This is a genomic window from Pandoraea eparura (assembly GCF_902459725.1).
Lineage (GTDB): Bacteria > Pseudomonadota > Gammaproteobacteria > Burkholderiales > Burkholderiaceae > Pandoraea > Pandoraea eparura.
In genome coordinates this window covers 111,591-167,252 of the sequence record NZ_CABPSH010000008.1, presented here as the reverse complement: position 1 = coordinate 167,252, position 55,662 = coordinate 111,591, and the positions used below count along the sequence as shown (strand labels likewise).

The window sequence follows — 55,662 nt, the reverse complement described above, 5'->3', positions numbered from 1 at the left end:
ACCGTCGAGCCGATCGGCCAGCCGACCATGATCATCGTGAGCGCCATGCCCGCCACGACCGGCGTCTGGCGCAACACCCCCTGCGCATACATCGGCAGGAAGGTCGTCAGCCCCATGAGCACCATGCCCGAGAGCAGCGTCGCCGCATTCGCCGCCGCAATCGGCCGGCGCTTCCACAGCGCGAACGAGATCATCGGGTCCTGCGCACGCCGCTCCTGCCAGACGAACAGCAGCGACGCGACGGCGCACACCAGCACCCCGCCCCAGACGTGCGTGTCGGAGAAGGCGTTCGCATCAGTCAGCGCGATCATCAGCGCCGCCACGGCAATCGCGAAGAACACGGCCCCCAGCGCGTCGATGCTCGGCCGCTGGCGCGGCGCCGCCTCGTGCAGATAGGCGACGAACCCGGCCGCCGCCAACAGACCGATCGGAATGTTGATCCAGAAGATCCAGGACCACGACAAGTCGCGGATGATGATGCCGCCGAGCATCGGCCCGAGCACCGCCGAGATGGCCCACACGCTCGCCAGATAGCCTTGCACCTTGCCGCGCTCGCTGATCGGGTAGTAGTCGGCGATGATGGTCAGGCTGACCGGCTGGATGCATGCCGCCCCTACGCCCTGCAACAGGCGGAAGACAATCATCGCCGGCATGGACCACGCCAGCCCGCCCCCCAGCGAGGCCACCAGGAACACGGCGATGCCCACAAGCATGACCGGCTTGCGACCGTAGAGATCGGCCAGCTTGCCGAACACCACGGTCATGGCCGTCTGCGCGAGCAAAAAGGCAGAGAACACCCAGCTATATAAGTGCAGACCGCCAAGCTGGGCGACGATTTGCGGCATGGCCGTCGAAATGATCGTGGCCTCGATGGCAACCATGGAGGTCGCTGCCATGACGGATGCCACGATGAATGGCCGCATGGAGGGGCGTGTCGCAGACATGTGTGCTTTTGATGTGGGGGAAATCGGCGGAATCTGGTGACGCGACTTGCGAGGCGTGAGCGCCGCCCCCCTGTCGGGCGCAGCGCTCACGCCGGATGGCGGAAGGCGGGATCGAACGTGGCGGCAATGCCGCCCACGTCGTCAAGACGACTTGGGCCAGGCGATGGCGTCAAGCATAGCCGAATGCGGGAAAACGCGTACGGCACCCGCCGGGTGCGGCCTAACGTCGCACCAGACGCAACAGCGCGAGCAGCACGATGGCGCCGATAGTGGCCGTGATGATGCGCCCGAGCGTGCCGTACCCGAGCGCAATGCCCAAATGCCGCAGCAACCAGCCACCGACGAACGCGCCGATCACGCCCACGACCATGTCGCCAAGGATGCCGAAGCCGCCACCCACCACCAGGCTGGCGAGCCAGCCGGCCACCAGCCCCACGAGCAAGAGCACGAGAAGATGCATGAAATGCGCCGGTGCGCCGCGTCAGGCCGCGCGGTTGCGCTTGATGGCGCCGTAGATCACCAGCAGCACGATGGCGCCCACGATCGACGCGATCCAGCCGGCCGACTGACCTTCGGTGTAGAGATGGAGGAACTGTCCGGCATATTTGGCGAGCAACGCGCCGCCTATGCCGAGGATGACGGTCATGATGATGCCCATGCTGTCCCGCCCGGGATGCAGGGCGCGCGCAATGAGGCCGACGACCAGACCGACAACGATAGTGCCGATGATGCCCATGACGTCTCTCCAAGGATGGGAACCCGAACGCAGTATAGCCCCGAAATCGGACGATTCGGCAAGGGTGTCGCACGCCTGCGTCCGCCCCCTCCGGATCGCGAGCGATACCGCGGGACGCCGGGCAGCGCCATCCCGACAAGACCAAGGTGACCCGGCTCTGCCCTGATTGCCCTGATTGCCCCGGCCGTCCGGGCTGGCCGAGGAAGCGGGCATAACCGACGATATGCCGGGTATAAGGGATGCGTATTTGTCAAAACCGGGCGGCTGCGCGATCATGGCACATCGCTGTCCCGGCGCGCAGGGCACGCGGTGCCGCCAAAACGGGCATCGCGTCGACGCGCTATAATCAGCGGTTATTAGATCCCCCACATCATGCAACTGCTCGCTCTCGGCCTGAACCACCACACGGCGCCCGTCTCGCTGCGCGAACGGGTGGCGTTTCCGTTCGAGCGGATCGAGCCGGCGCTGGCGGGTCTCAAGGGCTTGTGGACCGGCAGGTCGAGCGCCGCCGAGGCCGCCATTCTGTCGACGTGCAATCGCACGGAAATCTACTGCGCCACCGACGACGCCACGGCCCGCGAGCGCGCCGTGCACTGGCTGGCCGAGTTCCACAACATCCCGGCCAGCGACCTGGCCCCCCATCTGTACGCCCTGCCCCAGTCTGATGCCGTGCGTCACGCGTTTCGCGTGGCGAGCGGGCTCGACTCGATGGTGCTGGGCGAGACGCAGATCCTCGGCCAGTTGAAGGACGCCGTGCGCACCGCCGCCGAGGCAGGCGCACTGGGCACCTATCTGAACCAGCTCTTCCAGCGCACGTTCGCCGTGGCCAAGGAAGTGCGCGGCCAGACCGAGATCGGCGCGCATTCGGTCTCGATGGCCGCCGCCGCGGTGCGACTGGCGCAACGCATTTTCGAAAGCATCAGCACGCAGCAGGTGCTGTTCATCGGCGCGGGCGAAATGATCGACCTGTGCGCCACCCACTTCGCCGCGCAGAACCCGAAAGCCCTGTACATCGCCAATCGGACCGCCGAGCGCGGCGAGAAGCTCGCCGAACGGCTGGGCGGCACAGCCATCCGCCTGTCCGAGCTGCCGCAGCGCCTGCACGAGTTCGACATCGTCGTGTCGTGCACGGCCAGCACGTTGCCCCTGATCGGCCTGGGCGCCGTCGAGCGTGCCATCAAGGCCCGCAAGCACAAGCCGATGTTCATGGTCGATCTGGCCGTGCCGCGCGACATCGAGCCGGAAGTCGGCCGTCTCACCGATATCTTCCTGTACACCGTCGACGATCTCGGCACGGTCGTGCGCGAAGGCAATGCGCTGCGTCAGGCCGCGGTCGCGCAGGCCGAGGCGATCATCGAGACACGTGTGCAGCACTTCATGCAATGGCTCGACGCGCGCAGCGTCGTGCCCGTCATCCGCGACATCCACGGCACGGCCGAGGCCATGCGCCTCGCCGAACTCGAGCGTGCCCAGCGCATGCTCGCGCGCGGCGACGACCCCGCCGCCGTGCTTGAAGCCCTGTCCCAGTCCCTCACCAAGAAATTCCTGCACGGTCCGACCCACGCGCTCAACACGGCGCGCGGCGATTCGCGCGAGCAAATCCTTCACCTCATTCCCGAACTGTTCCGCACCTCGGGATCTGCCGACAAATAGATGAAAGCGAGCATGCAAGCCAAGCTCGACCAGTTGACGCAACGTCTGGTCGAGCTTGATGGCCTATTGAGCCAGGGCGACGTCACGCGCGATCTGGACAACTACCGCAAGCTCACGCGCGAACACGCCGAGCTGGCCCCCGTCGTCGAGCAATATCGTCACTACCGTCAGGCCCAGAGCGATGTCGCGGCAGCGCAGGAGATGGCACTCGACCCCGAGATGCGCGAATTCGCCGACGACGAAGCGGCCAGCGCCCGGGCGCGCATGGACGACATGGAAGCCTCGCTGCAACGCATGCTGCTGCCGCGCGACCCCAACGACGAGCGCAACATCTTCCTGGAAATCCGCGCGGGCACCGGCGGCGACGAATCGGCACTGTTCGCGGGCGACCTGCTGCGCATGTACACGCGCTACGCCGAACGTCATCGCTGGCAGGTTGAGATCATGTCGGCCAGCGAATCGGATCTGGGCGGCTACAAGGAAGTCATCGTTCGCTTGATCGGTCAGGGGGCGTACTCCCGCCTCAAGTTCGAGTCGGGCGGCCATCGCGTGCAGCGCGTGCCGGCCACGGAAACGCAGGGCCGGATTCACACGTCCGCCTGCACGGTGGCCGTCATGCCGGAAGCCGACGACGTCGCCGAAGTCGACATCAACCCGGCCGATATCCGCATCGACACATTCCGCGCGTCGGGCGCCGGCGGCCAGCACGTCAACAAGACCGACTCGGCGGTGCGTATCACGCACTTGCCGACAGGCATCGTCGTCGAATGCCAGGACGACCGCTCGCAGCACCGCAACAAGGACAAGGCGCTCAAGGTGCTGGCGGCACGCATCAAGGACGCCCAACTGCGCGCCCAGCAAGCCAAGGAAGCCGCCACGCGCAAGAGCCTGATCGGCTCGGGCGACCGCTCGGAGCGCATTCGCACGTACAACTTCCCGCAAGGGCGGATGACGGATCACCGCATCAATCTCACGCTCTACAAGCTCGAATACATCATGGACGGCGATCTCGACGATCTGATCAACGCCCTCGTCACCGAGCATCAGGCCGAGCAACTGGCGTCGCTGGGCGAGGCCGCCTGATGTCGCACGGTGCGCACGACGCCGGGCACGACGTCGCCACGGTGGCCTCGTTACTGCGCGAGCCGGGGCTGCCGCCGCTGGAGTCGCGCATCCTGCTCTCGCACGTCCTCGGCTGGTCCTGCACGCAACTGATCACCCGCGACCGCGAGCCGCTGGCGCCCGAGACGCTTGCCGTCTACCGCACGCTGCACGCACGCCGCGTGGCGGGTGAACCCATCGCGTATCTGACCGGCACCCGGGAATTCTTCGGCCTGACCCTGACGGTCAGCCCGTCCGTGCTGATTCCCCGGCCGGAGACCGAATTGCTCGTGGAGCTGGCGCTGGCGCGTCTGGACGGCCGCCGTGCGCCGCGTGTGCTCGATCTGGGCACGGGCAGCGGCGCGATTGCGCTGGCTATCGCGCACAGCCGCCCCGACGCCCAGGTGACGGCGCTTGACCGCTCGCCCGACGCGCTCGACGTTGCTCGCGAGAACGCCCGGCAACTCGGGCTGGCCGAGTGCGTTACATTTCTCGCCAGCGATTGGTATGTCGCATTGCCGGCCAGCGCTGCGCCATTCGACGTCATCGTCTCGAATCCACCGTACATCGTGTCGGGCGACGACCATCTCTCGCAAGGGGATCTGCGCTTCGAACCCGTCGATGCCCTGACGGATCACGCGGACGGTCTCGCCGCCTTGCGCACAATCGTGGCCGGCGCGCCCTCGCGCTTGCTGCCGAACGGCTGGCTGCTCTGCGAGCACGGCTACCACCAGGCCGCCGACGTACGTGCGCTTTGCCTGGCCGCGGGCTTTGCCGACGTCGCCTCCGAGCGCGACCTCGCCGGCATCGAGCGCACCACGGGTGGCCGGCGCGTCTGAGCGCGCGCCGACGGACGCGGCGGAAAACCGCTAAAATGCCGGATACGCCGACTTTCCGGTATTTCCACGGGCTTTCCATCATGACCACCCAGCAACGTATCCAGCAAATCGTCACCGACCATCCCGTCGTGCTCTTCATGAAGGGCAACGCGCAATTCCCGATGTGCGGCTTCTCGGGCCGCGCCGTGCAGATCCTGAAGGCCTGTGGCGTCGACAACCTGTTCACGGTGGACGTGCTGCAAGACGAGGAAGTCCGTCAGGGCGTGAAGGAATTCGCCAACTGGCCGACCATCCCGCAGCTCTACATCAACGGCGAATTCATCGGCGGCTCGGACATCATGATGGAGATGTACCAGAGCGGCGAACTCAAGCAGGTCCTCGCCGACCTGGCGTAATCCGCCACGCATCGCACTGCATAACGATGGTGTCGACGGGAGTCTTGCAGCCCGCGCGACTGGTCGTGGCCATCACCGGCGCGACCGGCGCCATCTATGGCGTGCGCCTGCTGCAACGGCTGCGGGCGATGGGCGGTGTCGAGACCCATCTGATGGTGTCGAGCGCGGGCTGGCTGACGTTGCGTCACGAACTCGGCCTGGAGCGTACCGACGTGCAGGCCCTGGCCGATGCGTACCACAGCGTGCGCGAGGTGGGCGCCAACCTCGCCAGCGGCTCGTTCGCCACAGCGGGCATGGTCGTGGCACCCTGTTCGATGAAAACGCTGGCGAGCGTCGCCCACGGGCTGTCGGACAACCTGATCGCGCGTGCCGCCGACGTCACGCTCAAGGAGCGGCGCCGCCTCGTGCTGATGGTGCGCGAAACGCCGTTCAATCTCGCGCATCTGCGCAATATGACGGCCGTCACCGAAATGGGCGGCATCGTCTACCCGCCACTCCCGGCGTTCTACAACCACCCCGCATCGCTCGACGCGATGGTTGACGATACCGTGGCACGCGTCATCGATCTGTTCGGGATCGCGCCCCCTGTCTCCACGAGCTGGAACGGTCTTGGCAAGGACGCCGACGTCCAGGACCGGTGAGTGCGGCGGCAGCGGCTGGCAACTTAGCGGCGCAACCCGCAAACTGGCGCTCTCACGCGCCCGCGTTGGCAAATGGTCGCGCCGCCGCGGCGGCAACCAAGTGCCGGCGAGAGCCGCATGGGCTATAGTGAAAGCGCCATGCGTGGCGTGCCAAGCCGCATTTCCCATGGTGTGACATCTTAGCGATCGGAGTTTGTGATGGAGACCGACCTCTCGCCCGTTGTCGTCTATGCCGTCGTGACGCTCGTTTTCGTCGTGCTCGTCCTGGTCGTGCCTGCCGGCGCCCGTTGGCGTCAGATGGCGTGGCCCGCGTCGATGCCACCGCTCTCGCCGCATCGTCCGGGCGACCTGCTCGGCACCCCGCGCACCCCCTACTGGCGCTCCCCGGACGACACGCAGGACTTGCGCCGTCCCTCATACTTCGCGGCATCGTCGCGCCGCCCACGCCGGCCCGCAAGCTTTCTCGCCCCGCGCGATCACGAGCGACGCTGAGCGCCCGCATTCACGACGACGATAGCAAAAGCCCCGCGCGGCCGAACCGGCGGGGCTTCTCTCTTTTCATTCACGCATCGCGTCATCGATCAATAGCGATAACAGCACCGATGCCCGTAGCCCCCGCCGTAATAAGGTCGGGCCGGGACAACCACGCATCCGGCAAGGGTAAGGGCGAGTAGCGCAGCGACGACTAATTTCATGATCTGACTCCTGAGAAGGGGAACGTGAATCGGCTCGCCTTCTTTATATCGCTGCGCCGGCAGGAAACCGATCACACGTCTGTAAGCCGTGTAAGCGAAGGTTGCCAAAGCCGAGAGTGCGTCGCACTTTGTTACGTAACACGCCGGTTACCGCACCGTAACATCGCCCCTGCGCGACACCCCCCCCTTCAATGACAGCGCGGGTTCCCAGCGTCCGCGTAACTGGCACGAGGTTTGCATAGAGATCAATGTCGCCCTTTCAAATGCCCCGAAGAGAGCGACGGTGAGTCTAACCCTCCTCCCGTTTCAGACGCGGGAGGAGGTCTTTTTCTCCGATCTTGCGCACCCGCGGTCTCCGGAAGTCCGACACCAGATCGCGCATACGTCCTGCCTATCCATTGTGCAGGAGTCCTTTGAATTTCACTTCAACTGAGCGTTTGAAATGGATCGACGGCATAAGCCCGTCGACTTCCTGCGCCATTGCTTTATCGTGAGAGTCTTATTTGACGCGGTTTTCGACGGGGTTCATCGTTCGTGGCAGAAAACGACATGCGGGTAGGCACCGATCTCAAGTTGCCGCCCGTCCTGTCGTAATCGCGTCTATAGAGGACTGCGCGCCAACGTAGTGTTAGCGAAGCATCCCTTTCGTGACGGCCGCACGACACGCGCCGGGGCAAGCGTATCAAGGGAGAACGTCATGGAAATCGCAACGCCTGAATTCCAGATGGAACAACAGGAACTCCAGGCCATCAGCGCCGCGCTCAATCGCGTGCAGGCCGTCATCGAATTCGATTTGCAGGGCCATATCCTGCACGCCAACGAAAATTTCCTACAAACCGTTGGCTACCAGCTCGACGAGATCCGGGGACAGCATCACCGCCTCTTCTGCGAACCCGACTACGCGGCGTCCGGTGCATACCGCGAATTCTGGGCCAAGCTCGGGCGCGGCGAGTTCGATGCCGGCGAATACAAGCGCATCGGCAAAGGCGGGCGGGCCGTGTGGATCCGTGCGTCGTACAACCCGGTGTTCGACACGCATGGCACGGCTTACAAGGTCATCAAGTTCGCCACTGACATCACGGCGGATCGCGCCCGTCAGGCCGAATTCGAAGGCAAGGTGCGCGCCATGGACCTCGCCCAGGCCGTCATCGAATTCAATCTCGACGGCACGGTCATCACGGCCAACGACAACTTCCTGAGCGCGCTCGGCTACTCGCTCGACGAAATTCGCGGCAAGCACCACCGCATGTTCTGCGAGACGGAATACGTCGCGTCGCCGGCCTATCGGGACTTCTGGGAAAAGCTCAATCGTGGCGAATTCGATGCGGGCCGCTACAAGCGCATCGGGCGCGGCGGGCGGGAAATCTGGATTCAAGCGACGTACAACCCGATCCTCGACGCGAGCGGGCGGCCGTACAAGGTCGTGAAGTTCGCCACCGACATCACCCAGCAGGTCGAACTGGAAGCGAGCGTGAAGCGCCGCGCCGACGACGACCAGCGCAAAGTGGCGTTGTTGCTCGACACCGTCAATCGGGCGGCGGCGGGCGACCTGACAGGCGAGATCGCCGTCGCGGGCAGCGACCCCATCGACCAATTGGCCGACGGGATTCGTCACATGATGGACGACCTGCGCGGCGTGATCGGCAAGGTGGTCAAATCGGCCGGTGAGTTCTCGGGTGCATCGCGCGATATTGCCGAGCGTGCCAATACCGTGGCCACCGGCGCCCAGGCGCTGGGCGCCACGGTCGAAGAGATGAACGCGTCGATCGAAGAGCTGACAGCATCGATCAACTCGATTGCGGACAACACCAAGGGCGCCGACCAGCTCGCCAAGGCAACGCAACAGGAAGCCGAGACCGGCGCCCGTGCGATTGCGCGCTCGGTCGAAGCCATGGAGCTGATCAACAAGTCGTCAGAAGACATCGGCGAGATCGTGAAGGTGATCGGCGAGATCGCCGGGCAGACCAACTTGCTCGCGTTCAACGCGGCCATCGAAGCGGCCCGCGCCGGTGAGCACGGCCTCGGCTTCTCGGTCGTGGCCGACGAGGTGCGCAAGCTCGCCGAACGCTCGTCGCAGGCGACCAAGGAAATCTCCAAGCTGATCAACGAGTCGACCAAGCGCGTGGCCCAGGGCAGCGACGTATCGCGGCAGGCCGGCGAGGCGTTCGAGAAGATTGTCGGCGGCGTGTCGCGCACCACGCAAGCGATCTCCGAAATCTCGTGCGCGGCCGAAGAGCAACTCGTCGCCGCCCGCGAAGTGAGCCTCGCCATTCAGCACGTGGCGGAAGAAACGGAGAAATCCGCCGGTGCCTGCGAGACCATCGCGCAGGCGACCACCGGGCTCAATCACGGCGCGCAAGACCTCGACCGCACGGTATCGCGGTTCAAGGTGTAAGCGCCCTGCGGCGAACGCCACGGGCATCGACCCGGGCCGTTCGCCGATCTCTCCGGTCTCTCCGGTTCCGGCCGTTCACGCAGGGCCGGGTCCCACCGCCACCACGAAGGGCCGATATGGAAATCGAAGCCGACGCCGATCCCGGTACCCAGCAAGCCCTTCTGCGCGCTGTTCACCGGCACACCGGCATCTCGATGAACGAGAAGAAGTGGACGATGTTGCAGGGCCGTCTTCGCCCGCGCCTGCGTACGCTCGCGCTGTCCTGCTATCGCGACTACCTGACGCTGCTCGAGAGCACCCCCGACGAGGTGCGCAACTTCGTGAACCTGGTCACGACGAACGAGACCACGTTCTTTCGCACGCCGCGCGTCTGGGACTATTTCGCACAGCACTACCTGCCGCGCTGGCATGCGGCGAATCCGGGCCGGATGTTCCGGATGTGGTCCGCGGCGGCCTCCTCCGGCGAGGAGTCCTACTCGGCGGCGATGCTCTGCGAAGAGTTTCGATCGCGGCACAGCAGCTTCCGGTACCAGATTCATGCAACCGATATTTCGAGCCAGGTGCTGGCCGTGGCGATGGCCGGCAACTTCGGCGGGCGCAGCATCGACGGTCTCAAACAGCAGCGGCCGGCCATGCTGGCGAAGTATTTCCGCCCGAGCGCGGACGGCTTCACCGTCGCCCCGGAACTGCGTGCGCATATCACCTTTGCCGAGCACAACCTGTATCAGCGCATGCCGCGCCGCGAGGCGTTCGATCTCGTCATGCTGCGAAATGTGCTGATCTACTTCGAAGCTGCCGATCAGGAACGCGTTCTCGAGAACGTGCGCCACACGCTGACCCCCGAAGGCGTGCTCATTGTCGGGGAATCGGAGTCGCTGACGCGGCTCTCGACCGGCTATCAGTTTGAGCAACCGCTCATCTACCGGAATCAGGGGGCAACGAATGGGGCCGTCGCATGACATTCAGGTGTTGATGGGGGAGGTGCGTATCGGGCGCGGCGACGACGTGCTGCGCGCTACCCTCGGCTCGTGTGTGGGTATCGGTCTGATGTGGCGGGCGCGCGGGCTCTACGGTCTTGCGCACTGCCTGTTGCCCGAAGCACCGAACCCCACCTTTGCCATCGGGGCGAAGTACGTCACGCAAGCGGTGCCGTCGCTCCTCGCGCTGATGCGGGCGGACGGTGCGCGCCGCGGCGAGATCGAGGCGGTGATCGCAGGCGGCGGCAACATGATGCCCCACCAGCCGCCCGCCCGGCACGGATTGATCGGCGTGGCGAACGCCAGGATGGCGCAAGCCTTGATGGCAGAGACCGGCATTCCGATCGTGCACGTCGAGGTCGGCGGTGAAATCGGTCGGCAACTGACGATTCATTGCGCGCATCACACCTTCCATGTGCGCACGATCGGCACCAATGAGGGATCCCCGGCGACCACCCCGCCCGCTCTCCGACTCGTGGGACGAGAATCATGAACGCACGCACACCCGGATTTCCGCTGCCGCAGCATGACGCCGTCGCCGGCACCACCGTGCTGCCGCCCACGGCATCGCCTTACCAGGGCTATCAGGGCTATCAGGCTTACGAGGGCAAAGGGGGCGCCGGCACAGCCGGCTACGGGTCGTCGCAACCGGGTGAATCACCGCCAGCGCTCGACGCGCCGCCGTCACCGCGGCGGTGCGTGTCAAATCCTGACGACATCGAAGTCTTCGGCTCCTTTCATTTGGGCGACGTGGAATTCGCCCTGCCCATCGCGGCCTTGCAGGAGGTCGTGAACTACCCCGCGCGCGTGACACCCGTGCCGCTTTCCCCGCCCTTCCTGCTCGGCCTCTTCAATCTGCGCGGCACGCTCATCCCCATCGTCGATCTCAAGCCGTTGTTGGCCATGGGCGACGCGTCGGGCAGGCCTGCGCCAGTGACCGAGAAGATCGCCATCGTCGACGTCGACGGCGTTCGGGTCGGGCTACTGTTCGACACGACGAGCGAGATTCTGCGCGTGCGCGCCTCGCAGCGCACCGGGTTCGAGTACGACCCATCGCACACGGCGCCGCAGGTGGTTTGCGGCGCCATCAAGCTCGACGAAGGCGACCGCATTCTGCAGATCCTCGCGCCGGGCGCCCTCGTGCGCATCGAGAACATGCCGCAGTTGCTCGCCCGTCAGGCGCTCAGCGCGCCGCAGCGGCGCCAACAACGTCAGCGCCTGCAATGCGTGTCGTTCTCGGTCGACCAATCACGTCTGGCGCTGCCGATGAGTGCGATTCGCGAGATCATCCGCATTCCCGACTTGCAGAACTCGGCGCTCGCCAGCGTGTTTTGCGTGGGCATGCTCAATCTGCGCGGCACCGTCGTGCCGGTCATCGACTTCGCCCACTTCCTCGGTCTTCAGCCCTACCGCCCCGAGAGCGACGTCGCGGGCACCGCCTCGGATCCGCGCCGGATTCTGATCGTCAAGCAGGAAGACGTGCATTTCGGCCTGCTGGTGGACGCCGTGGACAGCATCGTGACGTACTTCGCCGACGAGCTGCTCGCCATGCCGTCCTTCAGCGCCTCGCACGCGCAACTCTTCTCGGGCTGCATTGCGCGCGAGCAGGCCGACGACATCGTGTTGCTCAACGCCGACGAACTCTTCACGCACGCTCAGGTGCTCGAACTCACGCGCGGCCATCGCGAGCTATATCGGGAGACGGACGGCGCACAACGCACGACGTCCGGCGATTCGGCGTGGCCCGGCACCGGGGCCAGGTCGTCGCGCGGCACCCGCCACGCGTATGTGTCGTTCCGTCTGCAACACATGCTGGCCGTGCGGCTCGATCAGTTGCGCGAGATCATTCACGACAGCGCGGATATCATGCCCGCGCCGGGTGCGCCCGCCTTCGTGCGCGGGATACTCAATTTGCGACGCGAACTCGTGACCATCGTCGATCTGCGCGCGCTGTACGGCATGCCGCCGCAGGACGATGCGCAGGCGCGCAAGATTCTCGTGATCGAGCACGGGAAAGACAAGCTCGGGCTGCTCGTCGACGCCATCGAGAACATCGTCACGCTCGACGAAGCCGACAAGCTGCCGGTGCCGGCCATGCTGCTCGGACGCGCCACGCACGAAATGCGCAACGACATGCGCGAAGCCGTCGAGCTGCCCGCCGCTGACGGTGCCGCACGCACGGCCATGCTGCTCGATCTGGAACCGCTCAAGCAGCGCATGGAAACGGCGCTGGCGCAGTCGTCGGTGTGAGCGTGAGGGGGAATCGGTTCAGTGAAGTGCCGGCGCCTTGTGCGCGCCGGTCGCGGGGCCCTGTGGCGTGTCGGGGGGCACGCCACAGGGGTAGTACGGCGTAGGGACGGAAGGGAGCGCGGCGACGGGTCAGACGACTTCGTGGCGATGAATGTCGTGCGTGATGAAGCCTGAGGTGTCGTCGGGCATGGACAGCCACTCGGGATGCGTGAGCGTGCGACGCACATCGTCCAGACCGCTCGCCCAGTGATCGAGCATGGTGGCAAGTCCGAACTGATAGTCCTTGTAGTGCCCCTCGTACTCCTTGTTGCGGTAGATAAGCTGGACGACGTTGTAGCGCTTGCTGCAAGCGATCTCCTGCGCCGCGTGACACCAGGGGTCGTGCGCACGCACGTCCGCGGGCACGCGTTCGAGCACTTCGCGCAGCACGCGGCGATAGTGCTGGGCGCGCTGCAGGTTGTCGGTCACCAGACGCGTGCGACTCGAAAACTGAATGTCCTTCTGCCTGTCTGCGACATCGTTCAGATTGTCGGGCAGCGGCCCGCGCGCACTCCACAGATCCACCTGGAACGCGAGGGTGTCGCGGCGCGGCGACGTGCCGAGCACTTCCGAGAGCGGCGTATTCGACACAAGGCCGCCATCCCAGAAATACTGGCCGTCGATCTCCACGGCGGGAAACCCCGGCGGCAACGCGCCCGATGCCATGAAGTGCTCCGCACGCAGTTTTTCGCGGGTGTTGTCGAAGTAGACGAAGTTGCCCGTATGCACGTTGACGGCGCCGACCGACACGCGTGTCTCGCACGAATTGATCCGGTCGAAGTCGACGAAACGCTCCAGCGTACCGCGCAGCGCCGACGTGTCGTAGTAGCTCGCGTGCGCCGGATCGCCCATTGCGGCGGGCAACGGCTGCGGCCAGCGCGGGCTGAAGAAGCCCTTCTGGCCTTCCGCGATGGCGCGCCATGCCTGCCACGCGCTGTAGGCGATGCGTCCCGACTCGGGGCCGTTGAGGATGGCCGCTTCGAGCGGCGCGGGCAGCGGCGGAAACACGGCAGGCTCACAGATCGTGCGCCAGAACGCTTCGAGCTGCGCCACGCGATGCTCAGGCGGATTGCCCGCGATGATCGCGGTATTGAGCGCGCCGATGGAAATACCGGCGATCCAGTTCGGTGCGATGCCGGCCTCGAACAGACCGGCGTACACGCCGGCCTGATAGGCCCCGAGCGCGCCACCGCCCTGCAAGACAAGTGCGACCGTCTCGTAAGGCGGCAGATCGATGGCGCGTTTGGGGACTTGCGGGGGGTTGGCCGTCATGACCGTTCTCCTGAAGCTTTCCGAGGCGGAATCAAGACGCGACGGGACGGGACGGCGCCGACGCGGCCGGCGCCCCCCGTACCGTTTGCGCGTTACTGCATGAACCAGCCGTGGCTCACCACGAACGACTGGCCGGTGAATGCGGCCGTCGGGAACGTGGCAAGGAAGAGCGCGGTTTGCGCAACGTCGTCGACCGTGGTGAATACGCCGTCGACCGTGCCGCCGAGCATGACCTTCTTGATGACCTCGTCTTCCGAAATTCCCAGCTCCTTGGCCTGCTCCGGAATCTGCTTGTCGACAAGCGGCGTGCGCACGAAGCCCGGGCAGATGACATGCGAGCGCACGTTGTGCTTCGCCCCTTCCTTGGCGAGCACGCGCGCCAGACCCAGCAGCGCGTGCTTGGCCGCCACGTAGGCCGACTTCAACGGCGACGCCTCGTGTGAGTGCACCGAACCCATGTAGATGACGATGCCACCGCGATCGTCCTTGTACATATGCTTGAGTGCCGCCTTGGTCGTCAGGAACGCACCATCCACGTGAATGGCCTGCATCTTCTTCCAGTCGGCGAACGAATAGTTCTCGATGGGATTGACGATCTGGATGCCCGCGTTCGAGATCAGGATGTCGACGGACCCGAAGGTCGCCGCCACCTTGTCGATGCCGCTGTTCACCGCCTCTTCGCTGGTCACGTCCATCGCCACGCCGAGCGCGCGGCCACCGGCCGCCTCGATCTCTTTGGCCACGGCATCCGCCCCCTGTTGGTTCAGATCGGCAATGGCCACGGCCGCGCCGGCACGCGCGAGAGTGAAGGCAATTTCTCGGCCGATGCCGCTGGCGGCACCGGTGACCACGGCGACTTTCCCATTCAACTGATTCACTGACTGGCTCATTTGCACACTCCTGATTCGTCAAAATGGCGGGTCATGCGGCGCTGCGGGCGCCGACATGGCTCGTCGAACACGGGATACTGACGGCCGGCCCGTTGCCGGGCACCTGCCAGGCACTTGCCACCCGCGTGCCGCGCCGTCATTCAAATGGAAAAGGCGCCTTGCGGCGCCCTCTCCTGCCTTACCGCGCGATCGGCTTGTAGCGGATGCGCTTCGGTTTTGCGGCCTCTTCCCCGAGGCGCTTCTTCTTGTCCGCCTCGTACTCCTGATAGTTGCCCGGGAAGAACTCGACGTGCGAGTCGCCTTCGAAGGCCAGGATGTGCGTGGCGATACGATCGAGGAACCAGCGATCGTGCGAGATGACCATCACACAACCGGCGAACTCGAGCAGGGCGTCTTCGAGGGCGCGCAGGGTTTCGACGTCCAGATCGTTCGAGGGTTCATCGAGCAGCAACACGTTGCCGCCGGAGATCAGCGTCTTGGCCATGTGCAAGCGCCCGCGCTCACCGCCCGAGAGCGACCCCACCTGCTTCTGCTGGTCCGAGCCCTTGAAGTTGAAGCGGCCGATGTAGGCACGCGACGGCGTTTCATACTTGCCCACCGTCAGCACGTCGGCACCGCCCGAGATCTCTTCGAACACGGTCTTGCTGCCATCCAGCGCGTCGCGGCTCTGGTCGACGTAGGCCATCTTGACCGTCGGTCCCACCTTGATCTCGCCGCTGTCCGGCTGTTCGCGGCCCGAGAGCATCTTGAAGAAGGTCGACTTACCGGCACCGTTCGGGCCGATGATGCCGACGATGGCGCCCGGCGGCACGGTGAAGCTCAGGTCGTCGATCAGCAATCGGTCGCCGAACGCCTTCGACACGTTCTTGAACTCGACGACTTCGTTCCCCAGACGCTCACCCACCGGGATGAAGATTTCCTGGGTTTCGTTGCGCTTCTGGTATTCCTGGCTGTTCAGCTCGTCGAAACGGGCAAGACGTGCCTTCGACTTCGCCTGACGGCCCTTGGGGTTCTGACGCACCCATTCCAGTTCCTTCTTGAGCGCCTTCTGGCGGGCCGACTCGGTCGACTCTTCCTGCTTCAGTCGCTGCTCCTTCTGGTCGAGCCAGGAGCTGTAGTTGCCCTTCCAGGGAATGCCTTGCCCGCGGTCGAGTTCGAGAATCCACTCGGCGGCGTTATCCAGGAAGTAGCGATCGTGGGTGACGGCCACGACCGTGCCCGGGAAGCGCGTGAGGAACTGTTCGAGCCAGTCGACCGATTCGGCGTCCAGGTGGTTGGTCGGCTCGTCGAGCAGCAGCATGTCCGGCTTCGAGAGCAGCAGACGCGCCAGCGCGACGCGGCGCTTTTCACCGCCCGAGAGCACGCCGATGCGGGCGTCCCACGGCGGCAGGCGCAGCGCGTCGGCGGCCACTTCCAGCGTTTGTTCGATGTTGTTGCCGTCGCTCGCGGCGAGAATCGCTTCGTACTTGGCCTGCTCGGCGGCGAGCGCGTCGAAGTCGGCGTCCGGCTCGGCGTAGGCGGCGTAGATTTCGTCGAGCTTCGTGCGGGCTTCGAAAACTTCGCCCATGCCGCCTTCGACGGCTTCACGCACGGTCTGCTCCGGGTCGAGCTGCGGCTCCTGCGGCAGATAACCGATGTTCAGGTTCGCCATCGGGATCGCTTCGCCCTCGATTTCCTTGTCGACACCCGCCATGATCTTGAGCAGGGTCGATTTGCCCGAACCGTTCAGGCCGAGCACGCCGATCTTGGCGCCGGGGAAGAACGACAGGGAGATGTCCTTGAGAATGTGACGCTTGGGCGGCACGATCTTGCCCACGCGGTTCATGCTGAATACGTACTGTGCCATTCGGCTTTCCTGATCCTGAATCGGTTATGTCGGCTCGGGGACGAGCGTCAGATAGCGCCAAGTTTAACAAAGCGCGGCGTCGGGCGCGTCGATGACGAGGTCGGCGCGGGCATAGGCGCAGCACGGCAGCAGCCAGCCCTCGGTTTTCTCCTCGCGCGACAGCCCCGGCCATGCGATCCGGTAAGCCACCGGCGCCGGCTCACCTCCGGTGTGCGCCCGGCACAGACAGGCGCGGCAAGTGCCGTTGCGGCACAGGCTCGGCAGCTTGATGCCGGCGGATTGCGCCGCGAGCAGAATCGGCGTGTCGGCCGGGGCGTCGAACTGCCAGCCCGACGGCATGAGCGTGATGCGGCAGAACGTCGGCGCGGGCGTTCCGTCGGATGGCGCGGGGTCGGGCGGGAAGCGATCCAAGGCAAGCGGGGTCGGAAGTGACGAAAACGTTGAACGGCGCATCTTGCGCCAACGCGCTACCATACGCCGATTCCGCGGTATTTTGTCGCGTTCCTCTCGTTCATCGCGTCCGCCTTCGGCCCGCTTGCTGCGTGAGGGTCGCTGGCGGGCCAATTCCGACCTTCGCATCCCATGTCCGCTGCTCTGAACGACGCATCTGCGCACGGTGACGCCGACGCCCCCCGCGCCCGTCTGATCGATACGGCCGGGCTGGAAACCGCCCTGCAGGCGTTCGCCGATGCCCGTCACTGGCAGCCGTACCACACGCCCAAGAACCTCGCGATGGCGTTGTCCGTCGAAGTGGCGGAACTGGTCGAGATCTTCCAGTGGCAGACCGATGCCGAAGCGCAGGCCGTCATGCAGACGAACGAGGCGCGGCACGTCGAACAGGAACTGGCCGACATCGCCATGTATCTCGTGCGGCTATCGTCGGTGCTCGGTGTCGACCTGAACCGCGCCGTGGCGGAGAAGCTCGTCATGAACGCGCAGAAATACCCGGCGCCGCAGGCGTAGTTGGCCCGCCGCCCTTTTGATCGCGCCGGGCACCCCGATAGTGACCCCGTCCGCCCCCGAATTCCGAACAGGCAACGCCATGTCGCAATCTTCCCAAGCTTCCACTGCATCCCGGCCCTCGCCGGATGCCGCTCACGCACACGGCAAGTCGCCACGACGCACGCTGCCCGCGCGCCCGCGCGGGTTGATGCTCGCCATCATCGCGCTGCTGCATGCCTACATCGGCTGGCGCTTGCTTACGCCGCTGCCGTTGGCCGTCGGCTGGAAAGTGCTGGGCGGGCTGTGGCTCCTCGCCTCGACCGCGCTGATCCCGCTGGGCCTGATGAGCCGCGCGATCCAGCGCGAGCCCCTGGCCACCCTGCTGACCTGGACCGGCATGACGGCCATCGGCATCTTCTCGACGCTGTTCGTCCTCACAGTGTTGCGCGACATCGTGCTCGGCGTGGCGATGCTCATTTCGGCGCTCGACGCCCAACTCGTCATCCGCTCGGCGGTCATCGTGCTGATGCTCACCGCCGTGGCTACCCTGCTGGGCTTCTACAATGCGCGACGCCTCGCGCGCGTGGTCCACGTCGACGTTCCCATCGCCAACCTGCCACCCGAACTGCATGGGTTCACGATCGTGCAGCTAAGCGACATTCACGTGAGTTCGACGATTCGCCGCAGCTATATCGAAGCCATCGTCGAGGCCACCAACGAGCTATCGCCCGACCTCATCGCCATTACCGGCGATCTGGTCGACGGCGGCGTGCCCGCCTTGCGCGAGCACATCGCACCGCTCGCACAGCTCACGTCGCGCCACGGCACCTACGTGTGCACCGGCAACCACGAGTACTACTCGGGCGCGCCGGCATGGGTCGACGAGTTGCGGCGCATCGGCCTGACGGTGCTCGAGAACGAGCATGTGGTGCTCACTCACGAAGGCGCATCGCTGACGGTGGCGGGCGTGACCGACTTCACGGCGCACCATTTCGACCCGGAAAAGTCGAGTGACCCGGTCGCGGCCGTGGCCGGGGCCCCCGAGGGCGTGCCACGCGTGTTGCTCGCGCACCAGCCGCGCAGCGCCCCGGCGGCGCACGACGCCGGCTTCGATCTGCAACTCTCGGGACACACGCACGGCGGGCAGTTCTGGCCGTGGATGTACTTCGTGCCGCTGCAACAGCCATACGTGCATGGGCTGCACCGGCTGGGTCGTCTGGCAATCTATGTCAGCCGGGGCACGGGCTACTGGGGACCGCCCAAGCGCTTCGGAGCACCGTCTGAGATCACGCGCCTGCGGCTCGTGGTGGGCGAGGCCTGAGCGCACCGGTGCGCCGACTGGCAACGGGGCGGGCAACCGTCGGACGATGGCGCTACAATCGCCCGTTCCTGGAAGGCCCGTCTTTCGAATCCTTGTCGCCGTTTCTCCGCTGCTCGCTGCCATGAAGTCACTCTCGCCCAGTTCCTCGCTCGAAACCGTTGCCGTGCGTTTGCGCGGAAAGCTTCAGGGCGTGGGGTATCGTCAGGCGGCCGTGCGCGAGGGGCATCTGATCGGCGTGCGCGGTTGGGTGCAGGCGCTGCCCGAGGGCGACATCCTGGCGATGGTGCAAGGCACGCCCGATCAGGTCGACAAGATGCTCGAATGGATGCGGCACGGGCCGCCCGGTGCACGCGTGACGGCATTCGAAAGCGAAGTGGAATACACGGGCCGCCGCTTCGACCGTTTCGAACAGCTCTGAGAACGCCAATCCCGCGCCCCGCCAGCTTCGGCCACACCCGGCACGCCGCAAACTCGACGACGCCACTCAGCACGTCGTCGCTCAGCGCTGACGTCGGGCATGCGCGAATGGCCGGCGCTCATGCAGCATGTCCTGCGAGCCATAGGGGGGACACGCCTGGGAACAAGCCGGATAAAAACGCGGGGAGGGGTAATTCGGGAAAATCGTCGGGAAAATCGTCGGGCGACGATTCGGGAGGAATGCCGAAGTGACGGGCAGCGACCAACCGCCGGGTCGCCGCACATCGCTTCCGTGCGCGTCAGGGCGATGCCGCCGACGCGCAAAAGCCAGACGTTTTCGCTGACTTAATTCTTGTGACGGTAGTTGATGCGGCCCTTGCTCAGGTCATAGGGCGACATCTCCAGCGTCACGCGGTCACCCGCGAGAATGCGGATGCGGTTCTTCTGCATACGGCCGCTCGCATACGCCATCACCACCACGCCGTTCTCGAGCGTGACGCGAAAGCGATTGTCCGGCAATACGTCCGAAACGTGTCCGCTGAATTCGATCAGTTCTTCCTTGGCCAATATCGTGTCCTCTTGAGGGTGCCACTCATCAAAGCTTAGCACCGATGTTACTGAAGGTTCGTTCGCCAATACCGTCGCCGCACCCTGGGTACGACCGGGTGCACATCGAACGCCAAAAGGAGCCTACCCGGTGGATCGGCCATGACAGCATGGCGACGCACCGAAACGCGGCGATGGTTCGAAGGAGCAAGGCACATTGCGGCAGTGCCACAATGACGAGCAGTGCGTGTCGGGAGGACGAAGACCGCAGGGTCTGCGTCATCGGCACAGCGAGTGATTCGGCTCGCAGGACATGGCTGTCAGCGACGCCGATAAAGCTTTTCGTGATCGTCAGGCGATGATCGGCGAATTTTCGCCGATCCCGCTAGGATACGCCTTTCTGCGTTGCTCGTGGGAAAAAAATGGCATTGGGGCCGCAATCGGGGGGCTTGGGCCGCGCATTTGTGGCGCAGCGCACCAAAGGAGACCGACTGTAGCGCCCGCGCGGGTCTACCGCGGCCGGATTGACTCGGGGACAACGCGAGCATGACGCGCGGCGCGCCCTCAACTATGCTGTAAGTACCCGCAGCCCGCATGAGGATGACCATGAAAACAGTCGCTCAGATCCTGAAGGCGAAATCGGTCGACACGGTGTACAAGGTGCGCCCGTCCGATTCGGTACTCGATGCCTTGACCCTGATGGCCGAGGCACGCATCGGCGCGGTGCTGGTCAGCGAAGACGGCCGAACGATTGTCGGCATCTTTACCGAGCGCGATTACGCCCGCAAGGTCGCCCTCATGGGGCGCACCTCGGTCAATACGCCGGTGCGTGACGTCATGACCTCGGCGGTACGTTACGTCAGCCCCGAGCAGACCAACGAAGAGTGCATGTCGCTGATGACGGAACATCGCATCCGTCACCTGCCTGTCATGAAAGACGGCGAGCTGGTCGGCCTGCTTTCCATCGGCGACCTGGTCAAGGCCATCATCACGGAACAGCAGTTCACCATCGACCAACTGGAGAATTACATCATGGGGGGAGGCGCCGCAATGGCGGGCCGCACACCATCGCGGCCGAGCTGAGCCGGCGCCCACGGCCGGCACCTCGGTATCTCCCCGCCCTGCGGCAGCGCAATCAGGGATACGGCGCCTCATCCGAGGCGCTGTTTTTTTGGGCACGCCCTCCGTTAAGCGAGACAATGTCCCTGTCCTCTGCATCGCTCTGCGCCATCGCGGGGCATGAAGTCATTACAAACGCTTACCTTTTCTTACAGCATAAAGGTCTGCGGAACCCTACATTCCGCGTCGTGGTCGCAATAGACTCACCACAGGGTGCGCCATGTCACCGCGGACTTCGGTGATGACGCATTTACCTCACGCTCACGAGGACGAACCAAAATGAACATCAAGACACTTACGGGAATCAGCGCGGCACTGGCCGCTCTTATGCTGGCCGGTTGCGTTGCACCGGGCCCGCAGTACGGGTATCAGCAACAGGGCTACCAACAAGGGGGATACCAGCAGGGCTACCAACAGCCGGGGTATCAACCAGGCTATCAGCAGCAGCCGGGCTACCAACAGGGGTATCAGCAACCGCAGCAGCAGCAGATTCCGGGGGCGCTGTATGGCCGCGTCGAATCGATCGAGCAGATGAACGGCGCCAATAACAGCCCGAACATTCTCGGCACGGTGCTTGGCGGCGCAGCGGGCGGCCTGCTCGGCAACACGATGGGCGGCGGGCGCGGGCGCACGGCCACGACCATTGGCGGTGCCTTGATCGGCGCCATCGCGGGCAATCGCATCGAGAACAATATGGGGCAGCCGAACGTGCTGTACCGCATCACCGTACGCCTGGACGACGGTCGCGTGGCGACAGTCACGCAAGCGCCGCCGCTGCGCGTTCAGCAGGGCCAGCGGGCCGCCGTCGCGAACGATACGGTGTATCCGTACTGATCGCAGGCAAGTCGCAAGCACCCCAGCCCCCAAACACAACGCCCGCCGGTGTCATGCCGGCGGGCGTTGTCGATTGGCTGGCTCGCGGCGCTCATTCGGTAGCCCGCGAAGCCATCTCGATCTCACGTCGCACGAGAAACAGCCGCGTGTCGAATTCGAGTTGATGGTACCGAGGCTCCATGAACTCGCACAGGCGGTAGAACGCCTTGTTGTGGTCGCTTTCCTTGAGGTGCGCGAGTTCGTGCACGACGATCATGCGCAGAAACTCAGGCGGGGCGTCGCGAAACAACGAGGCGACCCGAATCTCCTTCTTGGCCTTGAGCTTGCCGCCCTGCACCCGCGAGATGGCCGTGTGCAGCCCCAGCGCGTGATGCACGACATCGATTTTGGCGTCGTAAGCCACCTTGTGGATGGGTGGGGCGCTGCGCAGGCAGTCCTGCTTGATCTGCGCCGTGAATTCATACAGCGCGCGATCCGTCTGCACGGTGTGGCGCGCGGGATAGCGTCGGTCGAGATGCGCGGCCAGTTGGCCCGTCTCGACCAGTTCGCGCACTTGCGCAAGCACGCCCGCCGGATAGACGGCGATGAAGCGCATCGGATCCTTCGGCGCGGGACGCCACGGCGTAAGCACGGCGGTCATCGATGACTCACGCGGCCGAACCGCGCCACCTCATCGGCCCGCACGGCGAATCCCTGGACGAACGGCGCGCACACGCAAGTCCACGCAGCCCGCGCGAGCACTGCGCTCAATGGTGGTGGTGATGCGACCACAGCGGGTCCATCGAGTCGACGAACGACGCCACGGCGCTTTTGTCGCCCGTGGCGTGACGCATCAACTGACCGCACTTGCACCAGCCCTGATACGGCGTGATGTGCGAACACGCGGTCGTCTTTTGCAGATACAGCGTGACCGGCTTGGCGCACTTCGTGCACTTGAACTTGAGAGTGAGGGCGGGTTTGCTCATGAGGAATTCAAGACGGCGCGCACGTCGACATGGCGCGCGCAAGGACGTCATTGTACCGGCAACGCCCGCCGGCCCGCTGACACCGGGCGACGGCTGAGGCCTGCCGCACACGGCTGCGCATGCCGTCATCTCGCCGCCGGGCCGACAGTCCGGCCGTAAACGCAAAAAGCCGGATGTCGTGAAAGACATCCGGCTTCCTTGTGCGATTTGCCGAATCTGACGCCGGCCGGCGTCGATGTAACGAAGTCACACCGCCGCCTTGAGTGGCGTCCCCTAGGGGATTCGAACCCCTGTACTCACCGTGAAAGGGTGATGTCCTAGGCCTCTAGACGAAGGGGACGGAAACCGTCATTCGTTTGGTGGAGGTAAGCGGGATCGAACCGCTGACCTCTTGCATGCCATGCAAGCGCTCTCCCAGCTGAGCTATACCCCCGCGCGAAGAGGCGTGACTATAGCGCATTTGATCTCGGCGGGCAACTGGTCGTCCCGCGCGTGGCGAGCGTCTTCGGCGGATACGGAAGACGTTCGCGCGACGCAGGTAGAATCGCCCGCATGGCGCCCGCCCTGGGCGACGCGTGGCGGATGCGGTCGCAACCGCCGTAGACTCCTGACGGAAGACATCCTCATGAAGAAAGCCGCCGCCCTGGCGCTGATGATCGCCACGAGTTGGGCGCATGCCGAGAAGATCGGCGACGTTGACACCGCATTCAAGCTCGTGGGACCGGATCACAAGATTGTTGTCGATGCCTACGACGACCCGAAGGTGCAGGGGGTGACCTGCTACGTGTCGCGTGCGAAAACCGGCGGCCTGAAGGGGCTGGTCGGGCTTGCGGAAGACAAGGCGGAAGCCTCGATTGCCTGTCGGGCGATCGGGCCAGTGTCGTTCGAGGCGCCGCTGCCGAAGAGGGAAGAAGTCTTCTCGGAAGGCCTGTCTCCCCTCTTCAAGAAGCTGCGCATCGTGCGCATGGTCGACAAAACGCGCAACACACTCGTCTACCTCACTTACTCCGATAAACTCATCGACGGCTCGCCGCAGAACAGCGTGACCGCCGTCCCCGTGGATCGAGCCACGCCGATTCCGGTGAAGTAACCGATCCCGACGAGGCGGCAGCGCGAGTGGCGCGAACAGCACAACCAGCACTACCCGCGCAGCAGGCCGAATCGCTTCAACTTCCGATAAAGCGTATTGCGGCTCACGCCGAGCTTGCGCGCCGCGGCGCTGACCTGTCCCTGGCAGGCGTCCAGCGTCGTGCGCAATGCTTGACGCTCCGCTGCCTCCAGGGGCGCCTCCTCAGGTCGATCCACCGACGGGCGCCCGGGCGCGTCGCGCAATGCGTCCGGCAGGTCGTCGAGCGTGATGACGCCACGCTCGCTAAGCGCGACCAGCGTCCGGATGACGCTGCGCATCTGGCGCACGTTGCCGGGCCACGGGTAAGCGCACAAGCGATCGCGCGCCGCGTCCGTCACACGGATCGGGTCTTGCGGGCACGCCTGCGCCAGCAGCGTCTGCATCACGTCGCGTCTGTCGTCGCGCTCGCGCAGCGGCGGCACGCAGACTTCGAGGCCGCTCAACCGATAGAAAAGGTCCTCACGGAACTGTCGCTCGGCAATCCGCTCGGACAGATCGCGGTGCGTGGCGCTGAGCACCCGAATATCGAGCGGCACCGGCTCGCCGCCGCCCAGTGGCGACACTCGACGATCTTCGAGTACACGCAGCAAACGGGTTTGCATGGCGAACGGCATATCGCCGATTTCATCGAGAAACAGCGTGCCGCCGTTGGCCTGCCATAGCTTGCCGGCCATCCCCTCTTTGCGCGCCCCGGTGAAGCTGCCGCCCACATAGCCGAACAGCTCGCTTTCGATCAGCGATTCGGGAATCGCCGCACAATTGAGCGCCACGAACGGGCCGCTGGCCCGCGCACTCGCCGCATGCACGGCGCGCGCGAAGACTTCCTTGCCACTGCCGGTCTCCCCGCGAATCAGCACCGGAACGTCGTGAGCGAAGACGCGGCACGCACGCGAAAACTCACGCGCCAACACCGCGTCGGCAAACGGCTCGGTCGACACTTCTGCGGGCGCGCTTGCCGAACGCGTCACCCGGCGCACCGCGCGCAACGGCGAGCGCACCATCGCCACCAGCGCCTCGCCCATCTGCGTGCGGATCGGCCAGTAAGCGCTCGGCGTCGGATGCGCTTGCGCGAGCATCGCGTCGAGCGTTTGCGCAAACCATCGATCCACGCGCGTGCCTACCAGCGCGTCGCGTGCCACGCCCAGTCGATTGAGTGCGCTCTGATTCGCGGCGAGGATACGGCCGGCGTCGTCGAAGGCAATCAGCGCCTGCGCGAAGTCGCCCAAGTGATCGGCCGGCTCCTGCAACTGCAGCAGCCACTCGTCGCGGTAGTGCTGGAAGAAGTAGTCGCGCTCCACGACCTTGGCCGACAGATTCACGAGCGCGAGCGTGTGGAACTGGCTTTGCCGCGTCACGTCGGTGCTCGTCGTCGAGACGTCGATGACGGCAAGCAACTCGCCTTGCGGGGCGAAGACGGGACTCGCCGTGCAGGTGAGCGGCGTGTGCAGCGCACGGAAATGATCCTGCTGGCAGATGATGACGGGCGCACGCTCGACCACGCAGGTGCCGATGCCGTTGGTACCTTCGCACGACTCGCTCCAGTCGGCCCCCGGCCACAGGCCTGCGCGGTGGAAGTCGTCGCGCGTGCCGTCATGCAGCCGGGCGTCGACGATCACGCCGTCCGGGGCCGTCAGCAGCACCGCCTGCCCCGGATTCATCAACTGACGCTGCAGACGCTCGAGCACCGGCATGGATACATGGCACAGCCGCTCCATCGCGCTGCGTCGCTCGCGCAATTGCGTCGACGCCAACACGCGCGGCGTCATGCGCGCCCCCGGGTCGAGCGCGTAGGTGTCGAGACATCGACGCCATGAATTGGCGATGTTCGGGTCGGTCGCCGTCGCGAAGGACGTCACATGACCCTGTACGACGTCCAGCACACGGCGCGCGTGCGCGGACTCTGTCTTGGCTGGCATTGGTCGTCTCCCCCGTGCCGGATGATCTCGCAGTCATTCCCGAAGCATGTCCCATGCCGGGGGTGTTTGCAATGCGGTATGTCAATGGGCGGACATCCAGCGATTGTCTGTCATGAGGGCGAGACACCTGTGTCACGGCGCGAGACACACGTGTCTCGGATTCGGCACACCCTGCCCTTTGCCGCGCGCAGGTCAGCCCCGTGGATTGGTGAGCGGCCCCAGGTGGCCCGCGACTTGCTTATTGCCCCCGTGTGGCCACCTTGCCACCGACACGACAATATCCGGAGACACACCATGCAATACGCCCCGCCCGGCACTCCCGGTGCCCTGCTGTCTTTGCAGACGCGTTACGAGAACTACATCGGCGGCAAGTTCGTCCCGCCCGTCGAAGGCCGTTACTTCACCAACACGTCCCCCGTCACCGGCGGTGTTATCGGAGAGTTCCCACGCTCCAACAGCGCAGATATCGAGCTCGCGCTCGATGCGGCACACGCGGCGGCGCCCAAGTGGGGCAAGACGTCGGTGCAAGCGCGCTCGCGCATTCTGTTGCAGATAGCCGACCGGCTCGAAGCGCACCTCGAACGATTCGCCGTGGCGGAGACTTGGGACAACGGCAAGCCGGTGCGCGAGACGCTCGCGGCGGATCTGCCGCTGGCCATCGATCACTTCCGCTACTTCGCCGGTTGCATTCGCGCGCAGGAGGGCACGGCGGCCGAGATCGACGAGCATACGGCTGCGTATCACTTCCATGAGCCGCTGGGCGTCGTCGGTCAGATCATTCCGTGGAATTTCCCGCTGTTGATGGCGGCCTGGAAGCTCGCCCCGGCCCTCGCGGCGGGGAATTGCGTGGTGCTCAAGCCCGCCGAGCAGACGCCGCTCTCGATCACGCTGTTCGCCGAGCTGGTCGGCGATCTGCTGCCGCCCGGCGTGCTCAACATCGTGCAGGGGTTCGGCAAGGAAGCGGGCGAAGCGCTGGCGACGAGCCGTCGCATCGCGAAAATCGCCTTCACCGGGTCGACGCCGGTCGGCGGCCACATTCTGTCGATGGCGGCAGCCAACCTGATTCCGAGCACGGTCGAGTTGGGTGGCAAGTCCCCGAACATCTTCTTCGACGACATCATGCACGGCGAGCCGGCGTTCATCGAGAAGGCGGCCGAAGGTCTGGTGCTGGGCTTCCTGAATCAGGGCGAGGTCTGCACGTGTCCGTCGCGCGCGCTCGTGCAGGAATCGATCTACGAGCCCTTCATGGAAGTGGTGATGGCGCGCGTCGCACGCATCAAGCGCGGCGACCCGCTCGACACCGACACGGCCGTCGGCGCACAGGCGTCGCAGCAGCAGTACGACAAGATCCTCACGTATCTCGATCTCGCCCGCAAGGAAGGCGCACAGGTGTTGACGGGCGGGGGCATCGAAGTGCTGGGCGGTCCGCTGGCGTCGGGCTTCTACATCCAGCCGACGCTGCTCAAGGGCGACAACCGCATGCGTGTGTTCCAGGAAGAGATCTTCGGCCCGGTCGTTGGCGTGACCACGTTCCGGGACGAAGCGCAGGCATTGGCGATCGCGAACGACACCGAGTTCGGGTTGGGCGCCGGGGTCTGGACACGCGACATCAATCGCGCGTATCGCATGGGCCGCGGCATTCAGGCCGGACGCGTGTGGACCAACTGCTACCACCTCTATCCGGCGCACGCCGCCTTCGGCGGGTACAAGAAGTCCGGCATCGGCCGCGAGACGCACAAGATGATGCTCGATCACTATCAGCAAACGAAGAATCTGCTGGTGAGCTACGACGTCAATCCGCTCGGCTTCTTCTGAGCCATCCCGCGAATCGCGCGGATCACGCGATTCGCCGCCGACGTGACTGCCGGTCGAGACGCATCGGGTCACGGCGGCGAGCGCGATGTGCGACGCATGGCGCGCTGCCCCGCGCGCCATGTGACGAACCGGCGGAACAGGCCGGGACCCGAGCGCCGCGGCGCCGGGCGCTCAAGGGATTGCGGGCATCGACGGCGCTGGCAACACGGGGCGTTGGCCGAGATTGTTGCGTGCTAACATTCTCATTTTCGTTGCCAGCCAATAGCTATGAAGCGCGCGGTGAAATCTGAGAGTCCGGGGTCTGTCGCGGCGGCGCCCGCCGCCGACGGCCGGCGCAAGTACGACGCCGAACAGACCAAGCAGAACATTCTGGATATCGCGACGCACGAGTTTTCCACGATGGGTCTGTCGGGCGCGCGAGTCGATGCGATCGCCGAGCGCACGCACACGACCAAGCGCATGATCTATTACTACTTCGAGAGCAAGGAGAAGCTGTATGAAGCCGTGCTCGAGAAGGTGTATAGCGACATCCGCGTACTCGAGCAGGCGCTGAATGTCGACGCCATGGATCCCGCCGAGGGCATGCGCACGCTGGTCGAGTTCGCGTTCGATTATCACGACAAGCATCGCGACTTCGTACGCCTCGTGGCCATCGAAAACATTCATCAGGCGAAGTACGTCGAGCAACTCAAGACGTTCAAGAACCGCAACGCCACCATCATCAACACGCTGGAGTCGTTGCTCGCACGCGGCACGGCGTCCGGCGAGTTTCGCGCGGGCATCGACGCGGTCGACCTGCACCTCATCATCAGCTCGTTCTGCTTCCATCGCATTTCGAACCGCTACACCTGGGCGGCGGCCTTCGGGCGCGATCCGTCTCACGCGCGCCTGCGCACGCAGCATCGCGACACGCTCGTCGACGTCGTGAAGCGTTACGTGGCCGCCTGAGCGTCGCTATCGCGCGCGCACTGCGGCTCGCACCACTTGCATCATTCGCCCCCATCGCGCCAATCACACATCGTTAATCGCACAATCGCTCGATTCGATCCGTTGTCGAGCGCATGCGACACGCCCCGGACGCCTTGACGGCGTGCCGGGGCGTTTCCATTGACGTGCGACGTCGATCAGCTTGCCAGGTCGATCCGCTTGATGTCCCCCACCACGAAGATGTAGGACAGCGCGCCGATGATCGCGATGGCGCCGATGAGCGTGAGCGCCCAGACGAACGAGCCGGTCGCGGCGACGATGAAGCCGATTACGAGCGGCGTCACGATACCGGCGAGGTTCGCCGCGAAGTTGAAGATGCCGCCCGTCAGGCCCAGCAGGTGCTTCGGCGCGATGTCCGAGACCAGCGTCCAGCCCAGCGCCGCCATGCCCTGCGCGAAGAACGCCACCGACAGGATCGCGATGACAACGGCATTGTTATCGACATAGTTCGCCGCCACGATGCTCGACGCGCCCAGCAACCCTGCGATGATCGGCAGCTTGCGAGCCACGTTGGCCGAGAGGCCACGACGCAGCAACCAATCAGACAGCGACCCGCCGAACATCACCCCGATCGATGCCGCGATAAACGGCAGGATCGCGAAGAAGCCGATCTTGAGCCAGCCCATGTGACGCTCGGTTGCGAGGTACGTCGGGAACCAGGTGAGGAAGAACACCAGCGTCGAGTTGCCCGCGAACTGGCCGATGCAGATGCCGAGCAACTGGCGGCGACGGATCAACTGACCGACCGTCTTCCAACTGAACGGCTGGCGCTCGACGGCCGCCGCCGGGGTGGCCGCTTCATCACCGCGAATGTAGGCCAGCTCGGCGGCGTTGGCCCCCGGGTGATCCTGCGGTTCACGGTAGAAACGCCACCACACCAGCCCGAACAACACCCCCGCCACACCGACGGTGATGAACAGCACGCGCCAGCCGAAGGCCCCTGTGATCGCGAAGAGCACCGGCGAGAAGAACGCCAGGCCGATGTATTCGCCAACGGTATAGGTGCCGGTCGCCATCGCGCGCTCGGTCTGCGGAAACCACGTGGCAACGACGCGGCTGTTGACCGGGAAGCAAGGCGCTTCGACCAGCCCCAGCCCGAGCCGGCAGGCAATCAGCCCCGACAACCCGGTGACGAGACCGTGCGCGAGCGTGCAGATCGACCAGAGCGTCATCGCCAGGTAGTACGTGAGCTTGCTGCCGAAGCGGTCGAGGAACATGCCGCCCGGTACCTGCGCGAGCACATAACTCCACGAGAACATCGAGAACACGATGCCCATGACGGCGGCGGACAGCCCCAGCTCCTTGGTCAACTGCGGTGCGGCAACGCCCAGCACCGTGCGATCGAGGTAATTGATCATGGTGCCGATCGCCAGCAGCGCGAGAATCTTGTAGCGCGCGTTGGTTCGCTTCGTACCGGCCGCCACGTTCGTGACGCCCTTTGCTCGTGCTTCTACGCCGTGAGATCCGGCGCCTTGTGATGGGTAAGACATGTCTCCTCCTTGGGAAAGGGTATCAGCTCGACAGCAGGCTTCGGAAGTGGCTGAGCATGCGATCGGGATCCGGTGCCATACGCGTAAATATCTGGTAGGCATCCACCGCCTGGAACACGGCCATGCCGCCGCCGTTGAGCGTGCGGCAGCCCAGCGATCGGGCGGTACGGATCAGTTCGGTTTCCAGCGGGAAATACACGACGTCGGCCACCCACATCGAGGCGCGCAGTAACGCTGCCGGAATCGGCATGCCCGGCAGCTTGGTCATGCCGGTGGGGGTCGCGTGGATCACGCCGTCGGCCGCGTCCAGCGCCTGCGCAATGCTGGTGACGGCCAGCACGCGCGCCTGCGGGAAGCGACCCGCGAGATCCTGCGCGAGGTGGTTGGCCTTGGCGGCATCCACATCGAACACGCGCAGTTCCTGCGCACCAAGCTTCATGGCGGCATGACCGACGGCGCAGCCCGCGCCCCCGGCGCCGATCAGCGCCACGCGCGCCATCGCCACGTCGCCCGGCATGCCGTCGCGGAATGCGCGGTAGAAGCCGGACCAGTCGGTGTTGTGGCCGATCCGACGCCCACCGCGCAGCACCACGGTGTTCACGGCGCCGAGGGCTTTTGCATCCTCGGACAGCTCGTCGAGCTGCGCGATGATGGCCTGCTTGTACGGGTACGTGACGTTGAAGCCGTCGTAGCCCGCCGCCTCCAGCGCCTTCACCGTGGCCGGCAGGTCCGCAGCGCCGCGCCCGAGTTCCGCCATATCGATACGGCGATAAACATACGACACGCCCATGCGGCGCGCCTCCTCCTCATGCATGGCCGGGGACATCGAGGCACCGATGCCGTCGCCGATGAGGCCGATGAGCCACGACTTCGGCTCGACACGCAGATCGTTCTTCATACTCACTCCGTCGCGTCGCCCAGCAGCTTGGCCAGGTAGCGCAGGCCATACTCGTAACCGTCGGAGCCCGCGCCGCAAATCACGCAGCGCGCCACGGCGGACACATAGGAATGATGGCGAAACGCCTCGCGCTGGTGCACGTTCGAGAGATGCACCTCCACGACCGGCAAATCGCATGCGCGCAACGCGTCGCCAATGGCGACTGACGTATGCGTATAGGCCGCGGGGTTGATCACAATGCCGTGCGCTTCGGCACGCGTCTGATGAATCCAGTCGATGATCTGGTGCTCGGCGTTCGATTGATGGAAACGAATGTCCACGCCCAGTGCGTCGCCCACACGACGGCATTTCGCCTCGATATCGGCAAGCGTCTCCGCGCCGTAGATGGTCGGCTCTCGCGTTCCCAACAAATTCAGATTCGGCCCGTTCAGCACCCACACCGACGGCCTCGTTCGATTCGACATCCCTTCACTCCTCTTCACGTTACCTGCTGGCGCGACACCCTCCGGTACGCAGGGGAGACTCGGAACGGGTCGCCATTCGGGCGACACAGTACCGATTCACGCTCATCAGGCCACCGATTCTGAGAACAAAAACGTCGGGCGTCATTTGGGGTTAACTATAATTTTAACCATCTAGTTAGTTACTATAATTTGCGCAACAACCGTTGTTCTACTTGAATTACTTTTAGTTATGCGTGATCTAACTGGTTTGTATAACCATTCATTGATCGTCGAATCGCGTAGCTTTCAGCCCCGTCATGGGGCGATCGGACCGCACCTCGCATGAAGACGTCCATTGCCACCGTATCGCTGTCGGGCATGCTTCCGAGCAAGCTGACGGCCATTGCCTCCGCCGGCTTCGACGGCTTCGAGCTGTTCGAGAACGATCTGCTGTACTTCGACGGTGCGCCCAAGACGGTGCGCTCGATGGCCACCGATCTCGGGCTGGCGATCTATCTGTATCAGCCGTTTCGCGACTTCGAAGGCGTCTCACCGGCCCAGTTGGATCAGAACCTCGAACGGGCGCGGCGCAAGTTCGACGTGATGCACGCGCTCGGGGTCGACACGATGCTGGTGTGCAGCAATGTGTCGTCCAACGTGATTCGGGACGATCGCCTGGCGATCGATCAGCTGGGCGCGCTCGCGGAACTCGCCCGTCAGGCCGGCGTCGTCATTGCCTACGAGGCGCTCGCCTGGGGCGCGCATGTCAACTCGTATCGCCACGCGTGGCAGTACGTGAAGGCGGTGAACAGCCCGCACCTCGGGCTCGGACTCGACAGCTTCCATACCCTGTCCATCGGCGACGATCTCACCGAGCTGGCGTCGATCCCCGGCGAGAAGCTGGCCTTCCTGCAGGTCGCCGATGCGCCGCTGCGCAAGATGGACGTCCTCGAATGGAGCCGCCATTACCGCTGCTTCCCCGGCCAGGGCGATCTCGACGTGACGCGCTTCGTCGCCACCGCGCTGGCCGCAGGCTATCGCGGTCCGTTGTCGCTGGAGATTTTCAATGACGGCTTCCGGGCCGCCCCGGCCGACTCGACCGCCAAGGATGGCATTCGCTCGCTGCGCTCTCTCGAATCCCAGGTGCGCGATGTGCTGGTCGACGACAAGGCGGCGCGCGGACTCGACACGCTCACGAGCCTGCCCCCGGCACCAGCGGCCATCGACCTTCAGTTCCTGGAATTCGCGGTGGATGCAAACGCACGCGTCACGCTCACGACGTGGCTCGAAAAGCTCGGCTTTCTGCGCATGGGCCGTCATCGTTCCAAGGACGTCACGCTGTTTCAGCATGGCCGCGCCTCCATCATCCTCAACGCCGAGCCCGATTCGTTCGCCAGTGCGTTCTTCATGCACCACGGCGTATCGCTGTGCGCATCGGCCTTTCGCGTGCCGTCCGCCAACGACACCGTGACGCGTGCGTCGCAAGTCGGTTACGCGCGCTTCGAAGGACGCGTAGGGCCGAACGAGCGCAATGTGCCCGCCGTGCTCGCGCCGGACCAGAGTCTGTTCTATCTCGTCGACGAGTTGCCCAACGCGCCGACACTGTTCGAGTCCGACTTCCACCTCACGGACATCGACGGGCCGACCCAGACTGGGCCGATCACCGCGGTCGATCACGTGGCACTGTCGGTGCCGGGCGGCTCGCTCGAACGTTGGGCGCTGTTCTTCCGGTCGGTGTTCGGATTCCAGGCGGAGCACAGCGTCGTCTTGCACGATCCTTACGGGCAGATTCAGAGCCAGGCGATCCGCAGCCATGACGGATCGGTGCGCATCGTGCTCAACGCGTCGGTCGATCCGCGCACGATCCACTCGGAGACGATTTCGGCCTACAAGGGATCCGGGCTGAACCACGTGGCGTTCCGTACCGACGACATCACCCTGGCAGTTCGTCGACTGGAGGGCGACGGCGTGCCGATCCTGCGAATTCCGCAAAGCTATTACAACGACATTGCCGCGCGCTTCGGCCTGAACGAGGCGTTCGTCGACACCCTGCGCAAGCACAACATTCTGTACGACCGCGATGCGAGCGGCGGCGAGTTCCTGCACGCCTATACGGCGCAGGTCGATCACCGGTTCTTCTTCGAATTGGTCGAGCGGCGCGGCGGCTATGACGGCTACGGCGCGCCCAATGCGTCCGTGCGCCTGGCCGCGCAGTCGGCACTGCGTAGCTGAGCGCGGCGTCGCGCAATCACCGAGTTTCAGAAAAACAAGCACCACCCACGTCAATCACCAAGAAGGAGACACACATGAGGAATGCACGTCTGTGCAGGCGCGCGGTCGCACTCGCGGCCGGGATGACGATTGCCGGCGCGGCCGCCGCGCAATCGAACGTCACGCTTTACGGGATGGTCGACAGCGCGATCACCTACGTAAACAACCAGAACGGCGCGTCGAACGTCTATCTGCGGCAGGGCAATCTTTATGCGTCGAAGTGGGGCCTGCGCGGACGCGAGGATCTGGGGGGCGGCACTGCGGCGATTTTCGACGTGCAGGCCGGCTTCGACCTGAATACAGGTGCAGCCGCGAGCGCCGGTCAGTTGTTCAATCGCCAGGCATTCGTCGGCCTGCAGGACAACAAGTTCGGCACGGCGACGATCGGTCGTCAATACACCCCGTACTACCAGTTCGTCGGACCGCTCACCGGCAGCAGCCTGCTGACGGGCGCCACCGGCGCGCATCCGGGCGACATCGACGGCCTCGACACGACGATCCGCATCAACAACTCGATTGTCTACACGACGCCAACGTATGCGGGCCTGCAAGCCAGCGTGATGTATGCGTTCGGCGGCCAGGCGGGCAGCACGGGCAAGGGCAGCACGATCAGCGCGGCCTTGCGTTACGACAATGGGCCGGTGTCTCTCGGTGCGGGGTATTTGCGCCTGAACAATGCGGCCACGACGACCGGGTTCGACAGTGCGTCGACGGGGTCGTTCGGCACGTCCGTGTTGAACCAGGGATATGTCAGCGCGCGGGCATTGGAGCAGTGGGCGGCGGCGGGCAACTACTCGTTCGGCAACTTCGTTCTTGGCGCGAACGTCTCGCACGTGACATATCTGCCGGGCAGCCGTTCGGTCTTCGCCGACTCGGCGATCTTCAATACGGTGGGCGTGCTGGGCGTGTACAAGCTCACGCCGGCCTTCGATGTCGGCGCCGGCTATTCGTACACCGCCGCAACGAGCGCGAACGGCGTGACCGACAGCGCGCGTTATCATCAGTTTTCGCTGCGTGAGTATTACCGGCTGTCGAAGCGCACCGTGCTGTATGCGCTTCAGGCCTACCAGCACGCGAGCGGGCAGACGCTGGGCAAGAACGGGGCGGGGAACATCATCGCCGCGTCGCCGGCCGTCGGCGACTCGCAGAACCTGACCGGGTCGAGCACGTCTGGCCAGTTCGTCGGCATGCTGGGCATGGCCGTCATTTTCTGATCGTAGCGCAACGTCCCCTGCGATACGTTGGAACCGCCTCCCCGCCGGCAGCGATGTCGGCGGGATTGGCGCGCTGCCGTGCGATGAACCCGCGTCGGCACCCGATCCGCCGAATGACCGCTACCGGGTCAGATCGACTACGCGGCGATATCGAGGAGCGCCATCTTTTTGTACAGCGTGGCGCGCCCGATACCCAATCGTGCGGCAGCCTCGGCGACCCGCCCGCCCGCGGCACGCACCGCGTCAATCAACAACTGACGCTCGAACGCCTTCATCGCCTCGTCGTATCGCGGCACCTCAGCCGAGCCCGGTTCGCCGTTCGTTTGACCGACGACCGCCTCCGCGTCAGCCGCTTCCCCGTCGGCATCACCTTGCGCGCCGACGCCGTCGCCAATGAAGCGAGCCAACGAACGCGCGTCGATGCGCCCACTCTCCGAGAGCAATGCCACGCGCTCAAGCGTGTTGTGCAGTTCGCGGACATTCCCCGGCCAGCGATAGGCCTTGAGTCGCCCGATGGCGTCTTCGTTCAACTCCAGATGCCCCGCATCGCGTCGCGAACTCAGTTTGTCCAGAATCGCGTATGACATGGCCTCGATATCCGACGCACGCTCGCGCAGCGGCGGAACCCGAATCATCAACACGTTGAGGCGATAGTACAGATCGGCCCGGAACTTCCCTTGCGCGACCAGGTTCGGCAAATCCGCCGACGTGGCGGCGATGATGCGCACATCCGTCTGGACGACACGGTTCGACCCTATCGGCTCGAATTCGCGCTCCTGCAAGACCCGCAGCAGTTTGCCTTGCAGCGCTAACGGCATGTCGCCGATTTCATCAAGGAAGAGCGTTCCGCCGTGCGCCAACTCAAACTTACCGGTTCGGCCTTTACGGTCCGCGCCGGTATAGGCACCGGCCGCCGCACCGAAGAACTCCACTTCAAGCAGTGCATCGGGAATTGCGGCGACGTTGACCGTGACCAGCGGCTTGTCCGCGCGCGCGGATTCGCCGTGAATCGCATGGGCCAGCAACTCCTTGCCGGTCCCCGTTTCCCCGAGCAGCAACACCGGCGAATCGAGCTGCGCGGCGCGACGCCCGAGGCGCTTGGTCTCCAGGCTTGCCGCACTGGTGCCGACAAAACTCGAAAAGCTGTACTTCGCCCGCCGCGCCTGCGCCAGCGATTGGCGAGTCGCAAGGAGCTCCGACTGCAGTCGCGAGTATTTGCTGAACATCGGCGTCAGCGCCCTCAGTTCGTCGAACAGTGCGAACCCCACTGCACCAATGGTTCCCCCCTGCGCGTCGCGGATGGGAAGGCGCGTGACCACCAGCGGCTCCTGCCCGGTCTCGAGAATATCGAGCAGGATTGGCCTGCCCGTCGTCACGACTTCGCGCATCAGGCTATTGGGAATCACGGTTTCGCAATCGAGTCCGATCACTTCGTCCGGATTGGTGAACCCGAACCGAGCCGCGTAACTTCGATTGATCCAGACAATCCGCGCGTCGCTGTCGACGACGACGGTGCCTTCGCTGGAATTGTCCAACGTCTCGAACAGCGACTGCATGGCTTGCTTGCGAACGAATCCGTAATCGGAAAGCAAACCACGCTCCTTGCCGACCACCAAGGTGTCCGGTTTTTTGATTTTACTCATCTCGAAATCGTCGTTTGTCCATATTTCGAGACGATTATTCCACAAATAGAGACACCGGTTGTATCCGTGAGAACGCCTTCTTGCCGGTCATAGTGGGCAATCTTCAGCCGTGATTGGGCGAACCATCGTCACCATCCGTCTCAAAATCGAGACAATCCAACGCCATTTCAACGCACTGCATCGGTCGATCCCTTGCGCAACATGAGATGTGACTTACCTGAGTCCTTCCCGATCAAGGACTTAAGCGACGAAGGCGCGATTATTGCTTAAGCGGCTTCCGATCGTAAGAACTTCAGCCCGCACAACCGCGTGCGGGCAAACATACCGGAGACAAAATGTCGTTTCTCATCGTGCTCGCCGCATTGGCGTTTTTGATGTTTGTTGCGTATCGGGGCTATAGCGTCATTCTTTTTGCCCCGATCGCGGCGCTGGGTGCTGTGCTGCTGATCCAGCCTGACGCCGTTGCGCCCGTCTTTTCCGGCATCTTCATGGAAAAGCTGGTCGGCTTCGTCAAGCTCTACCTGCCGGTATTTCTGCTCGGGGCCGTATTCGGCAAGGTCATCGAACTCTCGGGGTTCTCCGAGTCCATTGTTGCCGCTGCGATCAAGTACATCGGCCGCACACGGGCAAACGCCGTGATCGTCGCGGTGTGTGCGCTGCTCACCTATGGCGGCGTCTCCTTGTTCGTCGTGGTATTTGCTGTGTATCCGTTTGCCGCCGAACTCTATCGGCAGAGCAATATTCCCAAGCGCCTGATGCCCGGTGCCATTGCGCTGGGGGCCTTCAGCTTCACGATGGATTCGCTGCCGGGCACGCCGCAGATCCAGAACATCATCCCGACCACGTTCTTCAAGACCACGGCCTGGGCAGCGCCTGTGCTGGGGGTTGCCGGGGCGGTCTTCATCGTCGTGGTCGGCCTGAGCTACCTCGAGTGGCGTCGCCGCGTTGCCGCGGCAAACGGCGAAGGCTACGGCAATTCGCTGCACAACGAACCCGAGCGCGTGAACGCCGAGAACCTGCCCAATCCCATTCTGGCCATTACGCCGTTGGTCCTGGTGGGCGTGGTCAATTACGCGCTCACGAAGGCGATTCCGCATTGGTACGGCGATCACTTTGATGTGACCCCGGACATTCTTCCCGGCATTCATGCCCCGCTGACGATATCGATCAAGGGCGTGGTCGCGATCTGGGCTGTCGAAGGCGCGCTGCTCACCGGCATCCTGCTCGTGCTGCTGACGGCGTTCGGCAAGGTTCGCCACCACTTCGCGAACGGCACCAAGGCCGCCGTGTCCGGCGCCTTGCTCGCCACGCTCAACACGGCGTCGGAATATGGGTTCGGGGGCGTCATTGCCGCGCTGCCCGGCTTCCTGGTGGTCGCCAATGCGCTCAAGGGCATCCCCAACCCGCTCGTCAATGCGGCGGTGTCCGTCTCGACGCTCGCGGGGATTACGGGCTCGGCCTCCGGTGGCATGAGCATTGCGCTCGCGGCCATGTCCGACACCTTCATCAAGGCGGCGCAGACGATGCACATCCCGCTCGAAGTGCTGCATCGCGTGGTGGCGATGGCCAGCGGCGGCATGGACACGCTGCCGCACAACGGCGCCGTCATCACCCTGCTCGCCGTCACCGGACTGACGCATCGCGAGTCGTATCGGGACATCTTCGCGGTGACGTGCATCAAGACGATGGCTGTGTTCTTTGTGATCGCGCTCTATTACACGACGGGATTGGTGTGAACGATGGATTCCATGACGACGCTCAACGATAAAACCGCGCTTGTTACTGGCTCGACCAGTGGCATTGGCCTGGGTATCGCACGGGCGCTGGCACATGCCGGCGCCAATCTCATCCTCAACGGCTTCGGCGATGTGGATGCCGCCATCTCGACGATCGCATCGGAGGGTGCCGAGGTCATGCACCATCCGGCCGACATGCGTAGCGCCGAAGCCATCGAGGCCATGTTCGCCGCGGCGCAGGATCGCTTCGGTACGGTGGACATTGTCGTCAACAACGCCGGCATTCAGCACGTGGCGCCCATCGAGACGTTCGACCTCGGCCAATGGGACGACATCATCGCCATTAACCTGAGTTCGGCATTTCACACGACCCGCCTCGCGCTACCGGGCATGCGCGCGCGCAATTGGGGCCGCATCATCAACATTGCCTCGGTGCACGGCCTCGTTGGCTCGGCGGGCAAGTCGGCCTATGTGGCTGCCAAGCACGGATTGGTGGGGCTGACGAAAGTCACGGCGCTGGAAACCGCGCGCACGGGTGTGACATGCAATGCCATCTGCCCGGGATTCGTATTGACGCCGCTGGTGCAAAAGCAGATCGACGATCTGGCGCAGCGAGACGGCCTTTCGCCGGACGACGCACGCGCTCGCCTGCTGGGGGAAAAGCAGCCGTCCGGCCAGTTCGTTTCGCCCGAGGCACTTGGCAACCTTGCCTTGATGCTCTGTTCGCCACTGGCATCCGAGGTGCGTGGTGCCACATGGGCCGCCGACGGTGGCTGGACTGCTCAGTAAGCCTGACCGGTGGTACGGGTCCTCGCAAATCGAGAGGCGCGACGGGCCCGTACATGCCATGGCGTGAGTGCAAAGCACGGCGACTTCGTATTCCCAACCCGCAGTTTTCATTGAGTTGTCATCGACATCATGAACAGCAACGAAAGCCAGTTTTCCCACATCAAGCCGGGCGATACCGCGTTTGTGAGCGGCGGTCTGCGCGACTTCTTCCTGTATCGTGACCTCGGCATTGCCGAGGCCACCGGCGGCAAGGTCATCGCGCATCTGGTGCGCGCCAATCAGGCGCCCGAGGCGGGAACCGGCTGGCATATCCACGGTGCCGATTTCCATATCGTCTACATGCTCAAAGGCTGGGCCAAGTTCATGTATGAAGACAAGGAAACGCTCGTGGAAGCCGGCGACTGCGTGCATCAACGCCCCGGCATCCGCCATTTTCTGTTCGACTATTCGCCGGATATGGAATACCTGGAAGTCGTCGGCCCGGCGGACTTCACCAGCGTAGGCGTCGAGGGGCCGTGCGCCGTGCCCGCACCGGCGAAATGGTGAGGTTCGCGACGTCGGGGCGATCAGCGGCTTCGGTCGCTTCATACCGTGCCACGCGCGCGGCCAGTTCACCCGCGACGTGGCAGGTGACCTGAGCGCATGCCACCGCCCCGAGGTCGCTGTCGGGCGTTTTCGGGCGGCGGCACAACGAAGGCACCGAGTGGACTACGCGGCGATGGCAACCGCGAGATGCGCTGACTCGGTAATCTTGAATGACGAGACCGCGGTTTTCAGCTTGGCCGCCTGGTCTTCGAGCGAGTGGGTCGCCGCGGCCGCCTGCTCGACCAGCGCCGCGTTCTGCTGCGTCACCTGATCCATCTGCGTGACCGCCTGGCTGACCTGCTCGATGCCACGACTTTGCTCTTTCGACGCCCCGGCGATTTCACCGACGATTTCGGTCACCCGCTTGATCGCGCCCTTGATCTCGTCCATTGCGGTGCTAACTTCGACCGCCTGTTGCGAGCCATCCTGAATCGTGGCGACCGATGAGGAAATCAAGTCCTTGATTTCCTTGGCCGCGGACGCCGATCGCTGGGCCAGACTACGCACCTCACTGGCCACCACCGCGAAACCACGTCCCTGCTCGCCGGCCCGCGCCGCTTCCACGGCGGCATTCAGTGCGAGGATATTCGTTTGGAACGCAATCCCCTCGATCACGCTCGTGATCTCGGAAATCTTGTTCGAGCTGCCGTTGATGCGCTCGATGGTGGCCACCATGGTTTGCACCGCGTTGCTGCCGGTACCGGCGATGTCCGTGGCGTTCGTGGCCAGAACATTCGCCTGACGCGCGTTGTCGGCGTTCTGCTTCACCGTCTCGGTCAGTTGCGTCATGCTGGCGGCGGTCTGCTCCAGCGACGCGGCCTGTTCTTCCGTGCGTGCGGAAAGGTCGAGATTTCCGGCTGCGATTTCGCGCGTGGCGGTGGCCACCGATTCGGTCGAGACATTCACGGCGGACACGGTCGCTTCGACACGACGCATCAGTTTGTCGAACGCTACGGCGGCACGGCCGAACTCGTCCATGCGCGGACTGGATGAGCGCTTTGACAGGTCAAGAGAGACCGCAATGTCCTCGAATTTTTTGCCCATGCGGTTCAACCCGCCGCATACGACGCGGTTCAGATGAACGCCGCAATAGATGGCGACGGCACCGCCCATTGACGCCACGGCAATCAGGCTCGTCAGCGACAAGCGGTATGACGACGCCGCGTTTGCGTCGAGTCCCCAGAGCGAGGTGAGCGCCACCAGGCCGACGACTAACATCAGGGTTGCCCAGGCGCCGAAGGCAAGCATCAACTTGAATCGGATCGTGAAGACAAATCGCTGCACTTCTTTTCCTTCGTGAGTGGCGACGCGGCAGCACCATAAGACGTACCACCAAGGCAGGCCGTACGACACGGACTGAGGCGATTCGACGTGCTGTCGCGCGCTTGTTTTACCGGAATGCAGGGATTTAGCCTTCGAATCAGCCCGTACGGCGCTGCCAATTTGAGACGGGACGAAGACATTGGCCCTGCACCTGCTGTTTACGGCCGAGATGCAAGATCTTGCATACGCGTTTACCCGGTTCCGTCATTGCGACACCGGGCCCACCTTGTGCCAGTTCCTTGATCGACCTCAAGTCTTGCCTCGGCAAGACGTCCAGAATTGTCATGTGGGGAATCGCGCTCGCGGCTATCACATTGAGCGTCGTGTCGAACCGCACACCTCGAAGGGCGTGCCGACGTGAGCGTGCTCCTCGCCCGCTCACATCAGGACCATCGATAATGCACCCCGCCACCACGCCCTTTCTCGCCGTGCGCGAGCTCGCGCAACGGCTCAACGACAACGATAGCGATTACGATGCGTTGCTGGAGATGGCGCGCGATCGCGAGTTCGTGCTGCTCGGCGAAGCCACGCACGGCACGCAAGACTTCTACCGGATGCGAGCCCAGATCACCCGCCGCCTGATCGTGGAGGGGGGATTCGACGGTGTCGCCATCGAAGGCGATTGGCCGGATACCTGGCGCGTGAACTGTTTCGTGCAAGGCGAAGGCGAAGGCGACGTCGATGCGGATGCCGCACTTGCGGATTTCAAGCGCTTCCCTATCTGGATGTGGCGCAATCGTGAGATGCGCGACTTCATTCTTTGGCTACGTGGGCACAACGCCTCGCTGTCGCCCGAGGCGCGGGTCGGCGTTTATGGACTCGACCTGTACAGCATGTACCAGTCAGCCGATGCCGTGATCCGCTATCTTGAGCGCGTCGATCCCGAGCAGGCTGCCATGGCGCGCGACCGGTACGCGGCGCTCGATCACGTGCGCGAGCCTCAGGCGTATGGGTACGCCACAGCGATCGGCGCCCGGCCGGATGCACGCGAGGGCGTCGTCGCCCAGTTGTTGCAACTGCGGGCCGACGCGTGCCTGCATCTCTCGCAGGATGGCCTTGCGGCGCTCGATGCGCAGTTCTTTGCGCAACAGAATGCCGAAGTTGTCGTCGACGCGGAGAACTACTATCGGTCGATGTTCGGACGGCGCCTGAACACCTGGAATCTGCGCGACGCGCACATGTACCGAACGCTATCCGCCCTTGCCCGTTATCGTCTACAGCGTGGTGGACGGGGGCGGATTGTCGTCTGGGCACACAATTCGCACCTGGGCGATGCACGCGCGACTGACTCCCATTGGCGCGGCGAGTGGAATCTTGGACAACTGGTGCGTGAAGCGGCCGGTGCGAAGGCGCTGCTGGTCGGCTTCAGCACCTATACGGGGCACGTATCGGCCGCGTCTCAATGGGACGGCGACGTCGAGCACAAGTGGGTGCGTCCGGCATTGCACGACAGCTATGAATACCTGTTTCACAGCACCGGGCTAGACCGGTTTTTTCTGCCACTCAACGAGGTTGCGGCGGAGCCGCTTTGCGAAGCCATGCTCGAACGGGCGATCGGCGTGATCTACCTGCCCCAGAGCGAACGTGAAAGTCACTATTTCTGGACATCGCTCGCCCACCAGTTCGATGCGCTGTTTCATCTGGACGAGACGAGCGCTCTGGAGCCGCTGGAAGTGCCGCCTCACTGGCACCAGCGTGAGGCGCCGGGGCAGGTGGCCTGAGGGCTGTGATGCGAGACGGAGGTACCCGATGCGCGACGTTCAGTTCAAAGAGGTATCGATACCATCCGGCGATGTGCTGCTGGAAGGCACCCTCGCCATCCCTGCAACATCGCGGGGGGTGATCGCCTTCGCCCATGGTAGTGGCAGCAGCCGCTTTAGTCGCCGCAATCGGGAGGTGGCTGCGGTGCTACAGCAGGCGGGGCTGGCGACCCTGCTGTTCGACCTGCTGACTGCCGAGGAAAGTGGCCGGGACGCGGAGACGGGCCGCTATCGATTCAACATCCCCCTGCTCGCGAGGCGCCTGACTGATGCTATCGACTGGCTCGCAGCGCTGCCCGCGACCGCCAGTTTCGACGTCGGCCTGTTCGGCGCCAGTACCGGGGCGGGCGCAGCGCTGATGGCGGCCGCAGCGCGCCCGGCACGGGTGCGGGCGATCGTATCGCGAGGTGGCCGCCCGGACCTCGCTGACGCAGCGCTCCCGCGCGTAGAGGCGCCCACGCTTCTGATCGTCGGCGCGCTGGATACACAGGTGATCGGGTTGAACGAGATGGCTGCGCGCCAGCTTTCATGCGAGCACCGGACGATCCTCGTGCCTGGCGCCACGCATCTGTTTGAAGAGCCGGGTACGCTTGAGGCAGTCGCACGCCTGGCGGCAGACTGGTTTTCGATCCATATGCCTCGCGCCTAGCGAGGAATTTAGCGGCCACCTCCACGCCGACCCAGTCCACGCGATTGACTTTGCTGCGTTTGCGCAAGCGCGGGTGGAGGATTCAAGAACGAAACGAGGGAGGCGTCGCCGTTGACGCGTCCGCGTCTTGGCCCCGCCGTACGTCGCGAGCGTTTTTGTCGGTGGCCGATACGTTTCGAGTGTCGACACATCGGTGAAGTTATTCGGAAGTTACTGAAACTCAAGGCTCGACACTGCTGCGATGATGAGCATGGCCGAAAGACCGGCTGAAATCGCGCACATTACAGGAGGCCTTGATGAGTACCTCAGAGAATGACAACGGAAAGGGCGGTGCCGATGGACGAGATGACGAACTCGACATCCCGAAGTCGCTCGCACGTGAAGGACACGTCGTCTGGTTCTACGAACACAGGAAATACCTCGGCTTCGAGTGGGACGAGTTGGCGAGGGAAATCAAAAAGTCACCGGTTGCCGATCCGGAGCACGCCATCTACTTCGACACCTTGGCGCATGCCGTGGTCGCGTCAGATAAGCTGATTAGCCCGAGTCGTATCCTCTACTCGCCGGGCAAGGGTCTGCCGCCGAAACTGAGGGGGTAGCTGTGGCCGAGGCCCGTCTAGGTCGGCGGGCCTCACTTCACGACGCGTTGGGGACGGTGGGTTGGTCTTGTCAAGGGATGGGGCGCCGATGTTGGCGTATTAGTCCGCCGCGCCGAATCACGTCTCCATCACGAGTTCTCTGCCCGTCTCTTCCTCATGAGTCCGCGCAAACGATCTGACGGGATTTGTGAAGAATCGAGTAAAAGCGATGCAAGCGACAAACAAATAAACGGGCCCCATCTCAGGGACCCGCTTCAAATTTGGTGCGGCTGCAGGACTCGAACCCGCCACCTGATGATTACAAAGCGCCGAAAAATTCTCGATACATCAAGGCGATGTGTGAGGATTCAATCACAACTCCCCAGACTATGGTTTCTTGGAAACCAAGTCGGCTGGTGCGTCAAAAGTCGTTTGTAGAACGGGGTACTATGCCTCGCCCTGTTCGTCATTGCCCAACATACGTCACAAACGTTTTCGCCTTGCGCTGGAACGTTTCGAGTGTCGACGCATAGGCAGGGATATTCGGAAGTTACTGAAACTCAGGGGGCCGCACTCCTGCGATGATGGATTCAGTCGTTAGCGCGGCTAAATCCATTCGCATCCAAGGAGACTTTGATGAGTGATTCAAACAACAGCGACGGGAAGGATGAAGGAAACGGCGGTCAAGGCGATAGCGGGCTCAACCTCCCCAAGTCGTTGACGCGTGAAGGGCATGTTGTCTGGTTCCACGCATACAAGAAGTACCTTGGTTACGCTTGGGATGAGGCAGCCGGAGAAATCAAGCGAGCGCATGTGTCCGACCCAGAGCATGCGATTTACTTCGAGACGTTCGCGGAAGCGATGGTCGCGACGGATTTGTTGATGGGTCCCCACGTCATTCTTCACGCGTCGAAGCGGGGTGAAAAACCGAGGTTAATCCGGTAACTTCGGTAGCCGCAGGGACGGCCCATCAAGTGATGGGCGTTAGCCTATCTCACTGGTCAACGGCCAGCCGATGTCCTAAAAATGGACGAACGCGATGTTCGCGATGGCTTGGTGGTAATTCGTCAAAACAAGACCGGCACTCAATTGCGTATCGAAGTCGTCGGACAACTGGCGATATTGCTAGATGAGTTGAAGCTCCAAAAGACCGGACACAATCCGAGATCAACTCGCCTGATTGTTGACGAGCGCGGTAGGCCGCTTGGCCAATCGGCGCTGCGATTTCGGTTCGATCGCGCACGAGACGCGTCAGGAGTTGCGAAAGAGGACTTTCAGTTTCGCGACCTGCGAACAAAGGCTGGTACCGATACGGAAAGCACAAGCGATCTGAGGGGCGCTCAATCGCTGCTTGGGCATGGGAGCGTAGCAATGACGGAGCATTACGTTCGGATAAGGGGTGTCAAGGCGTCGCCTACTAGATGATCAACCCGGCAATTGCACCAATATGGTGCAATTGCTGAACCATGCGCTCACACAACAGTCAGTTGTTATAGATGCTGCATTTATTGCATTTGTGGTTATCCTCAGCTAAGCTGGCTCACAAGAAGCCAGCTTAGCTGAGGCTTAAGATTGTTTTTAGAGGATGAAAGAACATGCGAACCGTAGATCGAATCCGCGAGGTAACGCCTCCTCCGATGACGGCACCCGACATCGAAATGGCGCGAGTCGCCCAACGATGCATCATGGAAGCGCTGGACCATTCTCGCGCCGCCACCATTACTCTCACTACGGACACGGGTGAACACCCGTCGGTTGCAGTACCGCCAGCGGCGCTGAAGTTGATTGGTCAAATGCTAGGGGCCGTAACCGAAGGTCGCACGATCATTTTGACCCCGGCCAATCGTGAGTTCACGACGGTCGAGGCGGCAAATTTCCTGAACGTATCACGACCGTTTCTCATCAAGGAAATTGAGGCAGGAAAGTTAAAGCATCGAATGGTCGGGACACACCGTCGCATAGCGTTCGATGACCTCATGGCATATCAAACCGAAATGCGAAGCAAGCAGGCGACTGCACTGGAACGTATGGCAGAGAACGCCAATGAATTAGGACTCGATTATTGATGGCAGGATATTCGCGCTATACCGCACTTCTCGATGCTTGCGTCCTATTCCCTGCGGCGACCACCGACGCGCTGATGAGCTTGGCGGCCGCAGGGTTCTTCGCGGCAAAGTGGACGCAAGCGATTGAGACCGAATGGATTGCGGCGCTTGAGAGACAACGTCCCGATCTTGAGGGGAAGCTTCAGACCCGTCGCGATTGCATGCGCGAAGCGGTTCCTGACTGGGAGGTGCCGGAAACGGCTTGGGGTCGGCTCATTGGAAGCTTTGTTCTACCGGACCCAAATGACAGACATGTCCTCGCAGCAGCCATAGCAGGTCACGCAGACTGTATCGTGACATCAAACCGGCGTGACTTCCCCAATGCTGTCGCTTCGGAATATGGCATCGAAATAATCGATCCGGACCGCTTCATTGTGAATCAGTGGGATTTGGATTCGATTAGCGCCATGGCGGCTTTTAAACAAATGCGCGCACGACGCAAAAAGCCCGAATCAAGCGTCGAAGATTTTGCTCAAGCGATGGAGCGTAGTGGCCTTCCTTCGACCGCTCAGCGCATCCGAGAAGCAAGGGAATTACTGTGAATGACCTAGCGTTCTCAGCGACCTCAGCGACCTCAGCGACCTCAGCGCGCGAATTGTAGAACAACCAAGCTTTTGTAGAACAAAAAGAAAACGGGCCCCATCTCAGGGACCCGCTTCAAATTTGGTGCCGGCTGCAGGACTCGAACCCGCCACCTGATGATTACAAATCAACTGCTCTACCAGATGAGCTAAGCCGGCGAAGTCGCGTATTGTAACCGATTCATCGGTCACTGACGACCCCCTATCGGGGCAAAATCATCCGGAGACGAAGGCCTTTTGGGGCAAACCGCACAAAGCGCCCCCCCCCCCCACTCACCCGCGCTCTCGAATTACTTCACCACCTTCAGGCGAGCCCGTCCGGTGCTGCCACCCGCCGCGCCATTGCCGCCCGGGCGCGTCGGATCCGAGTCGTCGTCGCTCGGCGCCGGCACCGACGGCACCGCTTCCAACTCGGCACCCTCTTCCGCAGACGCCTGCTTGTCGACCGGGAACGCCATCCCCTGGCCATTCTCGCGAGCATAAATCGCCAGCACGTTCGGCACCTGCACTTCCACTTTCTGCGAAATGCCGCCGAAGCGAGCGCTGAATTCAATCCAGTCGTTGCCCATCTGCAATCCGCTCGTGGCGTCGAAGCTGATGTTCAGCACGATCTCGCCATCTTTCACAAACTCGCGCGGCACTCGCGTCCTGGCATCGACATGCACGGCCAAATACGGTGTGTACCCGTTGTCGGTACACCACTCGTACAGCGCGCGCAAAAGGTAAGGCTTGGTAGACGTTTCAGGCATATGACCAACTTATCCCGCCGCGAAACCCGCCCACCCCCATCGGCAGGCCAGCCTCGCCAGCGGTTCAATCAACGCATCAGCGACGCATGACCTTTTCGGACGGCGTCAGCGCTTCAATGTACGCCGGACGGCTGAAAATCCGCTCGGCATACTTCATCAACGGCGCGGCATTCTTCGACAATTCGATGCCATAGTGATCCAGACGCCACAGCAACGGCGCAATCGCCACGTCAAGCATCGAGAACTCCTCGCCCAACATGTACTTGTTCTTCACGAAGATCGGCGCAAGTTGCGTCAGTCGATCGCGAATCGACGCACGCGCCTTCTCATGCGTCTTCTCCGCCGCCTTGCCCTTCTCGTTTTCGAGCGCGCTCACATGCACGAACAGCTCTTTCTCGAAATTGAACAGGAACAACCGCGCACGCGCACGCTGCACCGGATCGGCCGGCATCAGCTGCGGATGCGGGAAACGTTCGTCAATGTACTCATTGATGATGTTCGATTCGTACAGAATCAGATCGCGCTCGACAAGAATCGGCACCTGACCGTACGGGTTCATCACCGCAATGTCTTCCGGCTTGTTGAACAGATCGACGTCACGGATTTCAAAATCCATGCCTTTTTCGAACAGAACCAGCCGGCAACGCTGGGAGAAGGGGCACGTCGTGCCCGAGTACAAAACCATCATAGCGCGTCTTCCTTAAAAACCAACGGGGCCGGGGCGGGAAATCGACGCTTCCCAAACCCTGGCCCCGTCGTACAGACGTTATTTTACTTCACGTCCTTCCAATAGGCCGCATTCAGGCGCCAGGCAAGTACCGTAAAGAGTCCCAAGAACAACAAAACCCAGACACCCAACTGCCGGCGTGTGCGTTGCGCCGGTTCCGACATCCAATCCAGATAAGATACCAGATCAGCCACGGCAGAATCGAATTCCACCGGTTTCATCGTCCCCTGCGTGATCTGCACGAACTGGGCCGGACCATGCTCCGCCCCCTCCACAGGCTTCAACCCCCGCTGCCCCTGCAACTGCCATAACGGGTTCGGCATGCCCACATTCGGGAACGCCAGATTGTTCCACCCCGTCGGCCGCGCATCGTCCCGATAGAAAGTCCGCAAGTAGGTATAAAGCCAGTCCGTCCCCCGCGCCCGCGCCTCGACCGACAGATCCGGCGGCGCCGCACCAAACCACTCCTTGGCGTCCGCCGCACGCATGGCCACGGTCATCGTGTCGCCAATCTTGTCCGTCGTGAAAAGCAGGTTGTTTTTGATCTCGGCGTCCGACAATCCCAGATCCTTCAGCCGCGAATACCGCATCAACGCCGCCGAATGGCAATTCAGGCAGTAGTTCACGAACAGCTTCGCGCCCCGCTGCAGCGAGGCTAGATCGTCGATCCGATTGGGCGCCGTATCGAGCGCCACGCTCTCTTCAGCCAAGACCGGCGCCGCAAAGCCACTCAGGAGCGCCAGGACAAGCAACAGTTTTCTCATCGTGATATCCCTAGTCGTCGTTGACGTGCGCTCAGTGCGCCGCGAAGGTCACGCGCTCCGGCACCGGCTTGAACGTGCCACGCTTGCTCCAGAGCGGCATCAGCCAGAAGAATCCGAAGTAATACAGCGCGCCAACCTGCGAGATCGCGGTCTTCATGGGCGTCGGTTCCTGGATGCCCAGATACCCCAGCACAGCAAAAACGACGACGAGAATACCCAACAGCACCTTGTGGAATCCCGGCCGGTAACGAATCGACTTCACCGGGCTATGGTCCAGCCACGGCAGGAAGAACAGCGTGACCACCGCGCCGCCCATCACCACCACGCCCCAGAACTTGGCCTCGGTCAGATACATCGCCAGTAGCAGCAACACCACACCGCCAGACGCCGCCACCTTCGTGGTCGCAGCCGCCTTGCCCTTGATCCACCAGACGGCCGTGACAATCACCGCCAGTCCCATCAGCAAATGCTTGAAGTCGTCGGTGGTGGCACGCAGCATGGAGTAGAACGGCGTGAAGTACCACACCGGAGCAATGTGCGGCGGCGTCTTGAGCGAGTCGGACGGAATGAAGTTGTTCGCTTCCAGGAAGTACCCGCCCATCGTCGGTGCGAAGAACACGATCGCCGAAAACACCATCAGGAACACGCCCACGCCCATGATGTCGTGCACCGTGTAGTACGGATGGAACGGAATACCGTCGAGCGGCCGGCCGTTGGCGTCCTTCTTGTCCTTGATCTCAATACCGTCAGGATTGTTGGACCCGACTTCGTGCAGCGCGATGATGTGCGCGACGATCAACCCGATGAGCACCAGCGGAACGGCGATCACGTGGAAGGCAAAGAAACGGTTGAGCGTGGCATCCGACACGACGTAGTCGCCGCGAATCCACAGCGACAGATCCGGACCGATGAACGGAATCGCCGAGAACAGATTCACGATCACCTGCGCGCCCCAATACGACATCTGCCCCCACGGCAGCAGATAGCCCATGAACGCTTCGGCCATCAGGCACAGGAAGATCAAGCAGCCGAACACCCACACCAGCTCGCGCGGTTTGCGGTACGAGCCGTACAACAGCCCGCGGAACATGTGCAGATAGACCACGACGAAGAACATCGACGCGCCCGTCGAGTGCATATAGCGAATGAGCCAGCCCCACGGCACTTCGCGCATGATGTACTCGACCGAAGCGAACGCGAGATTGGCGTCGGGCTTGTAGTTCATCACCAGGAAAATACCGGTGAGAATCTGGATCACCAGCACCAGCATGGCCAGCGATCCGAAGAAATACCAGAAATTGAAATTCTTGGGCGCGTAGTACTCGGACGCGTGCTCCCTCCAGAGCTGGCTGAGCGGGAAGCGACGATCGATCCAGCCCAGCAAGCCCGTCGTGTCGACCTGTTTGTCGGCGGCCATGATTACGCTTCTCCTTTTTCGTCTTTACCGATCACGAGCTTGGTGTCGTTCACGAACATGAAACGAGGAACGTCGAGATTCTTTGGCGCCGGCTTGTTCTTGAACACGCGGCCCGACATATCGTAGGTCGACCCATGGCACGGGCACAGAAAGCCCGGGTCGGGGCCCAAGGCAGCGTTGGTGTTCGCCTGGTAGGGACCCGAAGGAATGCAACCGAGGTGAGTGCAGATGCCGACGACCACCAACAGGTCCTTGTGCTCGACCCGCGCGCGGAACGCGTTCTTGCAATAGTCGGGCATCGGGTAGGAGAACGTTTCCTTGGAGTCCGGATCGGCCAGTTCCGCCGTCACTTTGGACAGCGAAGCCATCTCGTCCGGTGTGCGGCGCACGATCCATACGGGCAATCCGCGCCAGGAGACGGTCATCTTGTCGCCTGGCTTGAGATTGCTGATGTCGGCCTCGACGGGCGCCCCGCCTGCCTTGGCGCGCTCCGAGGGTTCGAGCGAACTGACAAAGGGAACCAGAGTTGCAACGCCGCCCACGCCTCCCGCTACGGACGTTGCAATCAACAGATTCCGACGGCTACTGTCGACGGCCTTTTCTTGATTGTCACTCATCACAAGCCCCACACGGTTGAATTGGTATTTCCGTCAACCTTAAATCATACGCGAGCGCGAATGCCTGAAACAACGGCAAAACGCCCCAGCCTCCTAGTGGTTTTCGCGTATTTTCAAAGGATTAACGTACCCTGCGGGCGGCTAGCGCTCACCCGGGGTTTCGCTTCTGGGATGCTGCACGAGAACCGTCATGATCGCCGCTTTCGTTGACGCATGCACGACATTTAGTCATCATTTTCCCTGTCTCGTCCCGGTGACATCGTGCGCGGCCTGTGGCATTCGCGTGACATTGATCGACGCGACCCTCGCCGCAGCCGTGCGGCCCGCATGGTATTTCCGGTCAATCAATGCCCATTCAAGCGTGCCGGTGTAGCGATGCTCCCCCGGCCACTCGAAACAACAGGGAGGAATGGCATGAGCTTCATGTCGGAATTCAAGGAATTTGCCGTCAAGGGCAACGTGATCGATCTGGCTGTCGGTGTGATTATCGGCGGGGCCTTCGGCAAGATCGTCGATTCGGTCGTCAAGGACCTGATCATGCCGATCGTCGGCGCAATCTTCGGTGGCCTAGATTTCTCGAGCAAGTTCATTCTGCTCGGCAATATCCCGCCCGACTTCAAGGGCAATCCGACGTCGTACGCCGACCTGACCAAAGCCGGTGTGGCCGTGTTCGGATACGGCAACTTCATCACCGTCGCCCTGAACTTCCTGATTCTGGCCGTCATCATCTTCCTGATGGTCAAGCAGATCAACCGGCTCAAGCGTCCGGCACCGGACGCCCCGGCAGCGCCGGCGCCCACGCCGGAAGACATCGTTCTGCTGCGCGAAATCCGCGACAGCCTCAAGAAGTAGAGCGGGGAGGGCGGCCCTGGGCGCCCGCCCACACGCCGCCGCGACAATGGCGCAGCAGCGGTCCGACTGCCGCCCCGAGTCAGACCGGGTTCGGCATATCGAAGAATCGATGCTCGAGCCCGAACCGGGCGGCAAGATGGTCGCCCACGGCTTTCGCGCCACCTCGCTCGGTCGCGTGGTGACCCGCCGCCAGGTAGCCCACGCCGCTCTCAAGCGCGAGATGCTGGGTCGGCTCGGAGACTTCGCCGCTGATGTACACATCGGCGCCCGCCGCGATGGCCGCCTCAAAGAACCCCTGTGCCCCACCAGTGCACCACGCCACACGGCGCACCTCGCGGTTCGGGTCGCCCAGCAGCAGGGGCGTACGCCCCAGCGTCGCTTCGACGTGTGCGGCGAGCGCCGCCAAAGTCGTCGGCGCGGCCGGTGCGCCAAGCCATCCGAGCTGATCCGGCCCGAAACGGCCGCCATCGTCGGCAAAACCCAGCAGCTTGCCGAGTTGGGCGTTGTTGCCCAGTTCGGGGTGAGCATCGAGGGGCAGGTGGTAGGCGAACAAGTTGATGTCATGACCGATCAACACCCCCAAACGGCGCCGCTTCATCCCGGTAATTCGGGCATCTTCGCTCTTCCAGAAGTAACCATGGTGGACGAGGACGGCATCGGCGCCCCAGTCGCGGGCGGCTTCGAGAAAGGCCAGGCTGGCAGTTACGCCGCTGGCGATTTTCTGGATCCCGCTGCGCCCTTCGACCTGCAGGCCGTTCGGGCAGTAATCGCGAAATTGCGCGATTTGCAGGGTATCGTTCAGATACAATTCGAGTTCAACACGATTCATAGATAAGGTCTCGCTCTTTCATGCTCAGACGCTTCTGGCTACTGTTCGCGCAAGCGGTCACCGTGCTGCTTGCGTTGCTCTTCATCGTCGCCACCCTCAAGCCTCAGTGGCTGCAACGCCAGGGTTCGTTCGGCAAGCAACTGGCCAACCCCATCATCGCCCTGCAGGAAGTCGCGCCGAGCCTGTCCGAGAAACCGGCCACCGGCTCGTACGCCGACGGCGCGCAAAAGGCCATGCCCGCGGTCGTCAGCATTTTTTCCAGCAAGGAACAAAAGCAGAATCGCGATCCGCGCCTCGATGATCCGCTGTTCCGTTACTTCTTCGGCGACGGCGGCGGCACGGTGCGGCAAGACCCGGTGTCGAGCCTCGGCTCGGGCGTGATTGTGAGCAGCGAAGGCTATATTCTCACGAATCATCACGTGGTGGACGGCGCCGACGAGATCGAAGTCGCCCTCGCCGATGGCCGCAAGGCCCGCGCCAAGCTGGTCGGCAGCGACCCCGAGACCGACCTCGCGGTGCTCAAGATCACGCTCGACAACCTGCCCGCGATCACGCTGGGCCGCATGGAGCAGGTGCGCGTGGGTGACGTGGTGCTCGCCATCGGCAATCCGTTCGGCGTCGGCCAGACGGTCACGATGGGCATCATCAGTGCGCTGGGCCGCAATCACCTCGATATCAGCACGTTCGAGAACTTCATTCAGACGGATGCCGCCATCAACCCCGGCAACTCGGGCGGCGCACTGGTCGACGCGAACGGCAATCTGCTGGGCATCAATACGGCAATCTACTCGCGCAGCGGCGGCAACATGGGCATCGGCTTCGCCATTCCCGTGTCGACGGCCCGCTCGGTGCTCGAGAGCATCATCACCACCGGCTCGGTCACGCGTGGCTGGGTCGGGGTCGAGCCGCAGGACATCACGTCGGATATCGCCGAGTCGTTTGGCCTGCAGCAGGATTCGGGCGTCATCATCGCCGGCGTGGTGCAGGGTGGGCCCGCCGACAAGGCCGGCGTCCAGCCGGGCGACATCCTGACAAAGGTGAACGACGAGTCGATTCGCGACACCACCGAACTGCTCAACGTGATCGCCCAGATCAAGCCGGGCACGCAGGTCAAGCTGAACGTCACGCGCAAGAAGAAAGCGATGGATCTCACTGTGACCATCGGCAAGCGTCCGCCGCCGCCCAAGCGACCGGCGCAGGACGGCGGCGACGGGACCGATGGCGGCGACGGCAGTCCGGACGGGAACAGCGCCGACTGACGGCGTCACACGCCCGGCACGACACGACGGCTGCGCTTCGGCGCGGCCGTTGTCGTCTCTGGGCGACCGCGCGCATCCCCCAGCCCTCCCTCTCCCGCCCCTCCCGGCGATCGCCCACGAAAAAAGGCACGGGTCATGGACCGGTGCCTTTTCGCTTGCCTTGATGTCGCGAGCCGGTGGCTTCGCACCGGGTCATGCCGGGGATGCCGGATCACGCCAGGTCACGTCGGGGGATGCCGGATCACCCCGGATCACCCCGGATCACGCCGGGGAAAGCTGGGTCACACCGAGTGATGCTGGGTGATGCTGCGTTATGGCGTCGCCTCCCCATTGCCCTCGCTTCCTTCGTCGGCCTGCTGCCCCTGTTTGACGAACACCCGAGCCGCGATCAGGCCCAGTTCATAAAGAATGCAGAGCGGGATCGCCAGCATCAGTTGCGAGAGCATGTCCGGCGGCGTCACGACGGCGGCGAGCACAAAGGCGCCCACCACCACGTACGGCCGAATCTGCTTGAGCTTGTCGATGCTCACCACACCCATGCGCGCGAGCACCACGACGACCACCGGCACTTCGAAGGTCACCCCGAAGCATAGGAACATCGTCAAGACAAAACTGAGGTAATTGTCGATATCGGTGTTCATCTCCGCACCCAACGGCGCGTTGTAATGCGCCATGAAGTGGAACACGGTCGGGAACACCAGGAAGTAGGCGAACGACATGCCGAGCAGGAAGAGCGTGTAGCTGCTCACGACGAGCGGCACGACCAGCTTCTTCTCATGCTGATACAACCCCGGCGCCACGAACGCCCAGGCCTGATAGAGCACGATGGGCAGCGCGATCACGAACGCCACCATCATCGTGACCTTCATCGGCACGAAGAACGAGCCGGTAATGTCCGTGACGATCATCTTGCCGCCCGCAGGCAGCGATTGCATCAATGGGCGAGAGAGCAGGCGGAAGATATCCGGCGCCCAGTAGACCAGGGAGAGGAACACGACGATCACCGACGCACCCGCGCGAATGATGCGGTTGCGCAGCTCGATCAGATGCGAGATGAAGGTCTCTTCGGAGCCCCCTTCGGGGATTTGCTTGTCGTCGCTCACGTCGACTTATCCAGGAATGAAGCCGGCACAGTGCCAGATGGCGGGAAGTTCGGTGCGCAAGCGCCTCAGAAGAACTTGACGGGCCGGCGCAGCTTGGCCGGCGTGTGGCGCGCCACGCGCGCCGCCCCCGACTGCACCCGCGTTCGCGTGATGCTGGCCTGCTTGAACCAGATCGGCGTGGCAGCCCGACGCACGCGCCAGTTGCGGCGCTTGGTCGACCCGCGGATGCCGGACGTGATCACCGGTTCGGCCAGATAGCTGTCCGAATACCCGGTCGCCGCGTCCGTGCCGCCGCCGGCGACATCGCCGGTCGACGTCCCCGTGGCACTGGCCCAGGCGTCGTTGAGCGACGCCTCCTGCTCGTGCAGTTGCTTCTGAATGGTGTTCTGGGCGCTGCGGGCCGCGTCCTCGAACTGGGTGCGCATGTTGCGCAACTCGTCGAGTTCCATCTCGCGGCTCACCTCGGCCTTCACATCGTTGATATAGCGCTGTGCGCGGCCAAAGAGCGCGCCCGCCGTACGCGCCACTTTGGGCAAGCGCTCGGGGCCGATCACGACCAGCGCAACAACGCCGATCAACATCAGTTTGGAAAGACCGAGATCGATCATGTCGACGC

Annotated in this window: 55 protein-coding genes, 3 tRNA genes and 2 pseudogenes (1 of these 60 cut by a window edge); 32 read left to right on the top strand and 28 right to left on the bottom strand. The window is 63.4% G+C overall.

What is annotated here, in order from left to right; genetic code table 11:
* The 3 genes from PEP31012_RS16605 to PEP31012_RS16595 form a co-directional block, all read right to left on the bottom strand.
* A protein-coding gene (locus PEP31012_RS16605) for an MDR family MFS transporter (protein ID WP_150590409.1) crosses the window boundary here: on the bottom strand, positions 1-944 show its 5' portion. 556 nt of this gene lie to the left of the window's left edge; 944 of the gene's 1,500 nt are visible here — the first part of the coding sequence; the start codon lies at positions 942-944; its stop codon lies beyond the left edge, outside the window.
* 220 nt (positions 945-1,164) lie between these two features.
* On the bottom strand, positions 1,165-1,404 hold the full coding sequence (locus tag PEP31012_RS16600; RefSeq protein WP_150590408.1) for a GlsB/YeaQ/YmgE family stress response membrane protein: 240 nt from the start codon (positions 1,402-1,404) through the stop codon (positions 1,165-1,167).
* 21 nt (positions 1,405-1,425) lie between these two features.
* Positions 1,426-1,680: a GlsB/YeaQ/YmgE family stress response membrane protein gene (locus PEP31012_RS16595; RefSeq protein WP_150590407.1), complete on the bottom strand. Its 255-nt coding sequence runs from the start codon at positions 1,678-1,680 to the stop codon at positions 1,426-1,428.
* A 372-nt stretch (positions 1,681-2,052) separates the two neighbouring features.
* Here PEP31012_RS16595 and hemA point away from each other — a divergent pair, with 372 nt between their 5' ends.
* From hemA to PEP31012_RS16545, 10 genes are all read left to right on the top strand, one after another.
* Positions 2,053-3,333, top strand: a complete 1,281-nt coding sequence (gene hemA / locus PEP31012_RS16590; RefSeq protein ID WP_150590406.1) for a glutamyl-tRNA reductase — start codon at positions 2,053-2,055, stop codon at positions 3,331-3,333.
* Positions 3,334-4,416 carry a peptide chain release factor 1 gene (gene prfA / locus PEP31012_RS16585; protein WP_150590405.1) on the top strand — a complete coding sequence of 361 codons (1,083 nt, stop codon included), beginning with the start codon at positions 3,334-3,336 and terminating at the stop codon, positions 4,414-4,416.
* Positions 4,416-5,273, top strand: coding sequence for a peptide chain release factor N(5)-glutamine methyltransferase (prmC, locus tag PEP31012_RS16580; RefSeq protein WP_150590404.1), 858 nt, complete (start codon positions 4,416-4,418; stop codon positions 5,271-5,273). The genes prfA and prmC overlap by 1 nt, the downstream gene beginning before the upstream one ends.
* Before the next feature lie 80 nt (positions 5,274-5,353).
* Positions 5,354-5,668 carry a Grx4 family monothiol glutaredoxin gene (gene grxD, locus PEP31012_RS16575; RefSeq protein ID WP_150590403.1) on the top strand — a complete coding sequence of 105 codons (315 nt, stop codon included), beginning with the start codon at positions 5,354-5,356 and terminating at the stop codon, positions 5,666-5,668.
* 26 nt (positions 5,669-5,694) lie between these two features.
* Positions 5,695-6,309, top strand: a complete 615-nt coding sequence (locus tag PEP31012_RS16570) for a UbiX family flavin prenyltransferase (protein ID WP_150590402.1) — start codon at positions 5,695-5,697, stop codon at positions 6,307-6,309.
* A 198-nt stretch (positions 6,310-6,507) separates the two neighbouring features.
* Entirely contained in the window at positions 6,508-6,801 is a 294-nt protein-coding gene (locus PEP31012_RS16565) for a hypothetical protein (protein WP_150590401.1), read from the top strand.
* Positions 6,802-7,701: 900 nt separating this feature from the next.
* The gene (locus tag PEP31012_RS16560) at positions 7,702-9,399 is read left to right on the top strand and encodes a methyl-accepting chemotaxis protein (RefSeq protein ID WP_150590400.1); all 1,698 of its coding nucleotides are present in this window, start codon (positions 7,702-7,704) and stop codon (positions 9,397-9,399) included.
* Between the two features lie 116 nt (positions 9,400-9,515).
* Positions 9,516-10,358: a CheR family methyltransferase gene (locus PEP31012_RS16555; protein ID WP_150590399.1), complete on the top strand. Its 843-nt coding sequence runs from the start codon at positions 9,516-9,518 to the stop codon at positions 10,356-10,358.
* Positions 10,342-10,869, top strand: a complete 528-nt coding sequence (locus PEP31012_RS16550; protein ID WP_150590398.1) for a chemotaxis protein CheD — start codon at positions 10,342-10,344, stop codon at positions 10,867-10,869. The genes PEP31012_RS16555 and PEP31012_RS16550 overlap by 17 nt, the downstream gene beginning before the upstream one ends.
* Positions 10,866-12,626, top strand: coding sequence for a chemotaxis protein CheW (locus tag PEP31012_RS16545; protein ID WP_150590397.1), 1,761 nt, complete (start codon positions 10,866-10,868; stop codon positions 12,624-12,626). The genes PEP31012_RS16550 and PEP31012_RS16545 overlap by 4 nt, the downstream gene beginning before the upstream one ends.
* A 129-nt stretch (positions 12,627-12,755) precedes the next feature.
* Here PEP31012_RS16545 and PEP31012_RS16540 read toward each other — a convergent pair whose 3' ends face one another.
* The 4 genes from PEP31012_RS16540 to PEP31012_RS16525 form a co-directional block, all read right to left on the bottom strand.
* The gene (locus tag PEP31012_RS16540; RefSeq protein ID WP_150590396.1) at positions 12,756-13,937 is read right to left on the bottom strand and encodes a DUF3734 domain-containing protein; all 1,182 of its coding nucleotides are present in this window, start codon (positions 13,935-13,937) and stop codon (positions 12,756-12,758) included.
* A gap of 92 nt (positions 13,938-14,029) precedes the next feature.
* Positions 14,030-14,827, bottom strand: a complete 798-nt coding sequence (locus PEP31012_RS16535; protein WP_174978264.1) for a 3-hydroxybutyrate dehydrogenase — start codon at positions 14,825-14,827, stop codon at positions 14,030-14,032.
* Positions 14,828-15,005: 178 nt separating this feature from the next.
* Positions 15,006-16,673 (bottom strand): energy-dependent translational throttle protein EttA, encoded by a 1,668-nt coding sequence (gene ettA, locus PEP31012_RS16530; protein ID WP_150590395.1) that lies wholly within the window; start codon positions 16,671-16,673, stop codon positions 15,006-15,008.
* A 63-nt stretch (positions 16,674-16,736) separates the two neighbouring features.
* Positions 16,737-17,147, bottom strand: coding sequence for a 2Fe-2S iron-sulfur cluster-binding protein (locus PEP31012_RS16525; RefSeq protein ID WP_343039905.1), 411 nt, complete (start codon positions 17,145-17,147; stop codon positions 16,737-16,739).
* 108 nt (positions 17,148-17,255) lie between these two features.
* Between PEP31012_RS16525 and PEP31012_RS16520 the strand changes: the two genes are divergently transcribed.
* From PEP31012_RS16520 to PEP31012_RS16510, 3 genes are all read left to right on the top strand, one after another.
* On the top strand, positions 17,256-17,636 hold the full coding sequence (locus tag PEP31012_RS16520) for a nucleotide pyrophosphohydrolase (protein WP_150590394.1): 381 nt from the start codon (positions 17,256-17,258) through the stop codon (positions 17,634-17,636).
* Between the two features lie 187 nt (positions 17,637-17,823).
* Entirely contained in the window at positions 17,824-18,936 is a 1,113-nt protein-coding gene (locus tag PEP31012_RS16515; RefSeq protein WP_150590446.1) for a metallophosphoesterase, read from the top strand.
* 121 nt (positions 18,937-19,057) lie between these two features.
* On the top strand, positions 19,058-19,354 hold the full coding sequence (locus PEP31012_RS16510; protein WP_150590393.1) for an acylphosphatase: 297 nt from the start codon (positions 19,058-19,060) through the stop codon (positions 19,352-19,354).
* Between the two features lie 344 nt (positions 19,355-19,698).
* On the opposite strand, the gene infA is transcribed toward PEP31012_RS16510, so the two are convergent.
* A complete protein-coding gene (gene infA / locus PEP31012_RS16505) occupies positions 19,699-19,920 on the bottom strand; it encodes a translation initiation factor IF-1 (protein ID WP_017234638.1) in 222 nt (73 codons plus the stop codon).
* Positions 19,921-20,505: 585 nt separating this feature from the next.
* Between infA and PEP31012_RS16500 the strand changes: the two genes are divergently transcribed.
* A complete protein-coding gene (locus tag PEP31012_RS16500; protein ID WP_150590392.1) occupies positions 20,506-20,982 on the top strand; it encodes a CBS domain-containing protein in 477 nt (158 codons plus the stop codon).
* A 315-nt stretch (positions 20,983-21,297) separates the two neighbouring features.
* Entirely contained in the window at positions 21,298-21,852 is a 555-nt protein-coding gene (locus PEP31012_RS16495) for an outer membrane lipoprotein (protein WP_150590391.1), read from the top strand.
* Between the two features lie 91 nt (positions 21,853-21,943).
* On the opposite strand, the gene PEP31012_RS16490 is transcribed toward PEP31012_RS16495, so the two are convergent.
* The 4 genes from PEP31012_RS16490 to PEP31012_RS16475 all read right to left on the bottom strand — a co-directional run bounded on the left by PEP31012_RS16490 (position 21,944) and on the right by PEP31012_RS16475 (position 23,250).
* Positions 21,944-22,447, bottom strand: a complete 504-nt coding sequence (locus PEP31012_RS16490; protein WP_174978268.1) for a M48 metallopeptidase family protein — start codon at positions 22,445-22,447, stop codon at positions 21,944-21,946.
* Between the two features lie 151 nt (positions 22,448-22,598).
* Complete coding sequence (locus PEP31012_RS16485) at positions 22,599-22,817, bottom strand: hypothetical protein (protein WP_130027334.1); 219 nt, start codon at positions 22,815-22,817, stop codon at positions 22,599-22,601.
* Between the two features lie 264 nt (positions 22,818-23,081).
* Positions 23,082-23,157, bottom strand: a tRNA-Glu gene (locus PEP31012_RS16480).
* 17 nt (positions 23,158-23,174) lie between these two features.
* Positions 23,175-23,250 (bottom strand) — tRNA-Ala (locus PEP31012_RS16475).
* 192 nt (positions 23,251-23,442) lie between these two features.
* Here PEP31012_RS16475 and PEP31012_RS16470 point away from each other — a divergent pair.
* Complete coding sequence (locus PEP31012_RS16470) at positions 23,443-23,907, top strand: CreA family protein (protein ID WP_150590389.1); 465 nt, start codon at positions 23,443-23,445, stop codon at positions 23,905-23,907.
* Positions 23,908-23,957: 50 nt separating this feature from the next.
* Here PEP31012_RS16470 and PEP31012_RS16465 read toward each other — a convergent pair whose 3' ends face one another.
* Positions 23,958-25,862 carry a sigma-54-dependent Fis family transcriptional regulator gene (locus PEP31012_RS16465; protein WP_150590388.1) on the bottom strand — a complete coding sequence of 635 codons (1,905 nt, stop codon included), beginning with the start codon at positions 25,860-25,862 and terminating at the stop codon, positions 23,958-23,960.
* A 294-nt stretch (positions 25,863-26,156) separates the two neighbouring features.
* On the opposite strand from PEP31012_RS16465, the gene exaC reads away from it, so the two are divergent.
* Positions 26,157-27,677 carry an acetaldehyde dehydrogenase ExaC gene (exaC, locus tag PEP31012_RS16460; RefSeq protein WP_150590387.1) on the top strand — a complete coding sequence of 507 codons (1,521 nt, stop codon included), beginning with the start codon at positions 26,157-26,159 and terminating at the stop codon, positions 27,675-27,677.
* Positions 27,678-27,944: 267 nt separating this feature from the next.
* The gene (locus tag PEP31012_RS16455; protein WP_150590386.1) at positions 27,945-28,625 is read left to right on the top strand and encodes a TetR/AcrR family transcriptional regulator; all 681 of its coding nucleotides are present in this window, start codon (positions 27,945-27,947) and stop codon (positions 28,623-28,625) included.
* Positions 28,626-28,801: 176 nt separating this feature from the next.
* On the opposite strand, the gene PEP31012_RS16450 is transcribed toward PEP31012_RS16455, so the two are convergent.
* From PEP31012_RS16450 to aroQ, 3 genes are read right to left on the bottom strand one after another with little or no spacing between them, the layout of a single operon-like run.
* Positions 28,802-30,154, bottom strand: coding sequence for an MFS transporter (locus PEP31012_RS16450; RefSeq protein WP_246171338.1), 1,353 nt, complete (start codon positions 30,152-30,154; stop codon positions 28,802-28,804).
* Positions 30,155-30,176: 22 nt separating this feature from the next.
* Positions 30,177-31,052 (bottom strand): shikimate dehydrogenase, encoded by an 876-nt coding sequence (locus PEP31012_RS16445; protein WP_150590385.1) that lies wholly within the window; start codon positions 31,050-31,052, stop codon positions 30,177-30,179.
* A 2-nt stretch (positions 31,053-31,054) separates the two neighbouring features.
* On the bottom strand, positions 31,055-31,516 hold the full coding sequence (gene aroQ / locus PEP31012_RS16440) for a type II 3-dehydroquinate dehydratase (protein ID WP_150590384.1): 462 nt from the start codon (positions 31,514-31,516) through the stop codon (positions 31,055-31,057).
* A 321-nt stretch (positions 31,517-31,837) separates the two neighbouring features.
* On the opposite strand from aroQ, the gene PEP31012_RS16435 reads away from it, so the two are divergent.
* A complete protein-coding gene (locus tag PEP31012_RS16435) occupies positions 31,838-33,727 on the top strand; it encodes a bifunctional sugar phosphate isomerase/epimerase/4-hydroxyphenylpyruvate dioxygenase family protein (protein WP_150590383.1) in 1,890 nt (629 codons plus the stop codon).
* 74 nt (positions 33,728-33,801) lie between these two features.
* Positions 33,802-34,980 (top strand): porin, encoded by a 1,179-nt coding sequence (locus PEP31012_RS16430; RefSeq protein WP_150590382.1) that lies wholly within the window; start codon positions 33,802-33,804, stop codon positions 34,978-34,980.
* A gap of 137 nt (positions 34,981-35,117) precedes the next feature.
* On the opposite strand, the gene PEP31012_RS16425 is transcribed toward PEP31012_RS16430, so the two are convergent.
* Positions 35,118-36,623: a sigma-54 interaction domain-containing protein gene (locus PEP31012_RS16425; protein WP_150590381.1), complete on the bottom strand. Its 1,506-nt coding sequence runs from the start codon at positions 36,621-36,623 to the stop codon at positions 35,118-35,120.
* 335 nt (positions 36,624-36,958) lie between these two features.
* Here PEP31012_RS16425 and PEP31012_RS16420 point away from each other — a divergent pair, with 335 nt between their 5' ends.
* From PEP31012_RS16420 to PEP31012_RS16410, 3 genes are all read left to right on the top strand, one after another.
* Positions 36,959-38,359, top strand: coding sequence for a GntP family permease (locus PEP31012_RS16420; protein WP_150590380.1), 1,401 nt, complete (start codon positions 36,959-36,961; stop codon positions 38,357-38,359).
* A 12-nt stretch (positions 38,360-38,371) separates the two neighbouring features.
* Positions 38,372-39,148 carry a 3-hydroxybutyrate dehydrogenase gene (locus PEP31012_RS16415; RefSeq protein WP_150590444.1) on the top strand — a complete coding sequence of 259 codons (777 nt, stop codon included), beginning with the start codon at positions 38,372-38,374 and terminating at the stop codon, positions 39,146-39,148.
* A 129-nt stretch (positions 39,149-39,277) separates the two neighbouring features.
* Complete coding sequence (locus PEP31012_RS16410; protein WP_246171337.1) at positions 39,278-39,694, top strand: cupin domain-containing protein; 417 nt, start codon at positions 39,278-39,280, stop codon at positions 39,692-39,694.
* A 162-nt stretch (positions 39,695-39,856) separates the two neighbouring features.
* Here PEP31012_RS16410 and PEP31012_RS16405 read toward each other — a convergent pair whose 3' ends face one another.
* Entirely contained in the window at positions 39,857-41,017 is a 1,161-nt protein-coding gene (locus PEP31012_RS16405) for a methyl-accepting chemotaxis protein (protein WP_150590378.1), read from the bottom strand.
* A 437-nt stretch (positions 41,018-41,454) separates the two neighbouring features.
* Between PEP31012_RS16405 and PEP31012_RS16400 the strand changes: the two genes are divergently transcribed.
* The 7 genes and pseudogenes from PEP31012_RS16400 (at position 41,455) to PEP31012_RS16370 (ending at position 46,690) form a co-directional block, all read left to right on the top strand.
* Positions 41,455-42,777 carry an erythromycin esterase family protein gene (locus tag PEP31012_RS16400; protein WP_150590377.1) on the top strand — a complete coding sequence of 441 codons (1,323 nt, stop codon included), beginning with the start codon at positions 41,455-41,457 and terminating at the stop codon, positions 42,775-42,777.
* Positions 42,778-42,805: 28 nt separating this feature from the next.
* The gene (locus PEP31012_RS16395; RefSeq protein ID WP_150590376.1) at positions 42,806-43,465 is read left to right on the top strand and encodes a dienelactone hydrolase family protein; all 660 of its coding nucleotides are present in this window, start codon (positions 42,806-42,808) and stop codon (positions 43,463-43,465) included.
* A 296-nt stretch (positions 43,466-43,761) separates the two neighbouring features.
* Positions 43,762-44,064: a hypothetical protein gene (locus tag PEP31012_RS16390; protein ID WP_150590375.1), complete on the top strand. Its 303-nt coding sequence runs from the start codon at positions 43,762-43,764 to the stop codon at positions 44,062-44,064.
* Between the two features lie 615 nt (positions 44,065-44,679).
* The gene (locus PEP31012_RS16385) at positions 44,680-44,988 is read left to right on the top strand and encodes a hypothetical protein (RefSeq protein WP_150590374.1); all 309 of its coding nucleotides are present in this window, start codon (positions 44,680-44,682) and stop codon (positions 44,986-44,988) included.
* Positions 44,989-45,039: 51 nt separating this feature from the next.
* Positions 45,040-45,468 (top strand): annotated as a pseudogene (locus tag PEP31012_RS16380) (tyrosine-type recombinase/integrase); the annotation flags it as partial.
* Positions 45,469-45,638: 170 nt separating this feature from the next.
* The gene (locus tag PEP31012_RS16375) at positions 45,639-46,109 is read left to right on the top strand and encodes an excisionase family DNA-binding protein (RefSeq protein WP_150590373.1); all 471 of its coding nucleotides are present in this window, start codon (positions 45,639-45,641) and stop codon (positions 46,107-46,109) included.
* The gene (locus PEP31012_RS16370) at positions 46,109-46,690 is read left to right on the top strand and encodes a PIN domain-containing protein (RefSeq protein WP_150590372.1); all 582 of its coding nucleotides are present in this window, start codon (positions 46,109-46,111) and stop codon (positions 46,688-46,690) included. Before PEP31012_RS16375 ends, PEP31012_RS16370 begins: the two co-directional genes overlap by 1 nt.
* 122 nt (positions 46,691-46,812) lie before the next feature.
* Here PEP31012_RS16370 and PEP31012_RS16365 read toward each other — a convergent pair.
* The 7 genes and pseudogenes from PEP31012_RS16365 to petA form a co-directional block, all read right to left on the bottom strand.
* Positions 46,813-46,888: transfer RNA gene (locus PEP31012_RS16365), tRNA-Thr, on the bottom strand.
* Between the two features lie 131 nt (positions 46,889-47,019).
* Entirely contained in the window at positions 47,020-47,478 is a 459-nt protein-coding gene (locus PEP31012_RS16360; protein WP_150590371.1) for a ClpXP protease specificity-enhancing factor, read from the bottom strand.
* Positions 47,479-47,554: 76 nt separating this feature from the next.
* The gene (locus PEP31012_RS16355; protein ID WP_023593906.1) at positions 47,555-48,166 is read right to left on the bottom strand and encodes a glutathione S-transferase N-terminal domain-containing protein; all 612 of its coding nucleotides are present in this window, start codon (positions 48,164-48,166) and stop codon (positions 47,555-47,557) included.
* A gap of 83 nt (positions 48,167-48,249) precedes the next feature.
* Positions 48,250-48,969 (bottom strand): cytochrome c1, encoded by a 720-nt coding sequence (locus PEP31012_RS16350; protein WP_150590370.1) that lies wholly within the window; start codon positions 48,967-48,969, stop codon positions 48,250-48,252.
* The gene (locus tag PEP31012_RS24310; RefSeq protein WP_484549316.1) at positions 48,966-49,205 is read right to left on the bottom strand and encodes a Bbp19 family protein; all 240 of its coding nucleotides are present in this window, start codon (positions 49,203-49,205) and stop codon (positions 48,966-48,968) included. Before PEP31012_RS24310 ends, PEP31012_RS16350 begins: the two co-directional genes overlap by 4 nt.
* Positions 49,145-50,239 (bottom strand): annotated as a pseudogene (locus PEP31012_RS16345) (cytochrome b); the annotation flags it as partial. The pseudogene PEP31012_RS16345 and the gene PEP31012_RS24310, both read right to left, overlap by 61 nt.
* A 149-nt stretch (positions 50,240-50,388) precedes the next feature.
* Positions 50,389-51,003 carry a ubiquinol-cytochrome c reductase iron-sulfur subunit gene (gene petA / locus PEP31012_RS16340; protein WP_150590368.1) on the bottom strand — a complete coding sequence of 205 codons (615 nt, stop codon included), beginning with the start codon at positions 51,001-51,003 and terminating at the stop codon, positions 50,389-50,391.
* Positions 51,004-51,417: 414 nt separating this feature from the next.
* On the opposite strand from petA, the gene mscL reads away from it, so the two are divergent.
* Entirely contained in the window at positions 51,418-51,855 is a 438-nt protein-coding gene (mscL, locus tag PEP31012_RS16335) for a large conductance mechanosensitive channel protein MscL (RefSeq protein ID WP_150590367.1), read from the top strand.
* Between the two features lie 79 nt (positions 51,856-51,934).
* Here the strand turns inward: mscL and PEP31012_RS16330 are convergent, their stop codons facing one another.
* Positions 51,935-52,684 carry a Nif3-like dinuclear metal center hexameric protein gene (locus PEP31012_RS16330; RefSeq protein WP_150590366.1) on the bottom strand — a complete coding sequence of 250 codons (750 nt, stop codon included), beginning with the start codon at positions 52,682-52,684 and terminating at the stop codon, positions 51,935-51,937.
* Positions 52,685-52,704: 20 nt separating this feature from the next.
* On the opposite strand from PEP31012_RS16330, the gene PEP31012_RS16325 reads away from it, so the two are divergent.
* The gene (locus PEP31012_RS16325; protein ID WP_150590365.1) at positions 52,705-53,943 is read left to right on the top strand and encodes a Do family serine endopeptidase; all 1,239 of its coding nucleotides are present in this window, start codon (positions 52,705-52,707) and stop codon (positions 53,941-53,943) included.
* Positions 53,944-54,254: 311 nt separating this feature from the next.
* Here the strand turns inward: PEP31012_RS16325 and tatC are convergent, their stop codons facing one another.
* Together tatC and tatB are read right to left on the bottom strand one after the other, a co-directional pair.
* The gene (gene tatC / locus PEP31012_RS16320) at positions 54,255-55,046 is read right to left on the bottom strand and encodes a twin-arginine translocase subunit TatC (protein ID WP_150590364.1); all 792 of its coding nucleotides are present in this window, start codon (positions 55,044-55,046) and stop codon (positions 54,255-54,257) included.
* A gap of 65 nt (positions 55,047-55,111) precedes the next feature.
* On the bottom strand, positions 55,112-55,654 hold the full coding sequence (tatB, locus tag PEP31012_RS16315; RefSeq protein ID WP_150590363.1) for a Sec-independent protein translocase protein TatB: 543 nt from the start codon (positions 55,652-55,654) through the stop codon (positions 55,112-55,114).
* Between the last annotated feature and the right edge of the window lie 8 nt (positions 55,655-55,662).

Coding starts and splice junctions, on each gene's coding strand:
- PEP31012_RS16510 (WP_150590393.1), top strand. CDS start 19,058: ATGAAGTCACTCTCGCCCAGTTCCTCGCTCGAAACCGTTGCCGTGCGT.
- PEP31012_RS16565 (WP_150590401.1), top strand. CDS start 6,508: ATGGAGACCGACCTCTCGCCCGTTGTCGTCTATGCCGTCGTGACGCTC.
- PEP31012_RS16400 (WP_150590377.1), top strand. CDS start 41,455: ATGCACCCCGCCACCACGCCCTTTCTCGCCGTGCGCGAGCTCGCGCAA.
- PEP31012_RS16415 (WP_150590444.1), top strand. CDS start 38,372: ATGACGACGCTCAACGATAAAACCGCGCTTGTTACTGGCTCGACCAGT.
- PEP31012_RS16375 (WP_150590373.1), top strand. CDS start 45,639: ATGCGAACCGTAGATCGAATCCGCGAGGTAACGCCTCCTCCGATGACG.
- PEP31012_RS16595 (WP_150590407.1), bottom strand. CDS start 1,680: ATGGGCATCATCGGCACTATCGTTGTCGGTCTGGTCGTCGGCCTCATT.
- PEP31012_RS16425 (WP_150590381.1), bottom strand. CDS start 36,623: ATGAGTAAAATCAAAAAACCGGACACCTTGGTGGTCGGCAAGGAGCGT.
- PEP31012_RS16330 (WP_150590366.1), bottom strand. CDS start 52,684: ATGAATCGTGTTGAACTCGAATTGTATCTGAACGATACCCTGCAAATC.
- PEP31012_RS16390 (WP_150590375.1), top strand. CDS start 43,762: ATGAGTACCTCAGAGAATGACAACGGAAAGGGCGGTGCCGATGGACGA.
- PEP31012_RS16350 (WP_150590370.1), bottom strand. CDS start 48,969: ATGAGAAAACTGTTGCTTGTCCTGGCGCTCCTGAGTGGCTTTGCGGCG.
- PEP31012_RS16600 (WP_150590408.1), bottom strand. CDS start 1,404: ATGCATCTTCTCGTGCTCTTGCTCGTGGGGCTGGTGGCCGGCTGGCTC.
- PEP31012_RS16470 (WP_150590389.1), top strand. CDS start 23,443: ATGAAGAAAGCCGCCGCCCTGGCGCTGATGATCGCCACGAGTTGGGCG.
- PEP31012_RS16500 (WP_150590392.1), top strand. CDS start 20,506: ATGAAAACAGTCGCTCAGATCCTGAAGGCGAAATCGGTCGACACGGTG.
- PEP31012_RS16420 (WP_150590380.1), top strand. CDS start 36,959: ATGTCGTTTCTCATCGTGCTCGCCGCATTGGCGTTTTTGATGTTTGTT.
- PEP31012_RS16410 (WP_246171337.1), top strand. CDS start 39,278: ATGAACAGCAACGAAAGCCAGTTTTCCCACATCAAGCCGGGCGATACC.
- PEP31012_RS16430 (WP_150590382.1), top strand. CDS start 33,802: ATGAGGAATGCACGTCTGTGCAGGCGCGCGGTCGCACTCGCGGCCGGG.
- PEP31012_RS16545 (WP_150590397.1), top strand. CDS start 10,866: ATGAACGCACGCACACCCGGATTTCCGCTGCCGCAGCATGACGCCGTC.
- PEP31012_RS16395 (WP_150590376.1), top strand. CDS start 42,806: ATGCGCGACGTTCAGTTCAAAGAGGTATCGATACCATCCGGCGATGTG.
- PEP31012_RS16435 (WP_150590383.1), top strand. CDS start 31,838: ATGAAGACGTCCATTGCCACCGTATCGCTGTCGGGCATGCTTCCGAGC.
- PEP31012_RS16555 (WP_150590399.1), top strand. CDS start 9,516: ATGGAAATCGAAGCCGACGCCGATCCCGGTACCCAGCAAGCCCTTCTG.
- ettA (WP_150590395.1), bottom strand. CDS start 16,673: ATGGCACAGTACGTATTCAGCATGAACCGCGTGGGCAAGATCGTGCCG.
- prfA (WP_150590405.1), top strand. CDS start 3,334: ATGAAAGCGAGCATGCAAGCCAAGCTCGACCAGTTGACGCAACGTCTG.
- PEP31012_RS16385 (WP_150590374.1), top strand. CDS start 44,680: ATGAGTGATTCAAACAACAGCGACGGGAAGGATGAAGGAAACGGCGGT.
- mscL (WP_150590367.1), top strand. CDS start 51,418: ATGAGCTTCATGTCGGAATTCAAGGAATTTGCCGTCAAGGGCAACGTG.
- PEP31012_RS16535 (WP_174978264.1), bottom strand. CDS start 14,827: ATGAGCCAGTCAGTGAATCAGTTGAATGGGAAAGTCGCCGTGGTCACC.
- PEP31012_RS16490 (WP_174978268.1), bottom strand. CDS start 22,447: ATGCGCTTCATCGCCGTCTATCCGGCGGGCGTGCTTGCGCAAGTGCGC.
- PEP31012_RS16455 (WP_150590386.1), top strand. CDS start 27,945: ATGAAGCGCGCGGTGAAATCTGAGAGTCCGGGGTCTGTCGCGGCGGCG.
- hemA (WP_150590406.1), top strand. CDS start 2,053: ATGCAACTGCTCGCTCTCGGCCTGAACCACCACACGGCGCCCGTCTCG.
- PEP31012_RS16525 (WP_343039905.1), bottom strand. CDS start 17,147: ATGGTAGCGCGTTGGCGCAAGATGCGCCGTTCAACGTTTTCGTCACTT.
- PEP31012_RS16560 (WP_150590400.1), top strand. CDS start 7,702: ATGGAAATCGCAACGCCTGAATTCCAGATGGAACAACAGGAACTCCAG.
- prmC (WP_150590404.1), top strand. CDS start 4,416: ATGTCGCACGGTGCGCACGACGCCGGGCACGACGTCGCCACGGTGGCC.
- PEP31012_RS16485 (WP_130027334.1), bottom strand. CDS start 22,817: ATGAGCAAACCCGCCCTCACTCTCAAGTTCAAGTGCACGAAGTGCGCC.
- PEP31012_RS16450 (WP_246171338.1), bottom strand. CDS start 30,154: ATGTCTTACCCATCACAAGGCGCCGGATCTCACGGCGTAGAAGCACGA.
- petA (WP_150590368.1), bottom strand. CDS start 51,003: ATGAGTGACAATCAAGAAAAGGCCGTCGACAGTAGCCGTCGGAATCTG.
- PEP31012_RS16355 (WP_023593906.1), bottom strand. CDS start 48,166: ATGATGGTTTTGTACTCGGGCACGACGTGCCCCTTCTCCCAGCGTTGC.
- aroQ (WP_150590384.1), bottom strand. CDS start 31,516: ATGTCGAATCGAACGAGGCCGTCGGTGTGGGTGCTGAACGGGCCGAAT.
- tatB (WP_150590363.1), bottom strand. CDS start 55,654: ATGATCGATCTCGGTCTTTCCAAACTGATGTTGATCGGCGTTGTTGCG.
- PEP31012_RS16495 (WP_150590391.1), top strand. CDS start 21,298: ATGAACATCAAGACACTTACGGGAATCAGCGCGGCACTGGCCGCTCTT.
- PEP31012_RS16515 (WP_150590446.1), top strand. CDS start 17,824: ATGCTCGCCATCATCGCGCTGCTGCATGCCTACATCGGCTGGCGCTTG.
- PEP31012_RS16520 (WP_150590394.1), top strand. CDS start 17,256: ATGTCCGCTGCTCTGAACGACGCATCTGCGCACGGTGACGCCGACGCC.
- PEP31012_RS16360 (WP_150590371.1), bottom strand. CDS start 47,478: ATGCCTGAAACGTCTACCAAGCCTTACCTTTTGCGCGCGCTGTACGAG.
- PEP31012_RS16465 (WP_150590388.1), bottom strand. CDS start 25,862: ATGCCAGCCAAGACAGAGTCCGCGCACGCGCGCCGTGTGCTGGACGTC.
- exaC (WP_150590387.1), top strand. CDS start 26,157: ATGCAATACGCCCCGCCCGGCACTCCCGGTGCCCTGCTGTCTTTGCAG.
- PEP31012_RS16550 (WP_150590398.1), top strand. CDS start 10,342: ATGGGGCCGTCGCATGACATTCAGGTGTTGATGGGGGAGGTGCGTATC.
- PEP31012_RS16370 (WP_150590372.1), top strand. CDS start 46,109: ATGGCAGGATATTCGCGCTATACCGCACTTCTCGATGCTTGCGTCCTA.
- PEP31012_RS16540 (WP_150590396.1), bottom strand. CDS start 13,937: ATGACGGCCAACCCCCCGCAAGTCCCCAAACGCGCCATCGATCTGCCG.
- PEP31012_RS16570 (WP_150590402.1), top strand. CDS start 5,695: ATGGTGTCGACGGGAGTCTTGCAGCCCGCGCGACTGGTCGTGGCCATC.
- PEP31012_RS16445 (WP_150590385.1), bottom strand. CDS start 31,052: ATGAAGAACGATCTGCGTGTCGAGCCGAAGTCGTGGCTCATCGGCCTC.
- grxD (WP_150590403.1), top strand. CDS start 5,354: ATGACCACCCAGCAACGTATCCAGCAAATCGTCACCGACCATCCCGTC.
- PEP31012_RS16325 (WP_150590365.1), top strand. CDS start 52,705: ATGCTCAGACGCTTCTGGCTACTGTTCGCGCAAGCGGTCACCGTGCTG.